Origin of the sequence: Metalysinibacillus jejuensis (assembly GCF_003057615.1) — a bacterium.
Classification (GTDB): Bacteria; Bacillota; Bacilli; order Bacillales_A; family Planococcaceae; genus Metalysinibacillus; species Metalysinibacillus jejuensis.
This window is the reverse complement of the sequence record NZ_QAFW01000002.1, coordinates 57,672-115,342: the sequence shown is the minus strand read 5'-3', so window position 1 is coordinate 115,342 and position 57,671 is coordinate 57,672. Positions and strand designations below refer to the sequence as shown.

Sequence of the window (57,671 nt, the reverse complement as noted above, 5' to 3'; positions counted from 1 at the left end):
TTAGGATTAACCTTGTTTTTGTTTGTGTTTAGGGTTTTCACAGATTACCATTACTTTACCGCGTCGGCGAATTACTTTACATTTTTCGCAGATCGGTTTCACAGATGGTCTCACTTTCATCTAACCTAACCTCCTTAATAGTCCGGAGCGCAAAAGATTATTTAAAACGGTATGTGATACGACCGCGAGTTAAATCATATGGAGATAACTCGATAGTAACCTTATCTCCAGGTAAAATACGGATAAAGTGCATACGAATCTTACCAGATACGTGTGCTAGCACGATATGACCGTTCTCTAATTCTACCTTAAACATCGCGTTTGGCAAAGTCTCAACAACTGTACCTTCGACTTCAATTACATCATCTTTCGCCATCTTACTCTGTCTCCCTTCTATATGCGTATTCAGGTCTCATACATTACGTTAGTAACGCACTCTTCTTACTCGAAGCAACTCGTTTCAACATATATGTTTGGATTGCATGAGAGATGTTTGAAAGACGCCTCGTTTGGTTTTCGCTTCACACAATCCGAGCAATACAGATGCTTCCACGAACCCATTTCATGTAGTTTTCACTAATAAATTAGCTATTGTACATATACCGGGCACAATATGCTTTTGCAACTCTCAAAAAATTATGTTTCGTTGTTGCTCCCGCATGCTCCCACGGAAGCAGTATTCTGCGCCCGGAGCCGGGTATCAGCTGCGGTTGCCCTTTAAAAGAGCTTCAATATCAGCAAAGACTAATTTAATGTCTTGTTGACCATTGATATTTGTAAGCACACCTTTAGCTTCATAGAAATCTAATAGTGGTTGTGCTTGAGTCATATTTACTTCCAGACGATTTGTAACCGTTTCAGGATTATCATCTGCTCGAACGTAAAGCTCGCCACCATCTTTATCACACTTTCCTTCCTCTTTAGGAGGGTTGAAAATTAAGTGATACGATGTTCCGCATGTTTTACAAATACGACGACCAGTTAAACGTGCAATTAAGTCTTCTTTAGGAACTTCGATGTTAATCGTATGTTCAATTGATTTACCTAGTTCTGCTAAAATGTTATCTAACGCTTCAGCTTGTGGAACTGTACGTGGGAAACCATCTAATAAGAAGCCTTCTTTACAGTCTGCTTGGCTAAGTCGCTCGCGAACGATGCCAATCGTAACTTCATCAGGTACTAACGCACCTTGATCCATATACGATTTTGCCTTTAAGCCTAGCTCCGTACCATCTTTAATAGCAGCACGGAACATATCGCCTGTAGAAATATGCGGGATTGCGTATTTTTCAATAATTTCATCTGCTTGCGTACCTTTACCAGCACCTGGCAGACCCATTAAAATGATATTCATACGTTTTTCTCTCCCCACAAAAGTTAGCTGGTTAAGGAAACGAAAAACGTTCCCAAAAACCAACATTATTTCATAAAGCCTTTGTAGTGACGCTTAACAAGTTGTGATTCTAGCTGTTTCATCGTTTCAAGCGCTACGCCGACTACGATAATCATACTTGTACCACCGATTTGAGCTGATTGTGGAAGGTTCATAACATTAATAAAGATAATTGGCATAATCGCAATTACCGTTAAGAAAATCGCTCCAACAAACGTCAAGCGGTATAATACACTCGTTAAGTATTCTTGTGTGTTTGCACCTGGACGAATGCCCGGAATGTAAGCACCTTGTTTCTTTAAGTTGTCTGCCACATTTTCTGGATTCACTTGAACGAATGCATAGAAATATGTGAAGGCAACGATTAACGCAACATAAATCATCATACCAATTGGTTTCGTATAATCGAACGTGTTTTGGATAAATGTTGTTACGTTGTTTTCACCAAAGAACATTGACAGTGTTTGTGGTGTAACAATAAACGCCACAGCAAAGATTACCGGAATAACACCTGCTGCGTTTACTTTTAAAGGTAAATGAGTTTGTTGTCCACCTGCCTGTTGCTGACTACGCCCAGTTACACGCTTAGCATATTGAATTGGAATTTTTCGCAACGCTTGTTGCACATAAATTACCGCGACAATTACAGCTAATATAACAAGTAGTAGTAAAGCAATGATTACTAAGTTAATAAATAACTGTTCACCTGCACCTTGGATTTGTTGCGCATATAGTTGGTTAACAGCGTTTGGAATAGCTGCTACGATACCCGCAAAGATCACAATTGAGACACCATTTCCTACACCGTAGGCGGTAATTTGTTCAGCTAACCATAAAAGGAAAGCTGTACCTGCTGTCAATACAATTGAAATTGTTACGTACGTTAAAATAGTCTCATTTTGAATTAGTTGTCCACCGTACATTCTGTTGAAGCCAAATGACATCGCAAATGATTGGATGAATGCTAATACAATCGTAAAATAACGTGTGAACTGTGCAAGTTTACGTCTTCCGACTTCACCTTGCTTCGCCCACTCAGCAAACTTAGGAACAACGTCCATTTGTAAAAGCTGAACGATAATTGATGCTGTGATGTACGGCATAATACCCATCGCGAAGATAGAGAATTTTGCTAGTGCACCACCGCCGAATGTATTAAGGAAACCGACTAAGTTAAACTCATTCGCTGCCTGTAATACACTTGCATCGACGCCTGGTACTGGTACGAATGTACCAATACGAAAGACGATGAGCATTAATAGTGTGAAAATGATTTTATTTCTAATATCTCGAACACGCATAAAGTTTGAGATTGTTTGAAACATTAAATCACCTCAGTTTGTCCGCCAGCATTCTCGATTGCTTCTTTAGCAGAAGCTGAGAATTTGTGAGCTTTTACTGTTAGCTTTTTCGTTAAAGTTCCGTTTCCTAAAACTTTAATTCCAGCTAATTCTTTACTCACAATACCTGTTTCTACAAGCGCTGCAGGTGTTACCTCTGCACCGTCTTCGAAACGATTTAAAGTGTCAAGGTTTACAATAGCGTATTCTTTACGGTTAATGTTCGTAAAGCCACGTTTTGGTAAACGACGGTATAACGGGTTCTGACCGCCTTCAAAGCCTGGGCGTACGCCGCCACCTGAACGAGCGTTTTGACCTTTATGACCTTTACCTGCTGTTTTACCGTTACCAGAACCGATACCACGACCTACGCGGTTGCGTACTTTGCGTGATCCTTCTGATGGTTTTAACTCATGCAGTTTCATAATGGGTGGCACCTCCTTGTTCGATAATTGAAAATTAATTTTCTGTTACAGTAACTAAGTGAGCTACTTTATCTAACATACCGCGAACAGCAGCGTTGTCGTTCTGTTCTACAGTTTGGTTCATTTTACGTAAGCCTAAAGCTTCGATTGTTTTACGTTGTGCTGGTTTAGCACCAATCACAGATTTAGTAAGGGTAATTTGTAATTTGTTAGCCATTAGTTAATTCCCCCCTTAACCTAATATTTCTTCCACTGATTTACCACGTAGTTTAGCAACGTCCTCAACACGTTTTAATTCAGTTAAACCTTGGATTGTAGCACGAACCATGTTAATTGGTGTGTTTGAACCAAGTGATTTTGAAAGAATATCAGTAATACCAGCTAATTCAAGTACGGCACGCACTGGACCACCAGCGATAACCCCTGTACCTGGAGCAGCAGGTTTAATTAAAACTTCTCCTGCGCCGAAGCGACCAATCACTAAGTGTGGAGTTGTTCCATCAACACGTGGCACTTCAACTAAGTTTTTCTTCGCGTCTTCTACAGCTTTGCGGATTGCATCTGGAACCTCTTGAGCTTTACCAGTACCGAAGCCTACATGTCCGTCTTTATCGCCAACAACAACTAGTGCTGTAAAGCGGAAGCGACGTCCACCTTTAACAACTTTAGCAACGCGGTTGATCGTTACAACGCGTTCTTCAAGTTCTGCAAGTTTGTTTGCGTCAATTTGACTCATGAAATGTGTCCCTCCTTCTTATTAAAATTGTAAGCCGTTTTCACGTGCAGCTTCAGCTAAAGCTTTAACACGGCCATGATATAAGTAACCACCGCGGTCAAATACAACAGTTGTAATATTTTTTTCCGCAGCGCGTTTAGCGATTGTTTCACCAATTTTTGCAGCAGCTTCTACATTATTGCCAGCACCTTCAAATGAAGTTTCTTTTGAAGAAGCACTAACAATTGTAACACCTGCAACATCATCGATTAATTGCGCATAGATGTTCTTGTTTGAACGGAATACGTTTAAACGTGGACGCTCAGCAGTACCTGAGATTTTTGTACGAACACGCGCATGACGTTTTTTACGAACTTGATTTTTATCTTGTTTCGTAATCACAGAGGTCACTCCTTTCTAATGCGGTTTACGCATTATTTACCTGTTTTACCTTCTTTACGACGAACGTATTCGCCTTCATAACGGATACCTTTACCTTTATAAGGTTCTGGTGGACGTACAGCACGGATATTAGAAGCAAGAGCACCTACGCGTTCTTTACTAATACCTTTAACGATAATAACGTTGTTTGCTGGTACTTCAACTTCAACACCTTTTTCAGGTGTGAATTCTACTGGGTGTGATAAACCTACGTTTAACACTAATTTCGTACCTTGCATTTGAGCACGGTAACCAACACCGCTTAATTCAAGTTTACGTTCGAAACCTGTTGAAACACCTGTAACCATGTTCGCTAATAGCGCACGTGTAGTACCGTGATTCGTACGGTCTTGTTTAGAATCAGATGGACGAGTGATTGTGATCACTGAACCCTCTTGTTCGATTTTCATATCTGAATTTAAAGAGCGAGTTAATTCGCCTTTAGGTCCTTTAACAGTAACTTCGTTGCCTGCAGCAACAGTGACAGTTACGCCTGCTGGTACCTCAATTGGATTTTTACCAATACGAGACATTAAGTTGCACCTCCATTCCTTTATTGCTTATTACCAAACGTATGCTAGAACTTCGCCGCCAACTTGTTTAGCGCGAGCTTCTTTGTCAGTTAACACACCGTTTGAAGTTGATACTAAAGCGATACCAAGACCGTTTAATACTTTCGGCACTTCGTTCGTTTTAGCGTAAACACGTAATCCTGGTTTAGAAATACGTTTTAGGCCTGTGATAACACGTTCGTTATCTTTACCATATTTTAAGAAGATACGAATAATACCTTGCTTGTTGTCTTCTACATACTCAACATCACGTACGAAACCTTCACGCTTTAAAATTTCAGCGATTTCTTTTTTCACGTTTGAAGCCGGCACTTCTAACTTCTCGTGACGAACCATGTTCGCATTACGAATGCGAGTTAGCATATCTGCAATCGGATCAGTCATTGTCATTACATTTACCTCCTTCCCAAATTAGGGGATTACCAGCTGGCTTTTTTCACGCCAGGAATTTGTCCCTTATATGCAAGTTCTCGGAAACAAATACGGCAAAGTTTGAATTTGCGATATACAGAGTGTGGACGACCACAGCGCTCACAGCGTGTATATTCTTGAACTTTAAACTTTTGTTTACGTTGTTGTTTAACGATCATTGATTTTTTAGCCACGTTCTCGCCCTCCTTGTTTAATTACTTTTGGAACGGCATACCGAATTGTGTCAATAACTCGCGAGCTTCTTCGTCAGAATTCGCAGTCGTTACGATCACGATATCCATACCGCGTACTTTTGAAACTTTATCGTAATCGATTTCAGGGAAAATTAATTGTTCTTTTACACCTAGAGTGTAGTTACCGCGACCGTCGAATGCTTTTTTAGAAACACCACGGAAGTCACGTACACGTGGAAGTGCGATAGCAATTAGTTTATCCAAGAATTCGTACATACGCTCTCCGCGTAATGTAACTTTAGCACCGATTGGCATACCATCACGTAGACGGAAACCAGCGATAGATTTCTTAGCTTTAGTAATAACTGGTTTTTGACCAGCGATTGTAGTTAATTCTTCAACAGCTGAGTCAAGTACTTTAGAGTTTTGTACAGCGTCACCAACACCCATGTTGATTACGATTTTGTCCACTTTAGGTACTTGCATAACTGATTTATATTCAAACTTGCTCATTAGAGCAGGTGTTACTTCGTTAACAAATTTTTCTTTTAGGCGGCTCATTGTTGTACCTCCCTTCTTTGATTAAGATTAGTCGATTACTGCACCTGATTTTTTTGCAACACGAACTTTTTTGCCGTCTTCAATCTTGTAACCTACGCGAGTCGGCTCGCCAGATTTAGGATCGATAAGCATTACGTTCGATACGTGGATTGCTGCTTCTTGGCTAACAATGCCACCTTGAGGATTTAATTGGTTAGGCTTCATATGTTTTTTAACAATATTTACACCTTCAACTAAAACGCGATCTTGTTTTGGTAATGCTGCTAAGATAACGCCTTCTTTGCCTTTATCTTTACCAGTAATAACCTTAACTTTATCACCTTTTTTTACATGCATGCTGTCGCACCTCCTTGATTGGTACTATCATGAAATTAAAGAACTTCTGGAGCTAGAGAAACGATTTTCATGAAGTTGCTATCACGTAATTCACGTGCAACAGGTCCGAAAATACGAGTTCCGCGTGGTGATTTATCATCACGAACAATTACACATGCGTTCTCATCAAATTTGATGTATGTTCCATCTTTACGGCGAACACCTGATTTTGTACGAACGATTACAGCCTTAACGACTTCACCCTTCTTGACAACGCCACCTGGTGTTGCTTTCTTAACTGTGCACACGACGATATCGCCGATGTTAGCAGTTTTACGTCCCGTACCACCAAGTACTTTGATTGTAAGAACTTCACGTGCACCTGAGTTGTCAGCAACTTTCATACGACTTTCTTGTTGGATCACTTAGGTTACCTCCCTTCGGAATATGGTCGTTCCGAAATAGTTATTAGATAATAACCGCTTTTTCTACAACTTCGACTAATCGGAAGCGTTTAGTAGCTGATAGCGGGCGAGTTTCCATGATACGTACAATATCACCGATTTTCGCTTGGTTTTGCTCATCATGAGCTTTGAATTTTTTCGAGTATTTTACACGTTTGCCGTAAAGCTTATGCTTTTTGTGAGTTTCTACTACAACAGTAATAGTTTTATCCATTTTGTCAGATACCACTCGACCTGTGTATACTTTGCGTTGGTTACGCTCAGTCATGCCTGAAAACCTCCTTCTTTATCAGTTGTTTGCACTGATTTCTCTTTCACGAATCACAGTTTTCATACGCGCAATCGCTTTGCGAACTTCGCGAATGCGAGCTGTGTTTTCTAATTGACCAGTCGCCAATTGGAAGCGAAGGTTGAAAAGCTCTTCTTTCAGTGATTTCACTTTTGACTCCAATTCTGGAGTTCCAAGTTCACGGATTTCTTTAGCTTTCATTAGATTCACCACCAGTTTCTTGACGTTTAATTACTTTACATTTAACAGGCAATTTATGCGCTGCTAAGCGTAGAGCTTCACGTGCAGTTTCTTCAGATACACCAGCAATTTCAAACATTACTTTACCTGGTTTTACTACTGCTACCCAACCTTCAGGAGCACCTTTACCAGAACCCATTCGGACTTCTAGAGGTTTCTTCGTGTAAGGTTTGTGTGGGAAAATTTTAATCCATACTTTACCGCCACGTTTCATGTAACGTGTCATTGCAATACGTGCAGACTCAATTTGACGGTTAGTGATCCAGCTAGCTGTTTGTGCTTGTAAGCCGTATTCACCGAAAGTTACTTCTTTACCGCCTTTTGCTTGTCCGCGCATGCTGCCGCGGTGTTCACGACGGTATTTTACGCGTTTAGGCAATAACATATTATTTGCCTCCTTCCACAGAGTTCTTCTTAGTAGGAAGGACCTCGCCACGATAAATCCATACTTTAACACCTAACTTACCGTAAGTAGTGTCTGCTTCTGCGTGAGCATAATCAATGTCTGCACGAAGCGTATGAAGTGGAACAGTTCCCTCGCTATAGTGTTCAGCACGCGCGATATCTGCGCCACCTAAACGACCTGATACTTGTGTTTTAATCCCTTTAGCGCCAGCACGGATTGTGCGTTGGATCGCTTGCTTTTGAGCACGACGGAATGAAACACGGTTTTCTAATTGACGAGCAATATTTTCAGCTACAAGACGAGCATCTAAATCTGCGCGTTTAATTTCGATAATGTTAATGTGCACACGTTTACCAGTAAGTTCACCAAGTTTTTTGCGTAGTGCTTCAACTTCTGAACCACCTTTACCGATAACCATACCTGGTTTCGCAGTGTGTACTGTTACGTTAAGACGATTTGTTGCACGTTCGATTTCTACTTTAGATAATGAAGCTTCTTTTAAAGCTTTTTCAATGTAGTCACGAACTTTGATGTCTTCATGAAGGAGAGTTGCATAGTCTTTATCAGCATACCATTTAGACTCCCAGTCACGAATAACACCAATACGTAGACCTATTGGATGTATTTTTTGACCCACAGATTACCCCTCCTTCTTCTCTGATACCACTAACGTGATGTGGCTAGTACGTTTATTGATTGAACTTGCACGTCCTTGAGCACGTGGACGGAAACGTTTTAATGTTGGACCTTCATCAACAAATACCTCAGAAACTACTAAGTTGTTGATATCTAAGTCGTAGTTATGCTCAGCGTTAGCAACTGCAGATTTTAATACTTTCTCAACGACTGGAGACGCCGCTTTTGGAGTATGACGTAAAATTGCAACTGCTTCACCAACTTGCTTGCCTCGAATTAAGTCTACTACTAGACGAACTTTACGAGGAGCAATGCGCACTGTACGAGCGATAGCTTTAGCTTGTGTCATTAGGATTTACCTCCTCTCAAAATTAGCGTCGTGTTTTCTTATCATCTGCACCGTGACCTTTGTAAGTACGAGATGGTGCGAATTCGCCTAGTTTATGACCTACCATGTCTTCAGTTACGTATACTGGAACGTGTTTACGTCCGTCATATACAGCGATTGTTAAACCGATGAAGTTAGGGAAAATAGTAGAACGGCGAGACCAAGTTTTGATAACTTGTTTCTTTTCAGATCCTTCTTGTGCTTCCACTTTTTTCATTAAGTGATCATCCACAAAAGGTCCTTTTTTCAAGCTGCGACCCATTTAGGAACCTCCCTCCGTGATTCCACCACGGTTCTTTTAGCGAACCGTAGCCCTATCACATTATTTTTTACGACGACGAATAATAAGGTTGTCGGATTTAGCTTTTTTGTTACGAGTTTTTAAACCAAGTGCTGGTTTACCCCATGGTGTCATTGGAGATGGACGACCGATTGGTGTACGACCTTCACCACCACCGTGTGGGTGATCATTAGGGTTCATTACAGAACCACGAACAGTTGGGCGTTTGCCTAACCAACGTGTACGACCGGCTTTACCGATGTGTACTAATTCATGTTGTTCATTACCAACTTGACCGATTGTAGCACGGCAAGTAGCTAATACTAAACGTACTTCACCTGATTGTAAACGTACGATTACGTATTTACCTTCACGACCTAAAACTTGTGCAGATGTTCCTGCAGAGCGAACTAATTGTCCACCTTTACCAGGTTTTAATTCGATGTTATGGATTGTTGTACCCATTGGAATGTTAGCTAACGGTAATGCGTTACCTACTTTAATATCAGCTTCTGGACCAGATACGATTGTTTGACCAACCTCTAATCCTTTAGGTGCTAAGATATAAGTTTTAGCTCCATCAGCATAGTTAATTAATGCGATGTTTGCAGAACGGTTTGGATCGTACTCGATTGTAGCAACGCGTCCTGGAATGCCATCTTTGATTCGTTTGAAATCAATGACACGGTATTGGCGCTTATGGCCGCCACCATTATGACGAACAGTGATTTTACCTTGGTTATTACGACCAGCTTTGCGTTTTGTCGGTTGAAGCAATGATTTCTCAGGCTTGTTAGTAGTGATTTCCGCAAAGTCTAATGAAGTCATGTTACGACGTCCATTAGTGGTAGGTTTGTACTTTTTAATCGCCATGTGTTTTCCCTCCTTCTTGAAAATTCAAATCCTTATCGGATATTACATTTCAAATAATTCGATTTCGTTGCTATCTGCTGTTAATTTAACGATAGCTTTACGGCGTTTGTTTGTGTATCCAGCGTAACGGCCAACGCGTTTGAATTTACCTTTGTAGTTCATAATGTTGACTTTCTCAACTTTAACGCCAAAGATTTCTTCAACTGCATCTTTAACTTGAGTTTTATTAGCGCGAGTGTCTACTTCAAAAGTATACTTTTTCTCTGCCATAAGTTCTGAAGAACGCTCAGTAATGACCGGACGTTTTAAAATATCACGTGCTTCCATTATCCAAGCACCTCCTCGATTTTTTCTACTGCAGACTTAGTGAATACGACTTTGTCGTTTCCTAATAAGTCAAGTACGTTAATACCTGCAGCTGTAATTACTGTTACACCAGGGATGTTACGAGCAGATAATGCTACGTTCTCATCTAGGTCAGCAGTTACGAATAGAGCTTTCTTTTCGATAGAAAGATCTTTTAATACCTGAGTGAAGTCTTTAGTTTTTGGTGCAGCTAATGTTAGTGCATCAAGAACTACAAAGTTCTCTTCTGCTACTTTAGTTGAAAGTGCAGATTTAAGAGCTAAACGACGAACTTTCTTAGGCATGCTGAAGCTATAGCTACGTGGTGTAGGACCGAATACGATACCACCGCCACGCCATTGTGGTGAACGGATAGAACCTTGACGCGCGCGTCCAGTTCCTTTTTGGCGCCATGGTTTGCGACCACCGCCAGCAACTTCAGAACGGTTTTTAACTTTATGGTTACCTTGACGTAGTGATGCACGTTGTGCGATTACTGCGTCGAATAATACTGCTTCATTTGGCTCGATACCGAAGATAGCTTCGTTTAACTCGATTTCACCAACTGAAGAACCTGTTTGACTAAGTACGGCTACTTTTGTCATTCCTGTTTCCTCCTTTCTTGTAATGATTAGTTAGCTTTAATTGCAGTTTTCACTGTAACTAGCGCTTTTTTAGAACCAGGAACATTACCTTTTACTAATAATAGGTTACGCTCTGCATCAACTTTTACAACTGATAAGTTTTGAATAGTTACTACAGTACCACCCATTTGACCAGGTAATTTCTTTTGTTTGAATACGCGGTTCGGAGCTACAGGGCCCATTGAACCAGGACGACGGTGGTAACGAGAACCGTGAGACATAGGTCCACGTGATTGTCCGTGGCGTTTAATAACACCTTGGAAACCTTTACCTTTCGTAACTCCTGTTACATCGATTACATCGCCTTCTGCGAAAATTTCTACTTTGACTTCTTGACCAACCTCGTACTCGTCAACGTTTACATTGCGGAACTCGCGAATGAAGCGCTTAGGAGCAGTGTTTGCTTTAGCTACGTGTCCTTTAGCAGGCTTGTTAGATAACTTTTCACGTTTATCTTCAAAACCTAACTGAACAGCGTTGTAGCCGTCTGTTTCAACAGTTTTCTTTTGAAGTACTACGTTTGGAGCAGCTTCGATAACTGTTACTGGGATTAAATCGCCGTTTTCAGCAAATACTTGCGTCATACCGATTTTTCTTCCTAAGATTCCTTTGGCCATTGGTCACACCTCCTGTAATTTTTGAAAAATAATTTTATATTGTTTTTTTACCATTAAAGTTTGATTTCAATATCAACGCCAGATGGTAAGTCTAATTTCATTAATGCATCAGCAGTTTGTCGCGTAGGATTAACGATATCAATTAGACGTTTGTGCGTACGCATTTCGAATTGTTCACGAGAATCTTTGTACTTGTGAACCGCACGTAGAATTGTGTACACCGACTTCTCAGTTGGAAGTGGAATCGGACCTGATACACTAGCACCTGAACGTTTCGCAGTTTCCACAATTTTCTCAGCAGATTGATCTAACACACGGTGATCATATGCTTTTAAACGGATACGAATTTTTTGTTTTGCCATTATTTTCCCTCCTTCTCGCCTATTTTCTAGACATTCTCCACGAAAATTATCCAACACAGCGCCATGGCAAAGCGGCCGGGTGTGTCGGCAACCTCTCGCTTCATCGCAGTCAAAGACCAACATTCAACATTATATACAATAAAAAAAGAATAAGCAATACTTTTCGCTAAATTCTTTTCCATGTTGACATTTTTATAAATAAATATTTTTACCGTTTATTATTTTATAAAATCTCATCATAAATTGCAACTATAAAGGCTATAAAATAAAAAAATCTTTGCATGCTTAGCACACAAAGATTTTCCTTCTATATATTACAGTATAAACGCCACTGCTATCCAACCAAATAAAATTAGAGGTATGTTAATAAATGTAAAGGTAGGCACACAAGTGTCCCAAATGTGATTATGTTGCCCATCAACATTTAAACCAGAAGTTGGGCCGAGTGTTGTATCAGAGGCAGGTGACCCAGCATCACCTAATGCACCCGCTGTACCAATCAAGCAAATGATGGCTAGTGGACTTAACCCTAACTCTAATGATAGTGGTACAAAGAGCGCTGCAATAATAGGTATAGTAGCAAATGATGAACCGATGCCCATCGTTACGATTAACCCGACAATTAACATACCAAATACAGCTAAACTTGTATTACCATTTAAAATATCAAGTGCACCTGCAACTAAACTATCGACATGCCCCGTCGCCTTAATCACGCTAGCAAAACCATTAGCAGCAATCATTACAAAACCAATGAAAGACATTAGACGCATACCGTCGGTTAATACTTCGTCAGCTTCTCGCCATTTCAAAGCGCCTGTTATATACATCGTCAGTATACCAGCCATTGCCCCCATAATCATAGACTCTGTCTGTACTTGTACTACTAATGCTGCAATGAGTGCCATTACTGTCGCTACAACTAGCCACGTAGACACCGTCGACTGTTCTACCTCAGTGTCTAACTTTTGATCTTCATAGTGTCGTGGTTTACGGTAGACAAATATCGCGATAAACATACCGATAACCATCCCAAAAACCGGAATAGCCATCGCTTTAGGTACATCACTCATCTGCGCGAGCATGCCTGCACTCGTCACTTGGTTAGTAATGATTTCTTGGAAAATAAAACCGAAGCCAAAAGGTACAAAGCTATATGTGCCGACTAATCCAACAGCAATTACTACAGCAATAATACGTCGATCAACTTCTAATAAATTTAAAATTTTTAAGATCGGTGGAATTAATAACGGTATGAATGCGATATGAATAGGAATTAAATTTTGTGACATAATTGCCATAGCGAAAATACTGAAAAATATTAATGCTTTAATTAACCCTTTACGATTATTGCCTTCTTTAGCATTTAATAAGTTAACTACTTTAGCAATTAATACGTTAGTAATACCTGTTTTTGCTATTGCTACTGCAAAACCTCCAAGTAATGCGTAACTTAATGCGATAACAGCGCCGCCCCCTAATCCGTCTGTAAAAGCTCCCACTGTTTCACTAATTGTTAGTTCACTGACAATACCACCTGCAAAAGCACCAATAACTAAAGATAGTACAACATTTATGCGTAATAAACTCAATATTAACATAACGCCTACCGCTACAATAACTGCATTCATCCCAACACTACTTTCGTTCACTAATGTACTAATATGTTAAAATATTTTATGAGTGATGTCAACATGATTTCACAATAAAAAAACCAGTTTGTGAGCGTCCCCACAAACTGGTTCATTAGCCTAAGCTAAAATTATTTTACGATAGATGCTACAACGCCAGCGCCTACAGTACGGCCACCCTCACGGATAGAGAACTTAGTACCTTCTTCGATAGCGATTGGAGAAATAAGCTCAACATCCATTTCGATGTTGTCGCCAGGCATAACCATTTCTACGCCTTCTGGTAAGTTACAAACACCTGTTACGTCAGTTGTACGGAAGTAGAACTGAGGACGGTAGTTTGAGAAGAATGGCGTATGACGGCCACCCTCTTCTTTAGATAATACGTAAACTTCAGCTTTGAAGTTAGTATGTGGAGTGATTGAACCTGGTTTAGCTAATACTTGACCACGTTGGATATCTTCACGTGAAACACCACGTAGTAAAGCACCAATGTTGTCACCAGCTTCAGCGTAGTCTAGTAACTTACGGAACATTTCTACACCTGTAACTGTTGTTTGTTTAGCTTCTTCAGTAATACCAACGATTTCAACTACATCGCCGACTTTAACTTGACCACGTTCAACACGGCCAGTTGCTACTGTACCACGACCAGTGATAGAGAATACGTCCTCTACTGGCATCATGAATGGTTTGTCAGTTTGACGTTCTGGAGTTGGGATGTACTCATCTACAGCGTCCATTAATTCAACGATTTTTTCTTCCCATTCTGGTTCGCCTTCAAGTGCTTTAAGAGCTGAACCTTTAATTACAGGAATATCGTCGCCTGGGAAGTCATATTCAGATAGTAGGTCACGGATTTCCATTTCTACTAATTCTAATAATTCTTCGTCGTCAACCATATCACATTTGTTCATGAATACTACTAAGTAAGGAACACCTACTTGACGTGATAAAAGGATGTGCTCACGAGTTTGTGGCATTGGACCATCAGCAGCAGATACTACTAAGATACCGCCGTCCATTTGTGCAGCACCAGTGATCATGTTTTTAACATAGTCAGCGTGTCCTGGGCAGTCTACGTGTGCGTAGTGACGAGTTTCAGTTTCGTATTCAACGTGTGATGTATTGATTGTAATACCACGTTCTTTTTCTTCAGGTGCGTTATCTACGTCAGCGTATGATTTAGCTTCGCCACCCATTTTTTTAGAAAGAACTGTAGCGATTGCTGCAGTTAAAGTTGTTTTACCATGGTCAACGTGTCCGATTGTACCAATGTTAGCATGCGTTTTCGAGCGATCAAATTTTTCTTTAGCCATTAGAGATTTCCTCCTCAAATTTAAGTGTGTATTTTAATTTATGGTATGTTGCGGTGGTGTAGGAGGGCCCTTCCCACACCTTGCAATCATAGCTTACAAATTAGTTATACTTTATGCAAGATGAATTTTCAATTATTCACCTTTATTTTTTTTGATGATGTCTTCAGAGATCGATTTTGGTACTTCTTCATAGTGATCGAACACCATTGAGAATGTACCGCGACCTTGAGTTGAAGAACGTAAAGTAGTAGCGTAACCAAACATTTCTGCAAGTGGTACCATAGCGCGAACAACTTGAGCGTTACCGCGAGCTTCCATACCTTCTACGCGACCACGGCGAGAAGTGATGTTACCCATAACGTCACCAAGATATTCTTCTGGCATTACAACTTCTACTTTCATGATTGGCTCTAAAAGAACCGGATTACATTTAGAAACAGCGTTTTTCAGTGCCATAGATGCAGCAATTTTGAACGCCATTTCGTTTGAGTCTACATCATGGTAAGAACCATCATATAGTTTTGCTTTAATATCGATTAATGGGTAACCCGCAACGACACCATTGTTTAAAGAGTCACGAAGACCTGCTTCAACAGCTGGTACGTATTCACGTGGTACTACACCACCAACGATAGCGTTTTCGAATTCGAAACCTTTACCTTCTTCGTTAGGTGAGAATTCAATCCATACGTGACCGAATTGACCACGACCACCAGATTGGCGTACGAATTTACCCTCAACTTGCGCAGAGCTACGGAAAGTTTCACGGTAAGATACTTGTGGAGCACCCACGTTAGCATCTACTTTGAATTCACGACGCATACGGTCAACTAGGATATCAAGGTGAAGCTCACCCATACCTGAGATGATTGTTTGACCAGTTTCTTGGTCTGTATGCGCACGGAAAGTTGGGTCTTCTTCTTGTAGTTTAGCTAATGCTTGACCCATTTTATCTTGGTCAGCTTTAGATTTTGGTTCTACAGAAAGAGAGATTACTGGTTCTGGGAACTCCATTGATTCAAGGATTACTAGATCCTTTTCATCACAAAGTGTATCACCTGTACCTGTATCTTTAAGACCTACTGCTGCTGCGATATCCCCTGCGAATACTTCAGCAATTTCTTCACGAGAGTTAGCATGCATTTGTAGGATACGACCTACACGCTCACGCTTACCTTTTGAAGAGTTTTGTACGTATGAACCTGATTGTAAAACACCAGAGTACACACGGAAGAATGTAAGTTTACCTACGAATGGGTCAGTCATAACTTTAAACGCAAGAGCTGAGAATGGCTCTTCGTCTGAAGAGTGACGTACAACTTCTTCTTCTGAGTCTGGACGGATACCAGTAATAGCAGGTACGTCAGTTGGTGCTGGTAGGTAAGCTACTGCAGCATCTAACATTTTACGTACACCTTTGTGTTTGAATGCTGTACCACACATTACTGGGTAGAAATCTACAGCGATAGTAGCTTTACGGATAGCCGCAACTAACTCTTCTTTAGAGATTTCTTCACCAGCGAAGTATTTTTCCATGATGTCTTCGTTAACTTCAGCAATGCCTTCGATTAACTTTTCACGGTATTCTTCTGCTTGTGCTTTGTACTCTTCTGGAATTTCACCTTCAGTAACTTCTGTACCTAAGTCATTACCATAGAAAGTAGCATTCATTTCAACTAAGTCAATAATGCCGCGGAATTCATCTTCAGCACCGATTGGTAGTTGAATTGGATGAGCGTTAGCTTCTAAACGATCATGTAGTGTACCTACAGAGTAAAGGAAGTCAGCACCCATTTTGTCCATTTTATTAATAAATACGATACGTGGAACGCCATAAGTTGTAGCTTGACGCCATACTGTTTCAGTTTGTGGCTCAACACCTGATTGAGCATCAAGTACTGTTACAGCACCATCAAGTACACGTAATGAACGTTCAACTTCTACAGTGAAGTCTACGTGTCCTGGAGTATCGATAATGTTAATGCGGTGGTTGTTCCACTGAGCTGTTGTCGCAGCAGATGTGATTGTGATACCACGTTCTTGCTCTTGCTCCATCCAGTCCATTTGTGCGCCGCCGTCATGAGTTTCACCGATTTTATGAATTTTACCAGTGTAATAAAGGATACGCTCAGTTGTTGTTGTTTTACCAGCATCAATGTGAGCCATGATCCCAATATTACGTGTTTTCTCTAGTGAGAATTCGCGTTTCATAGGATATTTCTCCTTCCGAATTTTGGCTTACGCCGAATAGGAATTACCAGCGGTAGTGAGCGAATGCTTTGTTCGCTTCTGCCATTTTATGCATTTCTTCACGTTTCTTCACTGAAGCACCAGTGTTGTTAGAAGCGTCAAGGATTTCGTTAGCTAAACGCTCTTCCATTGTTTTTTCTCCGCGTAGACGAGAGTAGTTAACAATGTAGCGAAGACCTAAAGTTGTACGGCGTTCTGGACGAACTTCAACCGGTACTTGGTAGTTAGAACCACCAACACGACGAGCGCGAACTTCAAGAACTGGCATTACGTTGTCTAATGCAGTTTCAAATACTTCGATTGGATTTTCACCTGAACGTTCTTTAACTAATTCGAACGCACCGTATAAAATCTTTTGAGAAGTACCTTTTTTACCGTCAACCATCATTTTATTAATTAAACGAGTAACCAGTTTCGAATTATAAATTGGATCTGGTAACACGTCACGTTTGGAAACAGGACCTTTACGAGGCATGTGTTTTCCTCCTTTCAAATGGACTATCTAGTAGTCATAATCTTATTTCTTTTCTTTAGGCTTTTTAGCACCGTAGTGTGAACGTGATTGCATACGTCCTTGTACAGCTGCTGTATCAAGCGCACCACGTACAACATGGTAACGTACACCAGGTAAGTCTTTTACACGTCCGCCGCGAATAAGTACAACACTGTGTTCTTGTAGGTTGTGACCTTCGCCCGGGATATATGCGTTTACTTCGATTTGGTTAGTTAAGCGAACACGCGCATATTTACGTAAAGCTGAGTTAGGTTTTTTAGGCGTCATCGTACCAACACGTGTACAAACACCACGTTTTTGTGGAGAGTTAACTGAAGTTGGTGCTTTTTTGAAGCTATTGTAACCTCTGTTTAACGCTGGTGATTTTGATTTCGTGCTTTGTGATTTACGAGGCTTACGAACTAATTGATTGATTGTAGGCATCGATATGTCCTCCCTTCATTACATTTCTCTTAATCCACACATCCAGGTGGTTCATTTTTGGGTAAAAACAAAGTTTTTGTGTAAATCACACAAAAACAACTTTTGTAATTGAATAGCTAAGCTACAAATTATGCCAATATGCTTAAACTCAAATTAAGAGTAATTGGCATCTCGGTTGCTTTCGCGAAAGTAATGGCCAAACCAATTGCCCAGTCATCTTAAGCGAGAATAAGTCGTTATCGACCTTGTATGCTGTTGCTGCTTCAATCACTTGCTTTGTACCAATGACAGCTACACATAAAGTATAACTATCAACCCTAGATATATTATCATTTCTGAATTTCACTGTCAACTGTTTATAGCATGAAATAAAGAAGAGATGACAACATCTCTTCTTTATTTGTTTACTCAATAGGTGAAGCTTCTTGCTTTGGTGCTAAATCTTGTTCAATTTCAATTTGACGATAACGTTGCATACCAGTACCTGCTGGAACAAGTTTACCAATAATTACGTTCTCTTTAAGTCCTAGTAACTCATCACGCTTACCTTTAATCGCTGCATCTGTTAACACACGAGTTGTTTCTTGGAATGAAGCAGCCGATAAGAATGATTCTGTTTCTAGCGATGCTTTCGTAATACCTAGGATTACCGGGCGACAAGTCGCTGGGTTTTTACCTTTGATTACGATATCTGCGTTAGCATCAGCAAATTGGTGAATATCTAATAATGAACCTGGTAATAAGTCTGTATCGCCTGCTTCGATTACACGTACTTTACGTAACATTTGACGAACCATAACTTCAACGTGCTTATCACCGATTTCTACACCTTGCATACGATAAACTTTTTGTACTTCTTTTAATAAGTAATCTTGTACCGCAGCTACGTCTTTTACTTTTAATAATTGCTTTGGATCAATAGAACCTTCTGTCAAGCTTTGACCGCGCTCTACTGTATCGCCTTCTTGCACTTTTAAGCGTGCATTATAAGGTGCTTGATACTTGCGTGTCTCTACTTCACCTGTAATAGTAAGCTCTTTTAATCCTTCGCGAATTTCTTCGATTTCCGTTACAGTACCTGCAATTTCTGAGATAACTGCTTGACCTTTAGGGTTACGCGCTTCGAAAATCTCTTGGATACGTGGAAGACCTTGTGTAATGTCATCCCCAGCTACCCCACCTGTATGGAAGGTACGCATCGTTAACTGTGTACCTGGCTCACCGATAGATTGAGCAGCAATAATACCTACTGCTTCACCAACCTCAACGTTTTCACCAGTTGCCAAGTTAATACCGTAACATTTTTTACATACACCATGCTTTGTATTACATGTAAATGCCGAGCGGATTGTTACTTCCTCAATACCTAACTCCATAATTTTACGTGCAATATCTTGTGTAATTAAGCCATCTTTAGCTAATAGCACTTCATCTGTACCTGGTACAAAAATCGTTTTCTTCGTATGACGACCTACAATACGCTCATCTAACGTTTCAATTACTTCGCTACCTTCCATTAATGCGCCGATTGTTAAACCGCGGTCTGTGCCACAGTCGTCTTCTCGGACAATAACGTCTTGTGCTACGTCTACTAAACGACGTGTTAAGTAACCTGAATCGGCTGTTTTAAGTGCTGTATCGGCAAGACCTTTACGCGCACCATGAGTAGAAATGAAGTACTCTAAAACGGTTAAACCTTCACGGAAAGAAGACTTGATTGGTAACTCGATAATACGACCAGCCGGGTTGGCCATCAGACCACGCATACCAGCAAGTTGCGTAAAGTTAGATGCGTTACCACGGGCACCTGAGTCACTCATCATAAAGATTGGGTTCGTTTTATCAAGCGACTTCATAAGCTTAGCTTGAATATCATCTTTAGCCTTTGTCCAGCTAGCAATAACACGTTGATAGCGCTCGTCTTCTGTAATTAAACCGCGACGGAATTGCATTTGGACACGGTCAACTTGTTCTTGAGCAGTTTGTAAAATTTCACCTTTATTCGGTAATACTACGATATCAGATACACCTACAGTAATACCTGCTCGAGTAGAATACTTAAAGCCTAAATCTTTCATGCGGTCTAACATGCGAGATGTTTCTGTAATATGGAATCGCTTGAATACTTCAGCAATAATATTACCTAGGAACTTCTTACGGAATGGCGCCACTGCTGGTACTTCAGCAAAGTATTTCTTTAATACGGCTTGGCGTTGTGCTGCAATTTTCTCGTCTTCTGCTAGTGCTTGATAAGAAGTGTCTTGTTCAAGCTCTGCTAACATTTCTTCATCTACATTTAAGTTAACGAAGTATGTCATTGGCGTAGCTTCTTCTAAATTGTAATCTGTTGGTTCATTAATATATGGGAATGAAGCTGGTAAAATTTCATTAAAGATTACTTTACCTACAGAAGTTAATAAAAACTTGCTGTTTTGCTCTTCCGTAAATGTTTGGTTTTTAAGTGAACTTGCTTGCACAGCAATACGTGTGTGTAAATGTACATGACCATTTTGGTAAGCAATTAACACTTCATCTGTATCACTATAAATATTACCTTCACCACGTGCGCCTTCACGCTCTAAAGTTAAGTAATAGTTACCTAAAACCATATCTTGAGATGGCGTTACTACTGGTTTACCATCTTTCGGGTTTAGGATATTTTGTGCAGCTAGCATTAATAAACGTGCCTCGGCTTGTGCTTCAGCAGATAAAGGTACGTGAACAGCCATTTGGTCACCATCGAAGTCAGCGTTATAAGCTGTACATACTAACGGGTGTAAACGGATCGCACGACCTTCTACTAATGTTGGCTCAAACGCTTGAATACCGAGTCGGTGAAGCGTTGGTGCACGGTTTAATAATACCGGGTGCTCACGAATGACATCTTCAAGAACGTCCCATACATCATCATGTAAACGCTCAATTTTACGTTTAGCACTCTTAATATTATGAGCTAGACCACGGCCTACTAATTCTTTCATTACGAAAGGCTTAAATAATTCGATGGCCATTTCTTTTGGTAAACCACATTGGTACATTTTTAAGTTTGGACCTACAACGATAACCGAACGACCAGAGTAGTCAACACGTTTACCTAGTAAGTTTTGACGGAAACGACCTTGTTTACCTTTAAGCATATGAGATAACGATTTTAATGGACGGTTACCTGGACCAGTAACTGGACGACCACGACGACCATTGTCGATTAGTGCGTCTACTGCTTCTTGTAACATACGTTTTTCGTTTTGCACGATGATGCTAGGTGCACCAAGATCAAGCAGTCGTTTTAAACGGTTGTTACGGTTAATAACACGACGATATAAATCGTTTAAGTCAGATGTCGCAAAGCGTCCACCATCTAATTGAACCATTGGGCGAATTTCAGGTGGGATAACTGGTAGCACATCTAAAATCATCCATTCTGGCATATTTCCAGAATTACGGAATGACTCTACAACTTCAAGGCGTTTAATCGCACGCGTACGACGTTGACCTTGTGCTGTTTTTAATTCTTCTTTAAGTGCTGTCGTTTCTTCTTCTAAATCAATATTGCGCAGTAAGGTTTTGATTGCTTCTGCACCCATACCTGCTTGGAAGCTATCACCGTATTTATCTACACAGTAACGGTATTCTTTTTCAGATAGTAATTGTTTATACGTGATTTCAGGTACAGTACCTGGATCTGTTACAACGTAAGAAGCGAAGTAAATTACTTCTTCTAACGTACGTGGTGACATATCTAAAATAAGACCCATACGGCTTGGAATACCTTTAAAATACCAAATATGTGATACCGGTGCTGCTAATTCAATATGACCCATGCGTTCACGACGTACTTTAGCACGTGTTACTTCCACGCCACAACGGTCACAAACTACACCTTTATAACGTACACGTTTATATTTACCACAGTGACATTCCCAGTCTTTTGTAGGACCGAAAATACGCTCGCAGAATAATCCATCTTTTTCAGGCTTCAACGTTCGATAGTTAATTGTTTCAGGCTTTTTTACCTCACCGTATGACCATGAACGAATTTTATCAGGTGAAGCTAAACCGATTTTCATATACTCAAATTCATTAACGTCTATCAAGGAGCCTACCTCCCTCTAGTCTAAGTCTCTTGGACTTTATTATTCGTAGCTCAACAACTTTTAACGTACAACTTTATATTAAAAAGGGCGAGGCATGACGCACACGCCCTTTTAACTTACTCTACTGTTTCTTCTTTTTCTTGCGCTAAATTTAAAGCATTTGACGGTTGAATTTCGTCCTCTTCGTCTAAGTCACGAAGTTCAACTTCTTCGTCGTTAATCGTTAACATTTTAACGTCCATACCTAAACTTTGCAGTTCTTTAATTAATACTTTAAATGACTCTGGAACGCCTGGTTCTGGAACGCTTTCACCTTTAACAATTGCTTCGTATGTTTTAACACGTCCTACGACGTCATCCGATTTTACTGTTAAAATTTCTTGTAATGTGTAAGCAGCACCATAAGCTTCAAGTGCCCAAACCTCCATCTCACCGAAACGTTGTCCACCAAATTGAGCTTTACCGCCCAGTGGTTGTTGTGTAACAAGTGAGTATGGTCCAGTAGAACGAGCATGAAGTTTATCATCAACCATGTGGGCTAATTTAATCATGTACATGATACCTACAGAAACGCGGTTATCAAATGGTTCGCCTGAGCGTCCATCATACAAAATTGTTTTACCATCACGGTTCATACCTGCTTCTTCCATCGTCTCCCAAACGTCTTCTTCATTAGCACCATCAAATACTGGTGTTGCCATATGAACGCCTAAGTAACGAGCTGCCATACCTAAATGTAACTCTAATACTTGTCCGATGTTCATACGAGAAGGTACGCCTAATGGGTTTAACATGATATCAACTGGTGTGCCGTCTGGCATAAATGGCATATCTTCTTCTGGAAGGATACGAGAGATAACACCTTTGTTACCATGTCGTCCGGCCATTTTATCACCAACACGGATTTTACGTTTTTGTACGATATATACACGTACTAATTGGTTAACACCCGGTGGTAATTCGTCTCCATCTTCACGGTTGAAGACTTTAACGTCTAGTACAATACCGCCTGCACCGTGTGGAACGCGTAGTGATGTATCACGTACTTCACGTGCTTTTTCACCGAAGATTGCATGTAGTAAGCGCTCTTCAGCTGTAAGCTCAGTAACACCTTTAGGCGTAACTTTACCTACTAAAATATCACCATCACGCACCTCAGCACCAATGCGAATAATACCACGATCGTCTAAGTTACGAAGTGCTTCTTCACCAACGTTAGGAATATCGCGTGTAATTTCTTCAGGTCCTAATTTTGTATCACGTGATTCTGATTCGTATTCTTCAATATGAATAGATGTGTATACATCATCTTTAACTAGGCGTTCACTCATGATGATCGCATCCTCATAGTTAAAGCCATCCCACGTCATGAATGCAACAAGCACGTTACGGCCTAATGCTAATTCGCCAAGTTCCATCGAAGGACCATCAGCTAAAATATCAAGCGGCTTAACGCGGTCACCAACCTTAACGATTGGACGTTGGTTATAAGATGTACCTTGGTTTGAACGAATAAATTTTTGTAATTTATACGTTGTTAAATCGCCTTTCACTTCTTTGCCGTCGCTAATTTCAATACGACGAACTAAGATTTGACGCGCTTCAACATGTTCAACAATACCATCATATTTAGCTACAACCGCAGCACCTGAGTCACGCGCGTCCACATGCTCCATACCAGTACCAACGAATGGCGCTTCTGGATTTAATAACGGAACAGCTTGACGTTGCATGTTTGCACCCATAAGTGCACGGTTAGAGTCATCGTTTTCTAAGAACGGAATACATGCTGTCGCAGCTGAAACAACTTGTTTCGGTGAAACGTCCATGTAATCGATTTTCTCTTTATTAAACACCGTGTTATCACCACGGAAACGTCCTACTACTTCATCGTTTGCAAATGTGCCATCTGGATTTAAAGTAGAATTGGCTTGCGCAACGTAGTAATTATCTTCTTCGTCAGCTGTTAAGTAATCAATGTGCTCCGTCACTTGACCAGTTTCATGATCAACACGACGATATGGTGTTTCGATAAAGCCAAATTTATTCACTTTGGCAAATGATGATAGCGAGTTAATTAAACCAATGTTCGGGCCCTCTGGCGTTTCAATTGGACACATACGACCATAGTGAGAGTAGTGAACGTCACGTACTTCGAAACCAGCACGCTCACGTGTTAAACCACCAGGTCCTAATGCTGATAGACGACGTTTATGCGTTAACTCGGCTAACGGGTTTGTTTGGTCCATGAATTGCGATAATTGAGAGCTACCAAAGAACTCTTTAATTGATGCAATTACAGGACGAATATTAATTAGCTGCTGTGGCATAATTGCAGCTGTATCATTAATTGACATACGTTCTTTTACTACACGCTCCATACGAGATAAACCGATACGGAATTGATTTTGTAGCAACTCACCTACAGAACGAAGACGACGATTACCTAAATGGTCAATATCATCTGTTGTTCCTACTTTGTAAAGCAAGTTAAAGAAGTAGCTAATTGATGAAATAATATCAGCTGGTGTAATATTTTTAACGTCTTCTGTAATGTAACCATTACTAATTACGTTGATTTCTTTTTGTGTATCATCTTTAGGCGCATAAATTTTAATCGTTTGAATATCAATATCTTCTTCTAATACGCCATTTACTTGGCTAATTGATTCGATACCGATACGTTTATTAGCATCCTCTAAGTAAGGTAAAATGCGGTTTAACGTACGACGATCTAATAATGTACCTTCTTCAACTAAAATCTCACCTGTTTCAGGGTCGATTAAGTCTTGTGCAATCGTTTGGTTGAATAAACGATTTTTAATGTGTAATTTTTTATTCATTTTATAACGTCCAACATTAGCTAAATCATAACGTTTAGCATCGAAGAAACGTGAGAATAATAAACTTTTAGCACTTTCTACAGTTGGTGGTTCGCCTGGGCGTAAACGCTCATAGATTTCTAATAGCGCTTTTTCTGTACCTTCTGTATTGTCTTTTTCTAGTGTATTACGCAAGTACTCATTATCACCGATTACATCGATGATTTCTTGATCTGAGCTTAAGCCTAGCGCACGTAACAATACTGTTACTGGCAATTTACGTGTACGGTCAATACGCACATAAACTACGTCTTTCGCATCTGTCTCATACTCTAACCATGCACCACGGTTAGGAATAACAGTTGCTCCAAAACCACGTTTACCATTTTTATCTGTTTTATCATGGAAATAAACGCTTGGAGAACGCACTAACTGAGATACGATTACACGTTCAGCACCATTGATGATGAATGTACCCGTCTCTGTCATTAATGGGAAATCTCCCATAAATACTTCTTGCTCTTTCACTTCGTCTGTTTCTCGGATATACAGTCGCACTTTCACACGCAGTGGTGCTGCGTATGTTACATCGCGCTCTTTACTTTCATCGACGTCATATTTAGGTTCCCCTAACTTATAATCGATGAATTCTAACGACAGATTGCCTGTAAAATCCTCAATTGGTGAAATGTCTTTAAACATTTCACGTAAACCTTCTTCAAGGAACCACTCATAAGATGCTGTTTGAATTTCAATTAAATTCGGAAGCTCAAGCACCTCTTTAATACGCGCAAAACTTCTGCGCTGGCGGTGTTGTCCGTATTGAACTAGTTGACCTGTCAACTCATTCACCCCTCATTAAAGCGATAATGGGTCTTTTCAAAAACATAGATATAGTGTATGATTTCGAAAGACAAAAAGAAAACGAGCCTTACCAAAATAAGACCGCATTTTCGGTTAACCAAACATTATGTTACTTGGTAATATGCTCCTTTATAAAAAAGGGCATACGACCTCAAAATAATAATTTTGCATTTTATTATGTTATCATAATTGATTTGTCAAGTCAATAATATTGACTATTACGCTGTTTTAACAGCTTTTACAATCCAATAACCTTTTTTCTTTTCTATTACGGCTACTTCTCCGAATAACTCTTCTAAATAGGCAACTGTTGAAGGTGCGCCTTGCTTCTTTTGGATAACCACCCACAACTCTCCACCCTCTACAAGTAAAGTATATGCCCCTTTATAAAAACGAAACACTGTCTCTTTCCCTGCACGAATCGGCGGATTAGTAATGACTGCTGCTATTTGCTGGTCATCGGACACCGCAGATAGTCCATCACTTGAATATATGCGTACATTTTGAATCCCGTTTTGCTGTGCATTTTTACGACTTAAATCCAGTGCACGTTCATTGACATCGACCATCTGTACTTGACGTTCGGGATATGTTTTAGCCATCGACAAACCGATCGGTCCATAACCACAACCAACATCGAGTAAATCACCTTCTACTTCAGGTAACTCGAAAGCATCGATGAGCACGCGGGAACCAAAATCTACCTCGCTTTTACTAAAAACACCCGCATCGGTTGCAAACGTAAACGTATGTCCTAACAGAGTAAACTGGAAATGCTGAGGTTTACTTTCCACTTTAGGCTGGTTTGAGTAATAATGTTCAGACATCGTTTCGTCCTCCTTAAAATAAAATGAAGAAAAGCTCGCCACAAATAATGACGAGCTTTCTTTTTTTGTTCAAAAAGAATTACTTAAGTTCTGCAGATGCGCCTACTTCTTCAAGTTTAGCTTTCATTTCTTCTGCTTCTTCTTTAGCAACGCCCTCTTTAAGAGCTTTTGGAGCGTTGTCTACTAATTCTTTAGCTTCTTTTAAGCCTAAACCAGTGATTTCACGAACCACTTTGATTACTTTAATTTTTTGAGCGCCAGCTGACTCAAGAACTACGTCGAATTCTGTTTTTTCAGCTGCAGCGTCGCCGCCACCAGCGCCACCCATAACTGCTACAGGAGCAGCTGCAGTAACACCGAATTCTTCTTCGATTGCTTTTACTAAATCGTTTAACTCAAGAACTGTCATAGCTTTGATAGCTTCTAAGATTTGATCTTTGTTCATTATAATTTCCTCCTAATTGGATGTTGTTTTAGTATGCAACATTATGCTGCATTTACGAAGCAAGACTTACGCGCCTTGTTCTTCTTTTTGTTCTGCAACAGCTTTTGTTGCAAGAGCGAAGTTGCGTACTGGAGCTTGTAGTACAGATAAAAGCATAGATAGTAGACCTTCGCGTGATGGAAGTTCTGCAAGTGCTTTAATGTCTTCAGCTGAAGATACGTTACCTTCGATAATACCTGCTTTAATTTCTAATTGTTCGTTAGCTTTAGCGAAATCGTTAATGATTTTAGCTGGTGCTACAACGTCTTCATTAGAGAAAGCGATAGCGTTTGGACCAGTTAAGAATTCATTGATACCTTCAAATCCTTCTTGTTCTGCTGCACGGCGAGTAAGTGAGTTTTTGTAAACTTTGTATTCAACACCAGCTTCGCGTAATTGTTTACGTAATTCAGTAACTTGAGCTACTGTTAAACCACGGTAGTCAACTACTACTACAGAAGCAGCTGATTTGAATTTCTCAGCGATTTCTTGAACTTGACCTTTTTTAATTTCAATTGCTTGGCTCATCTTGATGACACCTCCTATTTAGAATGGGTCATTTATACCGAAAAAAGCCCCTACATCTCGAGCAGACATAGAGGCAGAATATCATCATCTTAAAAAGAATCTGAATTCCGTTGTCCTCGGTAGGAAATTAAGTGACTAGCACGCCTACTGTCTACGGTACAAATGGATGATTCACAACGGTGCTAATAATAACAAATTATATAGCACCTGTCAATCATATTTATATATTATTTTACTTCTACTGATGCTGTATCAATTTTGATAGCAGGACCCATTGTAGTTGTAACGTTTACTGACTTCATGTAAGTACCTTTTGCAGAAGCAGGCTTAGCTTTAGCTACTACGTCAAATACCGCTTTAAAGTTTTCAACTAATTTTTCAGCGTCAAATGATGCTTTACCGATTGGTGCGTGGATGATACCCGCTTTTTCAGCACGGTATTCTACTTTACCAGCTTTGATTTCTTCGATAGCTTTTGCTACGTCGAAAGTAACTGTGCCAGTTTTAGGGTTTGGCATTAAACCTTTAGGTCCTAATACGCGACCAAGTTTACCAACTTCACCCATCATGTCTGGTGTTGCAACGATAACGTCGAAATCGAACCAGCCACCTTGGATTTTTTGGATGTACTCTGCATCGCCTACGTAGTCTGCACCAGCAGCTTCAGCTTCTTTAAGTTTTTCACCTTTAGCGAAAACTAATACTTTTTGTGTTTTACCAGTACCGTTTGGTAGCACTACTGCACCACGGATTTGTTGGTCATTTTTACGAGTGTCAATTCCTAAACGGAATGCAACTTCAACTGTAGCGTCAAAGTTAACTGTGCTCGTTTTTTTCGCTAATTCCATTGCTTCTTCAACAGAATATACAGCGTTGCGGTCGATTAATTTAGCCGCTTCTTGTAGCTTTTTACCTTTTTTAGCCATTGTATGTTTTCCTCCTTGATTGTGGTTTTAACGGATTTTACCTCCCACGAATAAAGGTTGCGCGTTTACAAAAGAAACTCCGCAACCTCCAAAAACAATTACTTCATCAAGTGAATTGAGTAGTAAAAATTAGTCTTCAATCGTGATACCCATGCTTCGTGCAGTACCTTCAACCATTAACATTGCAGCTTCTACTGATGCAGCATTAAGGTCTGGCATTTTTGTTTCAGCGATTTCGCGAACTTTATCACGTTTAACCGTTGCTACTTTGTTACGGTTAGGTTCACCAGATCCCTTTTGAACGCCAGCTGCTACTTTAAGTAACACTGCTGCGGGTGGAGTTTTCGTAATGAAAGTGAATGAACGGTCCTCGAATACTGAAATTTCAACTGGAATAATAAGACCAGCTTGATCTGCAGTACGCGCATTGAACTCTTTACAGAATCCCATGATGTTTACACCTGCTTGACCTAATGCAGGACCAACCGGTGGAGCTGGGTTAGCTTTACCAGCAGGAATTTGAAGTTTTACAACTTTAGTAACTTTTTTAGCCACGAGACACACCTCCTTAAGTCCGTGATGTGGTAATTGGGTTGCCCCTCCCACTCATATCTGTCTGTCAGCCTATAAACTGATAACATTTAAACATATAAAATCTGACCCACTTAAAAGTGACGGTCTGACCTATGAAATGATACCACTTTTATTTTATGTTAGCAAGTCATTTTATCTTTAAACTTTAGTAACTTGTGCAAAGCTAAGTTCCATGTTTGTTTCGCGCCCAAACATGTCAACGATTACCGTTAATAACTCTTCTTCGGTATTAACCGCTTCAACTTTACCTTGGAAGTGCGCAAATGGCCCTTCTAGTACTTCTACTAAATCACCAACAACAATATCAGCGCCAACATCTTCTGTCATACCCATCTGATCAAGTAAACGTGAAACTTCATCAGGTAATAATGGCGTTGGTTTCGCGCCGCCACCTGAAGAGCCGATAAAGCCTGTAACCCCTGGCGTATTTCGTACGACGTACCAAGAATCATCTGTCATAATAAGCTCAACTAATACGTAACCCGGGAACACTTTACGCATATATGTTTTTTTCTTACCATCTTTAATTTCCGTTTCTTCACGTTCAGGAACTACTACACGGAAAATTTTATCCGTCATCCCCATCGTTTCTACTCGTTTTTCTAAGTTTTGCTTTACTCGGTTTTCATAACCTGAATACGTATGAACGACGTACCAATTTTTCTCCATAATTATATAGGACTGCTCGTCCGTCCCTCCTTAGTTTTATGTTTAAACAAATGAAAAAACCCGTATGTTGTGACGGGCTATTTCATAACTACTATTTTATTTCATCACAGTGAGTAGAACCATTTCATGAACTGCGAAATACCAAAGTCGACTACTGCAAAAAACGCCGCCATAAATACTACTGTCGAAATTACGACAAGCGTGTATTTAGTGAGTTCCTTGCGCTTAGGCCAACTTGTTTTACGCATTTCAGAGCCGACTTCACGTAAAAACTGCATAATTTTATTCATGCTTCCTTACCTCCGAACAGCTTAAAATACTATACTATATTTCACTATACCGTTTGTTTATGCACCGTATGCTCATTGCAGTGAGAACAATACTTTTTTATTATGATGCGCTTCGTAGCATCTTTTTTAGCAGGTATAGAATAATTTCTTGACCCACACTTCTCACAACTTAGAGCGACTTTATTTGCCATGTCATCACCTTTTCGGCACTTAGTCTTTTAAAGACTATCACCTTACTTTCATGCTGTCAATAAAGTGTAAAACTATCCGAGAATTTCTGCCACCTCGATATGTTGCCCTAATTTACGTTTTACGCGTTGCAATGCATTGTCAATTGACTTAACATGACGGTCAAGTTGCTCTGAAATTTCACCGTATGTTTGCCCATCTAAGTATAGCGCGAGCACACGCTGTTCTAAATCGCTTAGGACCTCGCTCATTTTCAGCTCTAAGTAAGCTTGTTGTTCCTGTTGAAGCATGACGTGTTCTGGCTCAATCGCTTCAGGACCTACCATCGTTTCAACTAACGTTTTCTCTGAATCTTCTTCATAAATTGGTTTGTCTAATGACACATAAGAATTGAGCGGCATATGTTTTTGTCTAGTTGCGGTTTTAATTGCCGTAATGATTTGTCTCGTCACACATAATTCTGCAAACACACGAAACGACGCATTTTTGTCATCGCGGTAGTCACGAATTGCTTTATATAAACCTATCATACCTTCTTGTATAATATCTTCACGATCTGCGCCAATTAAAAAATATGTTTTTGCTTTTGTCAAAACAAGTACTTTATATTTTTTTATAATATAGTCTAATGCTTCTACATTACCTTGTTGAATCAATTCAACTACTTGTTCGTCTGTCAATGCTTTAAAATCCATCATTTAACGCCACCCGCTTTCATAACCCTCTACGAATTCGTTCTAGCTTCTCCATAACAGTTTCTGAAACATCTAACCCAGTACGGCGGGCTACTTTCGTTTTTTCCACGTCAGCAGCAATAGCCTTTTTAGCTATGCCCACTTCGATTTCTAATTCCCTTGCTGATTTACGAAGCGCCCCATTACCAAATACTACATTTTGCTCAGTCATATCAGAAGTCGCAACGTGGATTTGCACTTGTCTGCCTTTTAATTCATTTGATAATTTCTCAATATGCTCATCAGCTGTTTCATTTTTAGCGGTATAAATCACTTCTACCCCACTTTGTCGGTATTGACTCTTCTTCCCTTGCACTAAATACGCGTCAAATACCACAATTACACGTATACCTTTAGCGGCTTGATATTCTGCTAGCAACTCTACCAACCGATTACGAGCTGCTTCAAAGTCAACTTCTCGTAACTTTTTTAACGTTGGCCAATCGCCAATCATATTATAGCCGTCAACAAGAAGAATATGTTTCATCGCAATTATTCTTCTTGTCGTTTACGATATACTTCATACATCAGTAAAGCTGCAGCTACTGACGCATTTAGCGAGGTTACGTGACCCACCATTGGTAAATGGTACAAAAAATCGCACTTATCTTTTAATATACGACTCATGCCTTTACCTTCACTTCCAATAATAACAGCTAATGGTAAAGTTGCGTCCATCTTTCGATAATCTACAGATTTCTTTGCATCTGTACCCGCAATCCATATACCGCGTTCTTTTAATGTATCTACCGTTTGTGATAAGTTATTCACGCGCACAACAGGCACATGTTCGATAGCACCCGTCGATGCTTTTGCCACTACAGATGTTAAACCTACTGCGCGACGTTTTGGAATAATAATGCCATGCACACCTACAGCATCTGCTGTACGCATAATTGAGCCTAAGTTATGAGGGTCTTCTAACTCATCTAGCAACAAGATGAATGGATCTTCGCCTTTCGCCTGTGCAGCAGAAAAAATATCTTCTAACTCCGCATAATCATAAGCAGCTACTGCCGCGACAATACCTTGGTGGTTATCGTTATTAGCTAACTGCTCTACTTTTTTCTTAGGTACGAATTGTACGAGAACTCCGCGCTCTCTTGCTAAATCTAATAATTCGTTAACCCCCGTCTTTTTAACGCCTTCTGCAATAAAAATTTTGTTAATCTCTCTACCAGCGCGCAGTGCTTCTAATACGGGGTTTTTCCCACAAATCATTTCGCTTTGTTGTTCACTCATTTTTTACTTTCTCCTTCCATTTGCTCACATATTTCAATAGTGCGATCTATAATTTCATCAGCACGCGCATGCTCATCTTGCAAAAATAAACTTCCTAGTACCGCTTCATACCCTGAGCTGTTGCGGTATGTCCGAACATCCGTGTTTTTAGGAACTGTTCCTGACTTCGCATTACGTCCACGTTTAAACGTCGCAATTTCTTGCTCCGTCAAAAAACCTTCTGCTAATAGCTGTTGCACAACTGAAGACTGTGCCTTAGCTGATACATACTTCGTTGCTTCTTTATGCAGTGTGTTAGGCTTGACTCTACCGCTATGTAATAGATGAGCGCGAATGCGCCCTTCTAATACTGCATCCCCCATGTAAGCTAGCGCCAAAGCATTGAGTTGTAACACATCACTTTTGCGTAGTTTACTCACTTAGTGAACCTCGTTTCCAACGTGTACCTTGACGCGTATCTTCTAAAATGATGCCTTTCGCTTGTAGTAAATCACGAATTTCATCTGAGCGTGCAAAATCTTTGTTTTTACGCGCATCGATACGCTCTTGAATAAGTTGCTCTACTTCCTCATCTAGTAAAGTCTCTTCAACAAGTACTAAGCCTAAAACATCACTTAATTTTTCTAGCACAGCAAGGAATTTTTCTAACACTTCTTTTGATGTATTGTCTTCTTGTAAATATACATTCGCTAAGCGGGCTAATTCAAACAATACTGAAATAGCATTCGCTGTATTAAAGTCATCATCCATCGCTAACTCAAAAGCTTCTTGTTGTTGGGCAATTTGTGTAAGCCAGTCACCAGCTGGTACGACATCCGTTGTAGCTGTTAGGCGGTGCGCTACGTTAGCATAGGCTGTTTTAATACGTTCGAAGCTCGTAGCTGCTGCATCAACTAAATCTTTAGCAAAGTTAATCGGATGACGGTAATGTACTGATAACATAAAGAAGCGCAGCACTTGTGGGTCAATTTTTTTGCGAATATCATTAACTAATACAAAGTTGCCTAATGACTTAGACATTTTCTCATTATCAATGTTAATGTAGCCATTATGCATCCAATAGCGGGCAAATGTTTTATCATTATGTGCTTCAGATTGTGCAATCTCATTCTCATGGTGGGGAAATGTTAAGTCTTGTCCGCCCGCATGAATATCAATTGTATCTCCTAAATGCTCACGCGCCATTACTGAACACTCGATATGCCATCCAGGTCGTCCAGCCCCCCAAGGACTATCCCATGAAATTTCTCCTGGTTTCGCTGCTTTCCATAATGCAAAGTCAAGGGCATCTTCTTTCTTTTCACCTGCTTCGATACGTGCGCCTACTTTTAAATCATCAATCGATTGATGTGACAATTTACCATAACCATTAAACTTGCGCGTACGGTAATACACATCACCTTGCGACTCATAAGCATAACCCTTGTCTACTAGCACTTTAATAAACTCAATGATATCTTGCATATGATCCATTACACGTGGATGAGCATCTGCTTTTTTACAACCTAGTGCTGTAACGTCTTCAAAGTATGCATTAATAAAGCGTTCTGTTAACGTCGAAACTTCCTCGCCTAACTCATTTGCTGCTTTAATAATTTTATCATCAACATCCGTAAAGTTAGACACGTATGTCACATCATAACCGCGGTATTGCAAGTAGCGACGTACTGTATCATAAACAATTACAGGTCGAGCATTACCAATATGGATGTAGTTATAAACTGTAGGGCCACATACATACATCTTTACTTTGCCCTCTTCCATAGGAACGAACACTTCTTTTTCACGCGATAACGTATTAAAAATTTTGATTGCCATTTTATTCTCTCCCTTTTATAAAATAAAAACGCCTCTATCACCATAATAGGTGACAGAGACGTTTAATGACGTGGTTCCACTCTGATTTGAAGAATAACTCTTCATCTTTAAGCGCTAGTAACGGTAGCGAACCGATTTAATCTACTGTAGTTCAATTAAATTGCTCAAAGGTGCATTTCAGCTGTGCCTAGGCTCAGACCACTTTCAGCCAGTGATGGTCCTCTCTTTTAGAGCTTGCAACGCTTACTTCTCCTCGTCAACGCATAGTATTGTAGTTCATTTTACAATGAACGCTACGAAAGTCAATTATTATTGCGCATATTTTGCTACGCGAGCAACTGCTTTATCTTTACCTAATAAAGCAATTGAATTTGGTAGCTCAGGACCATGCGTTTGACCTGTTGTAACAACACGAATTGGCATAAATAGGTTTTTACCTTTATGTCCTGTTTCTTTTTGTACTGCTTTAATTGCCGCCTTAATTGCTTCTGGTGTGAACGCTTCTAGTTGCTCTAATTGTACTTTAAATGCTGCCATTACTTCAGGAACTTGCTCGCCAGCTAGCACTTCTGTTGCCGCTTCATCATAATGAATTTCGTCTGTGAAGAACAGCTCTGTTAATTCAACGATTTCTGCACCAAAGCTCATTTGCTCGTGATACAGCGCGATAACCTCTTTAGCCCAAGCTTGTTGCTCTGCTGTTAATGTTTCTGGTAAACGACCTGCTTTTTGTAAGTGTGGTAATGCTAGCTCCACTACTTCATCTAGCGACAACTTTTTAATGTATTGGTTATTCATCCAAGTTAGTTTTTGTTTATCAAACATCGACGGTGATTTAGAAAGACGCTTTTCATCAAACAGCTTAATTAGCTCTTCTTTAGAGAAAATTTCTTCCTCACCCTCTGGTGACCAACCTAGTAAAGCAAAGAAGTTAAACATCGCTTCTGGTAAATAACCTAAATCTTTATATTGCGTAACAAATTGAATAATTGATTCATCACGTTTTGATAATTTTTTACGGTCTTCATTAACGATTAATGTCATATGGCCGAAGCGTGGATGCTCCCAACCGAATGCATCAAAAATCATCATTTGCTTTGGTGTATTTGATAAATGCTCTTCACCACGGAAAATATGTGTCATTTCCATAAAGTGGTCATCTAATACTACAGCAAAGTTATACGTTGGAATGCCATTCGCTTTGACGATAACCCAATCACCGATATCTTTCGATTCAAACGTCACATGACCACGTACTAAATCATCAATTTCATAAGTTACATTTTCAGGAACACGCATGCGGATTGTATAAGCTTCACCCGCGGCTTCTTTTGCTGCTACTTCTTCAGCTGATAAATTACGGCAAGTACCATCATATGTTGGCGCTGCAATGCCATTTGCTTTTTGCTCTTCACGAGATTGTTCAAGCTGTTCTGATGAGCAGAAACATTTATATGCTAAGCCTTCATCTAATAATTGTTGCGCGTATTTTGTATAAATATCTAAACGTTCTGTTTGACGATAAGGTGCATAAGGTCCACCAATATCAACTGACTCATCATAATCGATACCTAACCAACGTAAGTTATCTAGCTGTGATGCTTCGCCACCTTCAACATTACGTCCGATGTCAGTATCCTCGATACGTACAATAAATTTACCGTTGTGGTGTCTTGCATATAAATAGTTGAATAATGCTGTACGAGCGCCACCAATGTGTAAAAAACCTGTTGGGCTTGGCGCATAGCGTACGCGTACTTCGTTCGTCATGAATAATAGCCTCCTAATTATCGTTCAAGCTATGCTTGAATGTATGTGTTCCATTTTAACATACTGTGTTATGCCTTGATTAATAAAATCGTTGCCATTGTTGCAATACCTTCTTCTCGGCCTACGAATCCACGCTTTTCTGTCGTTGTAGCCTTAACATTTACCTGCGAAGGATCTGCATGCAATAACTCTGCAATACGCTGACGCATCGGCTCAATATACGGCGCCATTTTAGGTCGCTGTGCCATAATTGTACAATCAATATTGCCTAATTTATAACCTCGTTCTTCTACCATCTTCCAAATATACTCGAGTAACTTAGCGGAATCCGCATCTTTAAATTCAGGATCTGTATCAGGGAAATGGCGTCCAATGTCTCCCTCGCCAATCGCACCTAAAGCAGCGTCTGTCACCGTATGTAATAACACGTCGGCATCAGAGTGACCAATTAAACCTTTTTCATGTGGCACAGTAATACCACCAATAATTAAAGGGCGTCCTTCTGCAAACTCGTGAACATCAAAGCCTTGACCAATTCTAAACATTCATTTGTCCTCCTTGTTGGCGATGCTGTAAAATTGCTTCGCCAAAAACTAAATCTTCTTGTGTTGTCATTTTAACATTTTCATACGTGCTTTCCACCATATGAACGGTATGTCCTAAACGCTCGACTAGCATAGCCTCATCTGTACCTAAAAAGCCAATTTTTTCGGCGACATCTTCCGCTTGTGCTAATAAATCAAATCGAAACGCTTGAGGTGTTTGAACCATCCATAAGCTATCTCGGTCTATCGTTTCTTGCACTCGACCATCCACTACTTTTTTCATCGTATCTTTTGCGCGCACGCCCGCTACCGCCGCCCCATTAACAAATGCTGTTTTAGCGAGCTCTTTAATAATCGGATGCGTAATAAATGGACGAGCGGCATCATGTACAAGCACGATGCTGACATCATTCATCGCTTTAATACAAGCATGTACAGAATGCTGTCTTTCTGCACCTCCATCAGGCATACCACTCACCTTAGTAATACCATATTTTTTTAATAATTCACGGATATATATGCGTTCACTAGGCTTTACAGCTAGCCAAATACCTGTGCAATTTATATCTTGTTCGAACACTTCTAAAGTGTGTATTAAAATAGGCTTGCCCATAAGTTGCAAAAATAATTTATTTTGCCCAGCACCCATGCGCTTACCGCTACCAGCAGCAGGTAATACTACTTCATATTGCATTTTTTCACTTCCTACTCTTCAGCTGGCTTCGCAAAAATCATGCGACCAGCAGATGTTTGTAAAACACTCGTTACTGTTACCATAATGGCTTGGCCAATAAATGCTCGACCTTCCTCAACTACAATCATTGTGCCATCGTCTAAATAAGCTACACCTTGGTTATGCTCCTTACCGTCTTTAATGACGACGACTTGCATATTTTCCCCTGGAATAACAACGGGTTTTACTGCATTTGCTAAGTCATTAATATTTAATACATCGACTTGATGTAAGTCACAAACTTTATTTAAGTTAAAATCATTTGTTACAACTTGAGCATGATGTTTTTTAGCGTAGCGTACTAGCTTTAAATCTACTTCAGCTACATCTTCAAAGTCTTCATCGGTAATGACTACCTTTGATGTTTTATCATCTTGTAGCCGCTTTAAAATGTCTAAACCTCTACGCCCTCTCGTACGCTTTAACGTATCGGATGAGTCTGCAATGTGTTGCAACTCAGTTAGTACAAATTGAGGAACTACAAGTGCCCCTTCTAAAAAACCTGTCTCGGCAATGTCGGCAATACGGCCATCAATAATGACACTCGTATCTAATACTTTCTGTCGTCCGGGACTAACTTCATTATCTGCTACAGCTTTCTTTTGTGCATTTTGGCTTTTGAGTGCAAAAATTTGTAAAATTTCATCACGCTTCGTAGAACCTACTCTAAATCCTAAGTAGCCTAACATAATGCTAAGCAAAATAGGTACAACTTGTTGAACAAGTAACACTGGTATACTCTCTACTGCAAAGCTAAATAAAAAGGCTACGACAAGGCCTACTATTAACCCTAATGTACCGAATAATAAATCAGCAATAGGTACTTTTATCAAAATATCCTCTAACAAGCTAATTAATTTTACAAAGTAATCGGAAAAAGCAAAGGATAAAATAAACAACATTAACGCACCGAGCAACACTGAAACATAAGGGTTATTGAGCCATGGGTTTGTAGATAAATTCATAAGTTTGTATAATTCCGGTAAAAAGACAAACCCAAGAGCGCCACCCAACAATAAAAAAGCAATTTGAATCGTTCTTTTCAACATGGGTATACCACCTCCTATATAGTTGTATTATACATTTTTTACTGTCACTTAGCTGTTCATATGCTAGCAACTTGCAAAGAAAAAACACTACTTCCGGCTAGAAGTAGTGTTAGCCCATATTAAGCGTTAGGAAAAGTTAGTCTTAGCGCCTCTTGAATGGTATCTACGCCTATGACTTCAATACCTGTAGGGTAGTCCCACCCGCCTAAATTCGACTTCGGCACAATAGCTCGTGTAAAACCAAGTTTAGCTGCTTCTTGCACACGTTGTTCAATGCGCGCTACGCGGCGAACTTCACCCGTTAAGCCTACTTCACCACAAAAACAATCGCCTTGTTTTACTACTTGATCTTTATAACTAGAGACGATACTTACTAATACCGCCAAATCAATCGCAGGTTCATCTAACTTTACACCGCCCGCAACTTTGATATAAGCATCTTGTGATTGCAACATAAAGCCCATTCGCTTTTCAAGAACAGCCATTAATAGTTGCACACGGTTTTGATCAAGTCCAGTAGCCATACGTTTTGGATAGTTAAAACTCGTTGGCGTAACTAGGGACTGAATTTCTACTAGAATGGGGCGTGTGCCCTCCATCGATGCTACGATACTCGAACCAGCCGCTCCTTGTGAGCGCTCTTGTAAAAACATTTCTGAAGGGTTAAGCACTTCATTTAATCCATTTTGTAGCATCTCAAAAATCGCAATCTCATTTGTTGAGCCAAAGCGGTTTTTTTGGCTTCGTAAAATGCGGTACGTATGATGGCGCTCTCCCTCAAAATAAAGCACAGTATCTACCATATGCTCCAGTAAACGCGGCCCAGCAATTTGCCCTTCCTTTGTGACATGCCCTACGAGAAAGATAGCAATGTTTTGCGTTTTAGCGATACGCATCAGCTCAGCTGTACACTCTCGCACCTGTGATACACTACCTGGCGCACTCGTCACCTCAGGGTGATGCACCGTTTGAATAGAATCGACAATAACAAACTTGGGCTTTACTTGTTCAATTGTTTGATGCAAAAATTCTAAGTTCGTTTCGGCATAAATGTAGAGCTCTTTAGATGTTACACCTAAACGCTCTGCACGTAGCTTTGTTTGACGAATAGACTCCTCACCTGAAATATACAGCACGCGGTGGTTAGCGTTTGATAAAATCGCAGATACTTGTAGGAGCAATGTAGACTTACCGATACCTGGGTCACCACCGATTAAAATCAAAGACCCCGGTACGATGCCACCGCCAAGTACACGATTAAATTCATTCATTGTAGTAGGTACGCGCGCCTCTTCTACAGTCTCTACATCTACGATAGGTGTAGCTTTTGTAGTAACTGTTGCTGAGTGTTGGAAAGCACCACGCGGCCCTTTCGTTACTACCTCAATTTCCTCAACCATCGTGTTCCATGCCCCGCAACCTGGGCAGCGCCCCATCCATTTTGCCGACTCGTAACCACAGTCATTACATGCAAATTTTGTTTTTTTCTTTGCCATAGTAAACTCCTTTTTTATTTCAGTATAGCAGAACGTACATTCTAAACAAAAAAGTGTTAGGCTGTCGATAAATAACAACCTAACACTTTTTTATCTTTGCTAAATTATTAGCCATTTAAACGCAAAAAGTTATCAATTTGTATAGCGTTTCCGTACTAAATTTGAAAAATCGACGCTTTATGCTTTAGGCTGCGTAGTTTTTACTGTAAAGTCACCATCGACATAATCAAATACTACTTGCTCGCCCTTATTTAATGTTCCTTTTAATAGCTCTTCGGATAGACGATCTTCCACATGCTTTTGCAACGCGCGGCGTAATGGTCGCGCACCATATTCAGGATCATATCCTTCTTCTGCAATTTTTTCTAATGCTGCGTCCGTTAGCGCTAAATCAATATCTTGTTCTGCAAGGCGTTTTGTTAACGATTTTGCCATTAAGCGAATGATTTCTTTTAAATGTTCTTTTTCTAACGAATGGAACACAATCATTTCGTCAATACGATTTAAGAACTCTGGGCGGAATGCTTTTTTCAATTCTTCTAACATTACGCCTTTCATATCTTTATGCTCTTGTTCTGCACTTTCATTGACATTAAAGCCTACATTTTTACGATATTTTAATGCATCCGCACCGACGTTTGATGTCATAATAACTACCGTATTGCGGAAGTCCACAACGCGTCCTTTAGAATCTGTTAAACGACCGTCATCTAATACCTGTAACAAAATATTGAACACGTCAGGATGGGCTTTTTCAATTTCATCTAACAAGACGACTGAGTACGGTTTACGACGCACTTTTTCTGTGAGCTGACCGCCCTCTTCAAAACCAACGTAACCTGGAGGAGAGCCTACTAAACGAGAAGTCGAATGTTTTTCCATATACTCAGACATGTCTACACGAATCATAGCATCCTCATCGCCAAACATTACTTCAGCTAATGCGCGTGCAAGCTCCGTTTTACCAACCCCTGTTGGCCCTAAGAAAATGAATGAACCAATTGGACGTTTTGGATCTTTAAGCCCTGCACGTGCACGACGAATTGCGCGAGAAATAGCTTCTACCGCTTCGCCTTGGCCTACTACACGCTTGTGTAGTTCTTCTTCAAGATTAAGTAGTTTTGCCGACTCTTCTTCTGCAATTTTAGCTACCGGAATACCTGTCCACATTGCTACAACTTGTGCAATATCGTTAACTGTTACTTCTAATTCAGCTTTATCTTGCTCTTCTTTCCATTTGTCTTTCATTTCTTGCACTTCAAGTGTAATTTGTTTTTCTCGGTCACGGTATTTAGCCGCTTTTTCAAATTCTTGACCTTGTACAGCTGCATTTTTTTCAGCGCGTACTTTATCTAATTCCTCTTCTAAATCTTTAAGGTTAGGTGGCAAGACATAAGAACGTAAGCGCACTTTAGAGCCAGCTTCATCAATTAAGTCAATCGCTTTATCAGGTAGGAAGCGGTCTGAAATATAACGATCACTCATTTGTGCGGCTGCTTCTACTGCTTCATCTGTAATCTTCACACAGTGATGTGCCTCATAGCGGTCACGTAGCCCGTAAATAATTTGAATCGCTTCTTCTACTGAAGGCTCATCGACTTGAATAGGTTGGAATCGACGCTCAAGCGCCGCATCTTTTTCGATATATTTACGGTACTCATCAAGTGTTGTTGCACCAATACATTGTAGCTCTCCGCGCGCTAAGGATGGCTTTAAGATGTTAGAGGCATCAATTGCACCCTCTGCACCGCCTGCTCCAATTAATGTATGCAATTCGTCAATAAATAAAATAACATTGCCAGCTTGTCGAATTTCTTCCATTACTTTTTTAAGGCGGTCCTCAAACTCACCACGGTATTTAGTACCTGCTACAACTGTACCCATATCTAATGTCATCACACGTTTGTGACGTAAAATTTCAGGTACTTCATTATTAACAATTTGTTGTGCTAACCCTTCAGCAATTGCGGTTTTACCAACACCTGGCTCGCCAATTAATACAGGGTTGTTTTTAGTACGGCGAGATAATACTTCAATGACACGTGTAATTTCTTTACTACGTCCAATAACAGGGTCAAGTGTACCTTCTCTAGCGATTTGTGTTAAATCGCGTGCTAAGCCATCTAATGTTGGTGTATTGGCTTGCTGATTCATCGTTTGACCATTTGGTGTTTGTTGACCATGCTCGCTATTTCCTAATAACAGCAATACTTGCTGACGTGTTTTATTTAAACCTACACCTACATTATTTAATACGCGAGCTGCAACGCCTTCTTCCTCACGAATAAGGCCGAGTAAAATATGCTCAGTTCCAATATAATTATGATTTAACTTACGCGCTTCATCTGCCGCTAGCTCTAAAACACGTTTTGCACGTGGTGTATGATGTACGACAGCATCTACCTCTTCTGTACCGCGTCCAACGAGTTGCTCAATGCCACGCTCAATCATTTCAGGTGTAACGTTTGCAGCAGCTAACGCTTTGGCCGCAATGCCTTCTCCTTCTCTTACAAGACCTAAGAGTAAATGCTCTGTACCAATTTTTGATGCTTTCCAACGCTTTGCTTCATCTTGTGCTAAATTTAGCACTTTATTTGCACGCTCTGTAAATCGATTAAACATATGATTTCCTCCTCTTAAACGTTAGTTAATAAATCTCTAATAAGTTTCGCTCGCGCAATATCGCGCTCTTGCGTTTGCAATGTTTCATTTTTATAGTATTGTAAAAAACCTGGTTGCATGCAGCTGATACAATCATTCACCGCTTTTATTGGCACATCTTGAATAATGCCTAAGTCAATGCCTAACCGTACGCTTGATAAGCTTTTAGCAGCCTCTTCACTCGTCATCACACGTGCATAACGCAGTGTGCCGAGTGCACGTTGTATTTGATCTTCAAGTAAAACAGCTGATTGTTGCATAAGTGCTTTACGCGCTCGTAACTCATACTCTATAATCTGCTCTACTTGTTGTTGTAAGTCCGTTAAAATTTGTTGTTCAGATTTCCCTAATGTTTCTTGGTTAGAGATTTGATAAATATTACCTAAACTCGTACTACCTTCTCCGTATATACCCCGCACTACCATTCCTAAGCGTAGCATAGCTTGAATAATTACATTGATACGATTCGTCATCGTAAGTGCCGGTAAATGTAACATCACAGAAGCGCGCAACCCTGTACCTAGATTTGTAGGACAACTTGTTAAATAACCGTATTGCTGGTGATACATATAGTTATGCTCTTGTTCAATTTTGCGATCTAGCGCAAATGCTCGCTCGTACGTTTCTTTTAGCTGTAAACCTGGAGCTAAACATTGAATACGTAAGTGATCTTCCTCATTGACCATCACACTCGTTTTCTCATCCGCTGATACGATTAACGCGCCTTGTTGTTGTTGTAAAAATTGTGGGCTAATTAAATGTTTTTCTACTAAAACTTGGCGTGCTAACAAAGGGATATCTGCTAACGAAAAATAGGTGAGTGATGAATCAAAATCCAGCAGTGTATGTGCAATCGCATTTTCTACCTCCATTTCCTCACCTTCTGTCAAATAAGGCGGGAAACGATAGCCATCTAGGTTACGAGCTAAACGAATACGGGTACTCATCGCTACACTATTAGGTGTAGCATCTGCTAGTGCGATATCACAATCACGCATCTGCTGCAAAAAATCATCAATATTCGCCATCAGTCTCGCCCCCTTTTAAACGCGTTTCTAACTCACGAATATTATCGCGCAATGTTGCAGCCTCCTCGAAAGCTTCTTGTGTTATCGCAAGTTGCATTTGATCGCGTAATTCTGTAATTTGTTTCTTTATTGTTTTTTTATTTTCTACCGCTGTTGGCATAGCACCAACATGTTGTAAGTCTGCTTGAATAGGTTGTAAAATTTTTGGCATTTGATCAATAAAAGTGTCATAACACTTCGCACAACCAAAACGCCCGGTCTTTCTAAAGTGCGCATACGTATAGCCACAGCCTGTACAACGCAGCTGTTCTTTTCTCACATTTTTAGGAGCTTGCCAGTTGGCTAATAATTGTTGTATCGAAATCGGTTCTTTTGGTAACTCATTAGTAAAAGGATAAAAATTAGGTGCACATTTTTCACAGTAATGATGAACCTCTTGTTCACCATTTGTATTTTTAGAAACTGTAATGACAGCTTGTCGCTGTTCGCAACGCTCGCATAACACATTACTCACCTTCTTTTCTTTGTTCATACTTCAACGTCACTAAAACTGCACTCAATATACGAGCACGTAATTGGTCTCGTAATGGCAGAGGTACATTTAATGTCGCTCGCATAGTAGCAGCTATAATCATTTTAGCTTCTCTTTTTGTAATAACTTCCTCATCTAATAAACGATAAACATAATCCTCCGCCATCGTTTGCGTCGTTTCTTCCGCGATTTGAGTAATCATCGCCTCAATTAGCTCTTTTTGTGAGTGGGGCTGCACACGTAAAATTCGAATATACCCACCGCCACCGCGCTTACTCTCTACTAAATAGCCACGCTCTTCGGTAAAACGCGTGTTAATAACATAGTTTATTTGTGAAGGAACACAATTAAATTTTAAGGCAATTTCACTACGCTTAATTTCTGCTAACCCTTGCTCATTCATTTCTATAATTTGTTTTAAGTAGCTCTCGATAATATCTGATATATTTCGCACGTCGACCACCTCTCTTACAATTATCACTGACTTTGACTATCTTTGACTTTATTATAAAAAAAGTGACTGCGTATTGCAAAAAAAAACCCTCACAAAAAGAGCAACCGTACATTTATACGATTGCTCTTAGTTCACTGTATTATACAAGGCGCCCAACGATAGGGTAATTCCAAGACTTTCCTTGTAATGCACGGATAATACCGATAATTGGCGCACAAAAATAAATTAAACCGAAAACGATTAAAAATGGTAACCCTATAATTACGAATGTAAAAGCCCATGAAATACCTAGTAAAATCGCTAGTACAATTTGAAAGAGTACGGCTTGAACAGATAAACGGCGAACTTCCTCATCAGGCGCGATAAAAAACATAATGACAGGGACTAAAAATGGCGCATAGTAAAAACTTGAATGTACAATTATTTTAGAAAGTTTATTATCCAAAATCCCTCATCCTTCCTGTAAATCCTTTATACTATTTATACGTACACATTTACAAAAAGTTTCAAACATAAGGGGGATATCTGATGGAATTCACAAAAGATTTAAGCGCTGAGTACGAGCGTGGGATTCGACGCACCTTGCCAAGTTATGATGCTATGTTACGCTTATCTCAAGCTTTTTTAAGTCTCACACTAGATGATCAAGCACATATTTTAGTCGCGGGTGTAGGGAGCGGAAATGAGCTCTTACACTTTGCACAAGCTAATTCGCACTGGCAGTTTACGGCGCTCGACCCGTCGCAAGCTATGCTGGCGATTACTTCAGAAAAACTAAAAAATGACCAATTACAACCTCGTGTAACATTAGTAGAAGGCACGGTATTACAAGCACCGCTTACAGCAACGTTTGAAGCAGCTACCTGTTTACTCGTCCTTCACTTTATTAAAGAGCGTGCAGAACAACTCGCTACATTACAAAAAATAGCCGAACATCTGCAGCCAGGTGCACCATTTATTATCGTTTGTAAATGCGGAGAGCTTGGCAATCCAGAAACGGAACAACAGTTTGACTTATGGCGTGCTTATTGGCTACAAAATACGAAGCTAACGCCTGAACAAGTAGAAACGATGGAGCAACAAATTCGAACGCTTGGCTTTTTGACTGAAGCTGATATGCGCTCAATGTTACAAACAGCTGGCTTCGAAAAAATAACACGTTTCTTTTCTACCACACTTTTTTGTGGTTGGACATGCTTTAAAAAATAAGGAGATGATGATCCTTGCTTCACATTATTGCTCGCAATAAAGAGCAAAAATTAGTTGAGAATTTATCACTAGAAGAAGTAGCAAGTGGTGATTTTGAGTGGTTTTGGGTAGACTTTGATCAACCTACAATTGAAGAAGAACAACTTTTAAATAGCTTTTTTCACTTTCATCCATTAGCTATTGAAGACTGTCTCATGCGCCTACAAAGACCAAAAATGGACTACTATGATGAATATTATTTTTTTGTCACGCATCGTATCAATAAAGATACATTGGACCCTGAAGAAATCAACTTATTCATTTCTGATAATTTTGTTGTAACGTTTCACAAGGAACATGTACCTGAAATTGAAATTGTACGTCATCGCCTAGCAACTAAACCCAAAAAATGGGATAGCACTTCTTATTTTGTACTTTATCAAACGATTGATAAAATTGTCGATAGCTATTTCCCTTTAGTGTATAAAATTGAAGACCAATTAAATCGGTTAGAAGATGAAATGACATATCATAATAGCGTTAAAACTATGCAGTTTGTTTTTGATTTCCGAAGTGATTTACTGCATTTACGCCGTATTATTTTACCGATGCGCGACTTACTTTACCGTATACTCGGCTCTTACCGCTTCCCTTTGAAAAAAAGTGAACGAGCTTACTTTGCTGACATTCATGACCATCTTATAAAATTAACGGAGATGGTAGAGTCCAACCGCGAGCTCACAGCTGATATGCGCGATAGCTATATGGCTATGAACTCCAATCGCATGAACGGTATTATGATGACATTAACAATCGTTTCTACAATTTTTATTCCTTTAACGTTTATTGCAGGGATTTATGGTATGAACTTCGAAAATATGCCTGAGTTAGCCGGTAAATATAATTACTTTATCGTCCTAGGCGTCATGTTTATTATCGGTGTTGGCATGTTAGCCATTTTCCAAGCTAAAGGCTGGTTTAAACTTTTTAAACCATAAGTTTAGATAAAAAAACTAGACCGCTCATCCAAGGAACGGTCTAGTTATTATTTTTTCTTTTTTAAAAAGTTAATCTCTGTACGGTCTGGCCAATAATCGTCTCGATTATCTTCGCTAGCTTGTGGAAATAAGAAGTACGAAATAATACCAGCTACAATAGTAGCGCCAATAATAATCCATGTACGCTCTTGTGACTCTACAAGTGGATGAAACTCCCCTAGCATGTAAAATGCTGTTGCTGCCACAATAACCATCATAGGAATGACAAATTTAAATCGTTTCCACTGCATGATTTGTGCCTCCCTTACTATTTCTCTTACTCATATACTAGCATACGTTTCATTTATTTTTCATTAAGGACTTAACAATTGTGTGCCAAATACTGTTTTTTGCGCACTACTCGTTGCTTTATACTATAATTAATCTAATAAGTATAGCATAGGTCATAGATTTTTTAATCATGTATTGCTATTATTACTAATAACTGCTTCTCTTATAACTTACTTTTTGTATTTTACGACTGAATTCTTGTCATAACTACTTATTTCTATTCATTTCATCCAACTATAATTTTCATTTAAAGGGAGTCATTATATGCGCTGGTTTACTAAAGATACAACACCACAAACAGTTTTATTACCATCTGATTATTTATCACAAGTACATATTGACCTTTCTCGTTACCCTTCTATTCAAAAACAGCTACACTTATTAGAGCTAACGAAAGAAGATTTAGCGATTTTAAAGCAGTTACAACCTCAAATACAACAAGCGATTCCTGTAATGGTAGATCGATTTTATGAAGGTGTGAGTGCGAATAGCGAACTCGCTTCTATCATCAATACATACTCACAAATCGAGCGCCTTAAAATTACATTGCATCGTCATATTAGTGGGATTTTTGAAGGCAGTATTGACGACGCTTACATTAAAGATCGTCAGCGCATCGCCTCAACTCATGTACGCATCGGTCTGCAATCTAAGTGGTATCTCGGTTCTTTTCAATCATTAATCACTACATTTATTAATCTACTAACGTCTATGAATTTATCACATGAAGATGCTAAAAAAGCAATTGCTGCTTTTACTAAAATTATTAACTTAGAGCAACAGCTAGTTATCGAAGCCTATGAAGATGTGGAAAAGCAAGCACGGGATCGCATACAGCATACAAAGCAAGGCATCGTAAATACCATTCAAAGTACGGCTCAAGAACTCAATGCTATTAGTGAGGAAACGACTGCTTCCCTTCACGAAATTTCTGCAGAGACAGACGCAATTGCTAAGGCAACTGAACAAGGTCTAGCTTTAGTTGCAGAAACTGAGCATAAAGCAAAACACGGTCAAGTTGAGTTACATGAACAAAACGAATTAATGCATATTATTTTAACGAGTGTCAATGAATTAGATGTCACAATGAATAAACTACGTGAATCATCTAATAAAATTTCTGAAATTGTTAACTTAGTAACGAATATTGCAGATCAAACTAACCTACTTGCTTTAAATGCGTCGATTGAAGCGGCACGTGCAGGAGAGCACGGTAAAGGTTTCGCTGTCGTAGCTGATGAGGTACGTAAGCTAGCTGAAGAAACAAAAAAAGCTGTTCAAAATGTTTCACACCTCATTAATGATACAGAAATGAATATTACATCTATGGCCACATCTGTAACAAATGTGGATGCTCAAATTCATCAAAGTGTAGATACACAGTCACGCCTATCAGAATCTTTCGGTGCTATTACTACTGCCGTTTCAGGTATTCAAGATCAATATTTAAGTACTTCTCAAGACATTACTAAAATTTCGCGCTTAATTACTGATATGTCACAAGCTGCTAGCTTAGTCGCTACTTCATCTGACGCGCTCATTGAAGTAGTTAGCCAATTAAGCGAAGATTGACAAATCCCCCTAAAAGCTTTAAGTTACCACTTGCTTCTAGGGGGATTTTTATACTAAAAAAGCTGCACCCTCTTATGGTTGCAGCTCAAGGTTATTACTTATGCGTAATCATACGCTTCTTCTTACGATGGTCACGGCGCGCTGGCCCTGTATTAAATAGACGTTGCTCAACTTCTGTTTCGGGATAAACACTCGGTACCTCCCTCGGATGACCTTCACTATCAACAGCTACCATTGTTACAAAAGACTCTGTAGTTAGTTGTTCTTCTCCTGTCATTAAATTGCGTGAAACAACGCGCACATAAACTTCCATTGATGTACGTCCCGTCGAAGCTACAATACCTTCTAGTTCTATAATATCACCTTCGCGAGCAGGTGATAAAAAATCTACAGAGTCAATTGAAGCTGTAACTACTTCACCTTGCGCATGCTTCATCGAAGTAATCGCCGCAATTTCATCAATATACGCTAAGACTTTGCCACCAAAAATAGTTTTATGATGATTCGTATCAGGCGGTAAAATCAAATGACTCTGAATCGTTCTTGAATGCCCCATAGGCACTTTATTTGTGTGCATAGCATAACACCCCTTTGCAAAATATGCTTATGTCAATCTTACCTATAAGACTATAGATAAATCAACACTATTTTATTATTTCAAAATAGTTGTCATTTAAGTAGCATAGTTATACTTATAAAGTGTTCCACATGAAACATTTAATGCATAGTATAAGCTAACAACACTTGATAGACATAAATATACGTAGTAACCTTTTCGTATTGTTGAGGTGTTAATCGATTTCTCTTACTGCTATATACCGCATGCACCGTATTTTGAAAAGAATTTAATAAAGTAATCGGTTTATACACTAAGAACGGTTGTCGCGCCTGTAAATCGTTATAGTTTAACATAATATTTATAAAGTTTTTATGTGTAATATCAGCCATTGTAAGAATGCTACTTAACACATACATCGTTTTTCGATTAGAAAAGCCAAACGCTAGCAACATGTCTTTTTTTCTAAGAAGTCGTTGCATAAAATGATGTTGAAAAGAATCAAATTGTAAAGCTAAACCGAAAGCAACGATAATAAGTTCATTGCTCATCGCATAATCATAGCGCTGTAAATACATGATATATTGTTTCACCGTGGCAACACAGGCTTTTACATTCTTCTTATCTCTTGTTAATAATACGGCGAAAATAAAAATATCTAACTGACCGCTAGCTTTTGATTTATGTGGCACTGCTTTATAACATCTATAAGCTCGTAATATATGCGCCCTATTTAAAATATAACCCGCAGCTAACGCACGAACATTAGGGGGTAAATTGGTCAACTCCCCTAGCATTATGTAGTAATCTTTTATCATTAAATATCTAATCTCAGGATATGGGTCAGCCATAATAACCGGCTGTACATAGCTGAGTATTTGGCTATCATGGTCATCTTGCTTAATTCGTAAATGAACGAGAGGCTGAAATTCGATTTTTTCTAATATATATTTCATAGCCATCGCCATCGCTACACTAGGATGAGCGACGCGACTATTTTTCAAGTCATAATATCTACGAATTAACAATTTTGTTTGCATTGTACCACTCCTTGTTCACGTTACTTTAGTTTCGTGTATACTAGAGACAAACTATAACTAGATAGGTGATTATTTTGCGTATTAATAAATTTTTAAGTGAAACAGGTGTAACATCACGCCGTGGCGCAGATAAATGGATTGAAGACAAGCGCATTACGATTAATGGTGAGCATGCTACTCTTGGTAGCCAAGTAAACGATGGTGATGAAGTACGCGTAGACGGTAAAATTGTAAAGCGTCAAACAGAACTCGTTTACCTCGTACTTAATAAACCTGTAGGCATTACTAGTACAACCGAACAACACATTAAAGGTAATGTGGTAGACTTTGTTAACCATCCGCTACGCATCTTTCATATTGGACGCTTGGACAAAGATTCTGAAGGGCTGCTATTGTTAACAAATGACGGTGACATCGTCAATAAAATTTTGCGTGCTGAAAATCATCACGAAAAAGAATATATTGTGCAAGTTGATAAGCCTATTACTGATGATTTCATTAAAAAGATGAGCGCAGGCGTGGATATTTTAGATACGACGACACTGCCTTGTCGAGTCGAAAAAATCTCAAGAAATGTTTTTCGTATTATTTTAGAACAAGGGTTAAACCGTCAAATCCGCCGCATGTGTTCTACACTAGGCTATAATGTGCAACGCCTTCAACGAATTCGTATTATGAATATTAAAATCGGCAATTTAAAAGTAGGGCAGTGGCGTGATTTAACAGACCATGAACGAACTACATTGTTTGAGCTACTGAACTACACACCTAAAAATTAAGTAAAAAAAATCATCATCTCTTTAGAAATGATGATTTTTTTCATTAAGATGAATACTCTGTTCGTAAGACGCTCATAATAATCTCATCATGATAGACGCCATCTAAACAAATCGCATCACGTAGTACTCCCTCTTTAACAAATCCTACCTTTTCGTATACTGCAATTGCTCGTGGATTATGATTATACACTTCTAATTGTACACGATGTAAATCTAATTCTTCAAATGCAATACGTAGCGCTTCTCTTACAGCAGCACTACCGTAACCTTTACCAAATTTCGTTCGATCATGTAACGCTATTCTAAAACCTACTGAATGGTTCTCTGTATCGATATCCATTAAGGTGAAATCTCCTATCACTTCGTCGCCTAAACAAATCGCATAATCTTTACGTGTATTATCTACGCTAATACGATCGTAATATGCTTCAATCTGAGCCAAAGTAAACGTTGACTTTGTACCTGTTAAATAACGTATTTCCTCATCTTCTGTTGCACGTAGATAGCTTTTCATATGTGCTTTTTGAAGCGGTTTTATTTGTATCATTACCATCACCTCAACGTAATTGTACAGAAAAATGGGACAATGGACAAAGTCTTATTCCACCTTATATTATAAGCCGCCTAAATAAGCTGCCTTTACTTCTTCACTTTCCTGCAATGCTTTAGCTGTACCCGATAATACGATTTTGCCTGTTTCAAGTACATAAGCACGGTTAGCGATTGACAGTGCCATATTCGCATTTTGTTCTACGAGTAAAATGGTCGTCCCCTCTTGATTAATCGTTTCAATGATACTGAAAATATTTTTCACCATCAATGGCGCTAATCCCATAGAAGGTTCGTCTAGTAATAATAATTTTGGCTTGGCCATAATAGCTCTTCCCATCGCGAGCATCTGTTGCTCACCACCGGATAAAGTACCAGACTGTTGTTTACGTCGCTCATAAAGCCTTGGGAATAACTCATAAACATGTTGCAAATCTTTAGCGATTCCATCGCGGTCTTTACGTAAATAAGCACCTAAATCTAAGTTTTCTTCAACTGACATATTAGCAAATACACGTCGACCTTCTGGCACATGAGAAATACCTGCCTTCACGATCGATTGAGCGGGCTTGCCTGCAATGGACTCTCCTAAATACTCAATCCCTCCACGCTTTGGCTTTAATAACCCTGATAGCGTTTGAAGGAGCGTACTTTTACCTGCTCCATTGGCACCGATTAACGTAACTATTTCACCTTCATTTACTTCTAAGGAAAGTCCCTTTAATGCTTGGATATTCCCGTAGTATACATCAATGTCATTTACAATTAGCATTAATCAACGACCTCCTCACCTAAATACGCTTCAATTACTTTAGGATTATTACGAATTTCTAGCGGCGTACCTTCTGCAATAAGTTGCCCATGATCGAGCACATAAATACGTTCGCAAATTCCCATGACTAAGTTCATATCATGCTCAATTAATAAAATCGTCAAACCAAATTCCTTACGAATAAAAGCGATGAGCTCCATTAAATCTTGTGTTTCTTGCGGATTCATACCAGCTGCGGGTTCATCTAATAAAAGTAACTTAGGTTTTGCGGCTAGCGCACGTGCAATTTCTAAACGTCGTTGCATTCCATAAGGTAAATTTTTGGCCAATTCATCTTTATATTTATCAAGCCCAAAAATCTTTAGAAAAGCTAATGATTCTTGTTCCATCTTTGCCTCGCCTGAAAAATGTGTCGGCAAGCGAAAAATGGAAGATAAAATGGTATGCTTCGCTAACGAATGATTGGCTACCTTTACATTATCTAATACCGATAAATCTTTAAATAAACGAATGTTTTGGAAAGTACGGCTTATACCGCTGCGGGTTACTTGGTAAGGTTGCTTACCATTCAATAAATTTCCATCAAAAGTAATATTGCCTTCTGTCGGTTTATATACACCTGTTAACATATTAAAGCTTGTCGTTTTTCCCGCACCATTTGGTCCAATTAACCCAACAAGCTCTCCTTGTTGTAACACCATATTTACACCTTGTACGGCTTTTAATCCCCCGAAAGTAATCCCCATGTTTTCCACTTGTAATAATGTATTACTCGTCATGCGTCATACCTCCTTTTTTCTTTGACTTGAAGAGATCTGTAATTTCCTTTGTGCCCATTAATCCTGTAGGACGATATAGCATTACTAAAATTAATACAAGGCTATAAATAATCATACGCGTCTCTGGGAAGTTAGCTAAGTATGCCGAAACGAACGTTAATAAAATAGCTGAAATAACAGATCCTGATAAACTACCGAGACCACCAAGGACAACAAAGATTAAAATATCAAATGATTTTAAAAACCCGAAAGATGCTGGCTGAATAATATACGTATTATGAGCAAAGATAGCTCCTGCTACACCAGCAAAGAAAGCACCAATGGCAAAAGCTGCTACTTTATAATAAGTCGTGTTAATGCCCATTGCATCTGAAGCAATTTCGTCTTCGCGAATCGAAATACACGCACGTCCATGGCGTGACTTGGTGAAATTTGAAATAACGATTACTGTAATAAGCGCTGTAAAGAAAGCGTATGTCCAAGTTGTCATATGGCTTACTTGCATACCCGCTGCCCCACCAACATAATCGATATTTAAAATTACAATACGAATAATTTCTGCAAATCCGAGTGTAGCAATTGCTAAATAATCACCCTTTAAACGTAATGTAGGAATACCTACTAATAGACCTGCTAGCATCGCCACAATCGCGCCTGCTAAAATTGCGACAATAAATGGCATGCCAAGTTTCATCGTAACAATAGCCGATACATAAGCACCGACAGCTAAAAAGCCTGCGTGACCAATTGAAAACTGTCCCGTAATCCCAATGACAAGATGTAAACTGACTGCTAGCATTAAATTGATACACATCGTAATCAACATATTTTGATAGTACAAGTCAATGACGTTCATCGAAATTAGCGCTTGTCCTACACCATAGATGACTAATGCTAACACGAGATAACCCCAAAAGATTTTTGATTTTTTCATCGTTTTCGTCACCTACACTTTCTCGCGAGCATTTTTACCGAAGATGCCCTCTGGTTTGAATACTAAAATTAATATTAAAATAATAAAGGCTGCTGCATCTCGCCATAAAGAGAAACCTAATGCGCTTACGACAGTTTCTACTACACCTAATAACATGCCGCCTACCATCGCGCCTGGAATAATACCAATACCACCTAATACTGCAGCAATAAAAGCTTTAAGCCCTGGAATAACACCCATAAACGGGTCAATTTTCGTATAATATAAACCGAAAATTACACCTGCAGCACCTGCTAATGATGAACCAATTGCAAAAGTAGCTGAAATAGTATTATCTACGTTAATACCCATTAATCTCGCTGCGTCTGCATCATGTGATACCGCACGCATCGCCTTACCAATCTTTGTTTTTTGTACAATAAACTGTAGTAATATCATTAAACCAATTGACACTGATAAAATTAAAATAGAATGTGTACCAATTTGTGCACCTAAAATCGTAATTGTTTTATTTTCAATCGTTTTTGGATAAGACTCCAACTGCGCTCCTCTGAAAAACACGACTGTGTATTCGATAAGTAAAGACACACCGATTGCTGTAATTAAAGCGGCAATACGTGTTGAGTTACGCAAACGTTTATAAGCAACTCGCTCAATAATTACACCAAAAACTGCACATAGCATCATTGCTAGAAGCAGTGCTGCAAAAAAGTTCATTTCCCATTTCGCAATCGCATAAAATCCGATAAAGGCGCCTACCATGAACACATCACCGTGGGCAAAGTTAATTAATTTAATAATCCCGTAAACCATCGTATAGCCTAATGCAATTAAGGCATAAATACTACCTATTGAAATCCCGTTGATTAACTGTTGTATCCATTCCATATTATTCACTCCCTTATACTTGCTACAACCGAAAAAAGAGGGCGAAGTTGCTCGCCCCCATACATACCCATTTGTTTACGGATTAACTTTAGAGTTGAATTTCTGTTTACCGTCTACGAATTCGAGAACTGTTGCTGTTTTAACTGGGTTGTGGTTTTCGTCAACTGAGAAAGTACCTGTTACTAATGTAAGATCTTTTGTTTCTTCTAAAGCTTTTTTAATTGCTTCGCCATCAGTAGAACCTGCACGCTCAATTGCATCTTTTAAGAAGTACACGCTATCATAGCCTAATGCGTTAAATGCGTCTGGTGATTTATCGCTATACTCTTTTTTAAATGCTGTTACAAAGTCTTGGATTTTTTTGTCTGGGTCTTCCGCTGAATAGTGGTTCGTAATATACGTTTTATTTAACGCATCTGCGCCCGCTAGTTCTACAAGTTTAGGTGAATCCCAGCCGTCTGCACCCATTAATGGTACGTCGATACCAAGTTCGCGTGCTTGTTTAACAATTAAACCTACCTCTTCGTAATAGCCCGGAATAAAGATAAAGTCAGGCTTAGCTGCTTTAATACGTGTTAACGTCGTTTTAAAGTCAGTATCTTTAGCAACATACGCTTCTTCCGCTACTACTTTACCGCCCTTTTCAGCGATTGTTTCTTTAAATGAAGCAGCTAAACCTTTAGCGTAGTCAGATGCATTATCTGCAAAGATTGCTACATTTTTTGAGTCTAACTCATCCACAGCAAAGTTAGCTGCTACTGTACCTTGGAATGGGTCAATGAAACATGTGCGGAATGCATAGTCATTTAAAGAGCCATCCTCATTAATTGTCACATTTGGGGCAGTCGCTGCTGCACCGATTGTAGGGATTTTTTGTTCGTTAGCAATTTGTACAGTTGCGATCGTATTACCTGAAGTAGCTGGTGAAAGCATAGCTACTACTTTTTCTTGCGTAGCTAATTTCATCGCTTGCGCTACAGACTCTGCGTTTTCTGATTTATTGTCTAGCTTAACGAGTTCAATTTTTTTACCATCAATACCGCCCGCATCGTTAATTTCTTTAACTGCCAGTTCGGCACCTTGTCCAATAGATGAGCCGTAAGATGCCACTGGGCCTGATAATTCTAAGTTAGCGCCAATTTTAATCGTATCTCCACCAGAGCTCTTACCGCTATCTCCACCAGTTGCTGTATCGCCTTCATTTTTAGCACCACAGCCAGCTAACGCGCCCATTACTAAAGATGAAGCTAATACTAAAGATCCTACTTTTTTAAATTTGTTTGTCTCTGTCATAATTAATCCCCCTCAAAGATGTTTTCGTAAAAGTGTGATATTTCTGACAATTATATACGTAGTACAAGAAATACACAATACTATTATCTATATTTTCAGAATATAATGAATATAGATATTTTTCTGTTTGTTTTCCATAGGCTATTGTACAGCAGTAATGTTTTTTCGTCTATACTGTTTTTAGGAAATTATTGTACTACTACACTTTACTTGTACAGCACAACTATTACCTAACACTTTCTTACTTATCTTAATTTTCACACAAAAGCTATAAAAAGCAAGTAAAATATTTTTAATGTATCATTTTTTCTGCTTTATGTATTTCCAATCCCTTTCTTTTTGCTTGATGAAAATAAAAACGCTAGCAAGAAATTTTCTCGCTAACGTTTTATCCACCCTATTTTTCGTTTCCTTTATCAATTACTGTGTAGTCTGTCGTACGTGGATTGTCATCTAAATAAGGTTGTAAATACGCCTCACGTAACTCATGACGCATCCATCCCATAACACCGATAATAAATACGAAAGTAATAAGCGATGCCATAAACGCTTTAGATGAGTCCTTCTGTCCTGCTGTAAATAAGCAAGCGCATAATATGATTGTTAAAATAATCGACAATACGAGCAAGCTCGTTAACAACAGATCTTCACCTAAATACAACATACGAATTTCTTTTTTGAATGAAAATAATAACAAGAAACCAGCAACTAATTGTACGACTGTTACCCAAAAGCCTACTTTTACTCCGAATACTTTAGCTGCTTGTTCAGCAGGAGTTAACGTAGCACCGCGACGTTTCTTATAGCCGAAGTAAATAAAGAAGTAGAAGCCACCTGTTGCTAAACTAGCTAGCATGAAATGTAAGTAACGCTGCCAAATTTGCGGGTAGTGGAATAAGCTATGGAAGAAACCATTCGCTGTTGCCCATTGTTCTGGATAAAGCATTGACACTACATTGACGATAAAAATTAATGGTACAAAAAATAAAATAGCCATTGCTAAAAAGCCTACAAATAAGTGTAATGCTTTTTTATTTTGCCATTTATCCCACGTAAATTTATAGAGATATAGCAATAGGAAAGCTACAATTAATAAAATTAATACGCTTAACCAAGCTTTACCTATTAAAATAGTCGAAGCATAAAAATACTGTGTATAAATTACACTTACCATCAGTAACGGCCCTACGCCTAGTACAACGGCAATACTTTTATGAATCGAAGCATGGAATGAAGCGATTTGTGCCATCTTATCCATAATTGGATTCTTCTTAATCATGCCGGCTGCCTCTAAACCGACAGCCCCTGCAGTTAATGAAATTGTAAAATTGACAAATACGATATGCAACATAAATGTTACGACGATTAGCACTTCTAATAAACCAATATTCGCTGGAATCGGCAATTGATTATCCGGTGCAATTAGTGTAGATAAAAACATCATTTTGCACTCACCTCTTGCGTGTTATTTGTACGCTGACCATTTAGCTCCGTACTAATATAAGCCGCAAGCGCAGCAAGCTCTTCATCTGTGCCCATAAATGGTGGCATCGCTACACGCACGTTGTGCATCGTAGGAATAAAGCCTTTCATTGC

At 39.4% G+C, this 57,671-nt stretch carries 70 protein-coding genes and 2 other annotated features (1 of these 72 only partly in view); of the genes, 4 read left to right on the top strand and 66 right to left on the bottom strand.

The genetic code is table 11. The annotated features are described in order from the left end of the window. Positions 1-6: 6 nt before the first annotated feature. From rpmJ to DDE80_RS01640, 55 genes are all read right to left on the bottom strand, one after another. Positions 7-120: a 50S ribosomal protein L36 gene (gene rpmJ / locus DDE80_RS01910; protein WP_000868344.1), complete on the bottom strand. Its 114-nt coding sequence runs from the start codon at positions 118-120 to the stop codon at positions 7-9. Positions 121-157: 37 nt separating this feature from the next. Beyond that, complete coding sequence (gene infA, locus DDE80_RS01905) at positions 158-376, bottom strand: translation initiation factor IF-1 (protein WP_036143445.1); 219 nt, start codon at positions 374-376, stop codon at positions 158-160. A 324-nt stretch (positions 377-700) separates the two neighbouring features. Then, on the bottom strand, positions 701-1,354 hold the full coding sequence (locus DDE80_RS01900; RefSeq protein WP_108305997.1) for an adenylate kinase: 654 nt from the start codon (positions 1,352-1,354) through the stop codon (positions 701-703). A 65-nt stretch (positions 1,355-1,419) separates the two neighbouring features. Next, positions 1,420-2,718, bottom strand: a complete 1,299-nt coding sequence (gene secY / locus DDE80_RS01895; RefSeq protein WP_108305996.1) for a preprotein translocase subunit SecY — start codon at positions 2,716-2,718, stop codon at positions 1,420-1,422. Beyond that, positions 2,718-3,158, bottom strand: a complete 441-nt coding sequence (gene rplO, locus DDE80_RS01890; RefSeq protein ID WP_108305995.1) for a 50S ribosomal protein L15 — start codon at positions 3,156-3,158, stop codon at positions 2,718-2,720. The genes secY and rplO overlap by 1 nt, the downstream gene beginning before the upstream one ends. A 34-nt stretch (positions 3,159-3,192) precedes the next feature. Beyond that, positions 3,193-3,375, bottom strand: coding sequence for a 50S ribosomal protein L30 (gene rpmD / locus DDE80_RS01885; protein WP_108305994.1), 183 nt, complete (start codon positions 3,373-3,375; stop codon positions 3,193-3,195). Positions 3,376-3,390: 15 nt separating this feature from the next. After that, positions 3,391-3,894: a 30S ribosomal protein S5 gene (gene rpsE, locus DDE80_RS01880; protein ID WP_108305993.1), complete on the bottom strand. Its 504-nt coding sequence runs from the start codon at positions 3,892-3,894 to the stop codon at positions 3,391-3,393. A 21-nt stretch (positions 3,895-3,915) separates the two neighbouring features. Continuing rightward, complete coding sequence (rplR, locus tag DDE80_RS01875; RefSeq protein ID WP_108305992.1) at positions 3,916-4,275, bottom strand: 50S ribosomal protein L18; 360 nt, start codon at positions 4,273-4,275, stop codon at positions 3,916-3,918. Between the two features lie 32 nt (positions 4,276-4,307). Further along, the gene (rplF, locus tag DDE80_RS01870) at positions 4,308-4,847 is read right to left on the bottom strand and encodes a 50S ribosomal protein L6 (RefSeq protein WP_108305991.1); all 540 of its coding nucleotides are present in this window, start codon (positions 4,845-4,847) and stop codon (positions 4,308-4,310) included. A gap of 30 nt (positions 4,848-4,877) precedes the next feature. Beyond that, positions 4,878-5,276: a 30S ribosomal protein S8 gene (gene rpsH / locus DDE80_RS01865; RefSeq protein ID WP_036143418.1), complete on the bottom strand. Its 399-nt coding sequence runs from the start codon at positions 5,274-5,276 to the stop codon at positions 4,878-4,880. 29 nt (positions 5,277-5,305) lie between these two features. Beyond that, complete coding sequence (locus DDE80_RS01860) at positions 5,306-5,491, bottom strand: type Z 30S ribosomal protein S14 (RefSeq protein WP_004233656.1); 186 nt, start codon at positions 5,489-5,491, stop codon at positions 5,306-5,308. Positions 5,492-5,512: 21 nt separating this feature from the next. Beyond that, a complete protein-coding gene (gene rplE / locus DDE80_RS01855; RefSeq protein ID WP_108305990.1) occupies positions 5,513-6,052 on the bottom strand; it encodes a 50S ribosomal protein L5 in 540 nt (179 codons plus the stop codon). A 27-nt stretch (positions 6,053-6,079) separates the two neighbouring features. Then, on the bottom strand, positions 6,080-6,388 hold the full coding sequence (gene rplX, locus DDE80_RS01850) for a 50S ribosomal protein L24 (protein ID WP_108305989.1): 309 nt from the start codon (positions 6,386-6,388) through the stop codon (positions 6,080-6,082). A 35-nt stretch (positions 6,389-6,423) separates the two neighbouring features. Beyond that, the gene (gene rplN, locus DDE80_RS01845) at positions 6,424-6,792 is read right to left on the bottom strand and encodes a 50S ribosomal protein L14 (RefSeq protein ID WP_036143410.1); all 369 of its coding nucleotides are present in this window, start codon (positions 6,790-6,792) and stop codon (positions 6,424-6,426) included. Between the two features lie 43 nt (positions 6,793-6,835). Beyond that, positions 6,836-7,099, bottom strand: coding sequence for a 30S ribosomal protein S17 (rpsQ, locus tag DDE80_RS01840; RefSeq protein WP_108305988.1), 264 nt, complete (start codon positions 7,097-7,099; stop codon positions 6,836-6,838). 21 nt (positions 7,100-7,120) lie between these two features. Beyond that, the gene (gene rpmC / locus DDE80_RS01835) at positions 7,121-7,321 is read right to left on the bottom strand and encodes a 50S ribosomal protein L29 (protein WP_108305987.1); all 201 of its coding nucleotides are present in this window, start codon (positions 7,319-7,321) and stop codon (positions 7,121-7,123) included. Further along, positions 7,311-7,745 carry a 50S ribosomal protein L16 gene (gene rplP, locus DDE80_RS01830; protein ID WP_108305986.1) on the bottom strand — a complete coding sequence of 145 codons (435 nt, stop codon included), beginning with the start codon at positions 7,743-7,745 and terminating at the stop codon, positions 7,311-7,313. The genes rpmC and rplP overlap by 11 nt, the downstream gene beginning before the upstream one ends. 1 nt (position 7,746) lies before the next feature. After that, positions 7,747-8,403, bottom strand: coding sequence for a 30S ribosomal protein S3 (gene rpsC, locus DDE80_RS01825; protein WP_108305985.1), 657 nt, complete (start codon positions 8,401-8,403; stop codon positions 7,747-7,749). A gap of 3 nt (positions 8,404-8,406) precedes the next feature. Next, positions 8,407-8,751, bottom strand: coding sequence for a 50S ribosomal protein L22 (rplV, locus tag DDE80_RS01820; RefSeq protein ID WP_108305984.1), 345 nt, complete (start codon positions 8,749-8,751; stop codon positions 8,407-8,409). A 22-nt stretch (positions 8,752-8,773) separates the two neighbouring features. Then, a complete protein-coding gene (gene rpsS, locus DDE80_RS01815) occupies positions 8,774-9,052 on the bottom strand; it encodes a 30S ribosomal protein S19 (RefSeq protein WP_036143394.1) in 279 nt (92 codons plus the stop codon). A gap of 60 nt (positions 9,053-9,112) precedes the next feature. After that, on the bottom strand, positions 9,113-9,943 hold the full coding sequence (rplB, locus tag DDE80_RS01810) for a 50S ribosomal protein L2 (RefSeq protein WP_108305983.1): 831 nt from the start codon (positions 9,941-9,943) through the stop codon (positions 9,113-9,115). A gap of 42 nt (positions 9,944-9,985) precedes the next feature. After that, a complete protein-coding gene (rplW, locus tag DDE80_RS01805; protein WP_108305982.1) occupies positions 9,986-10,270 on the bottom strand; it encodes a 50S ribosomal protein L23 in 285 nt (94 codons plus the stop codon). Then, a complete protein-coding gene (rplD, locus tag DDE80_RS01800; RefSeq protein WP_108305981.1) occupies positions 10,270-10,893 on the bottom strand; it encodes a 50S ribosomal protein L4 in 624 nt (207 codons plus the stop codon). The genes rplW and rplD overlap by 1 nt, the downstream gene beginning before the upstream one ends. Positions 10,894-10,919: 26 nt before the next feature. Next, a complete protein-coding gene (gene rplC / locus DDE80_RS01795) occupies positions 10,920-11,549 on the bottom strand; it encodes a 50S ribosomal protein L3 (protein WP_108305980.1) in 630 nt (209 codons plus the stop codon). Between the two features lie 53 nt (positions 11,550-11,602). Then, entirely contained in the window at positions 11,603-11,911 is a 309-nt protein-coding gene (rpsJ, locus tag DDE80_RS01790; RefSeq protein WP_108305979.1) for a 30S ribosomal protein S10, read from the bottom strand. Between the two features lie 314 nt (positions 11,912-12,225). After that, on the bottom strand, positions 12,226-13,542 hold the full coding sequence (locus DDE80_RS01785; protein WP_108305978.1) for a Na+/H+ antiporter family protein: 1,317 nt from the start codon (positions 13,540-13,542) through the stop codon (positions 12,226-12,228). A 131-nt stretch (positions 13,543-13,673) separates the two neighbouring features. After that, positions 13,674-14,861 (bottom strand): elongation factor Tu, encoded by a 1,188-nt coding sequence (tuf, locus tag DDE80_RS01780; RefSeq protein WP_108305977.1) that lies wholly within the window; start codon positions 14,859-14,861, stop codon positions 13,674-13,676. A gap of 132 nt (positions 14,862-14,993) precedes the next feature. Then, positions 14,994-17,072, bottom strand: a complete 2,079-nt coding sequence (fusA, locus tag DDE80_RS01775; protein ID WP_108305976.1) for an elongation factor G — start codon at positions 17,070-17,072, stop codon at positions 14,994-14,996. Positions 17,073-17,115: 43 nt separating this feature from the next. Continuing rightward, entirely contained in the window at positions 17,116-17,586 is a 471-nt protein-coding gene (gene rpsG / locus DDE80_RS01770) for a 30S ribosomal protein S7 (RefSeq protein WP_036143368.1), read from the bottom strand. Positions 17,587-17,628: 42 nt separating this feature from the next. After that, the gene (gene rpsL, locus DDE80_RS01765; RefSeq protein WP_108305975.1) at positions 17,629-18,048 is read right to left on the bottom strand and encodes a 30S ribosomal protein S12; all 420 of its coding nucleotides are present in this window, start codon (positions 18,046-18,048) and stop codon (positions 17,629-17,631) included. 404 nt (positions 18,049-18,452) lie between these two features. Then, the gene (gene rpoC, locus DDE80_RS01760) at positions 18,453-22,142 is read right to left on the bottom strand and encodes a DNA-directed RNA polymerase subunit beta' (RefSeq protein ID WP_108305974.1); all 3,690 of its coding nucleotides are present in this window, start codon (positions 22,140-22,142) and stop codon (positions 18,453-18,455) included. Between the two features lie 116 nt (positions 22,143-22,258). After that, positions 22,259-25,816, bottom strand: coding sequence for a DNA-directed RNA polymerase subunit beta (gene rpoB / locus DDE80_RS01755; protein ID WP_201261477.1), 3,558 nt, complete (start codon positions 25,814-25,816; stop codon positions 22,259-22,261). A 230-nt stretch (positions 25,817-26,046) separates the two neighbouring features. Beyond that, positions 26,047-26,655, bottom strand: coding sequence for a class I SAM-dependent methyltransferase (locus DDE80_RS01750; protein ID WP_108305972.1), 609 nt, complete (start codon positions 26,653-26,655; stop codon positions 26,047-26,049). A gap of 79 nt (positions 26,656-26,734) precedes the next feature. After that, entirely contained in the window at positions 26,735-27,100 is a 366-nt protein-coding gene (gene rplL / locus DDE80_RS01745; RefSeq protein WP_108305971.1) for a 50S ribosomal protein L7/L12, read from the bottom strand. A gap of 66 nt (positions 27,101-27,166) precedes the next feature. Further along, complete coding sequence (gene rplJ, locus DDE80_RS01740; protein ID WP_108305970.1) at positions 27,167-27,667, bottom strand: 50S ribosomal protein L10; 501 nt, start codon at positions 27,665-27,667, stop codon at positions 27,167-27,169. Positions 27,668-27,699: 32 nt separating this feature from the next. After that, positions 27,700-27,842, bottom strand: a sequence feature (ribosomal protein L10 leader region). Between the two features lie 52 nt (positions 27,843-27,894). Further along, complete coding sequence (rplA, locus tag DDE80_RS01735) at positions 27,895-28,593, bottom strand: 50S ribosomal protein L1 (protein WP_108305969.1); 699 nt, start codon at positions 28,591-28,593, stop codon at positions 27,895-27,897. 129 nt (positions 28,594-28,722) lie between these two features. Then, positions 28,723-29,148, bottom strand: a complete 426-nt coding sequence (gene rplK / locus DDE80_RS01730; RefSeq protein WP_036143343.1) for a 50S ribosomal protein L11 — start codon at positions 29,146-29,148, stop codon at positions 28,723-28,725. A gap of 177 nt (positions 29,149-29,325) precedes the next feature. Next, complete coding sequence (gene nusG / locus DDE80_RS01725) at positions 29,326-29,856, bottom strand: transcription termination/antitermination protein NusG (RefSeq protein WP_108305968.1); 531 nt, start codon at positions 29,854-29,856, stop codon at positions 29,326-29,328. A gap of 104 nt (positions 29,857-29,960) precedes the next feature. Further along, positions 29,961-30,146 carry a preprotein translocase subunit SecE gene (gene secE / locus DDE80_RS01720; protein ID WP_108305967.1) on the bottom strand — a complete coding sequence of 62 codons (186 nt, stop codon included), beginning with the start codon at positions 30,144-30,146 and terminating at the stop codon, positions 29,961-29,963. 44 nt (positions 30,147-30,190) lie between these two features. Continuing rightward, positions 30,191-30,337, bottom strand: coding sequence for a 50S ribosomal protein L33 (rpmG, locus tag DDE80_RS01715; protein ID WP_108305966.1), 147 nt, complete (start codon positions 30,335-30,337; stop codon positions 30,191-30,193). Between the two features lie 72 nt (positions 30,338-30,409). Then, positions 30,410-31,033: an RNA polymerase sporulation sigma factor SigH gene (gene sigH, locus DDE80_RS01710; RefSeq protein ID WP_108305965.1), complete on the bottom strand. Its 624-nt coding sequence runs from the start codon at positions 31,031-31,033 to the stop codon at positions 30,410-30,412. A gap of 16 nt (positions 31,034-31,049) precedes the next feature. Further along, the gene (locus tag DDE80_RS01705) at positions 31,050-31,556 is read right to left on the bottom strand and encodes an NYN domain-containing protein (protein WP_108305964.1); all 507 of its coding nucleotides are present in this window, start codon (positions 31,554-31,556) and stop codon (positions 31,050-31,052) included. A 5-nt stretch (positions 31,557-31,561) separates the two neighbouring features. Continuing rightward, entirely contained in the window at positions 31,562-32,311 is a 750-nt protein-coding gene (gene rlmB / locus DDE80_RS01700; protein WP_108305963.1) for a 23S rRNA (guanosine(2251)-2'-O)-methyltransferase RlmB, read from the bottom strand. Continuing rightward, positions 32,308-32,730: a Mini-ribonuclease 3 gene (locus DDE80_RS01695; RefSeq protein WP_282432373.1), complete on the bottom strand. Its 423-nt coding sequence runs from the start codon at positions 32,728-32,730 to the stop codon at positions 32,308-32,310. Before DDE80_RS01695 ends, rlmB begins: the two co-directional genes overlap by 4 nt. Continuing rightward, positions 32,723-34,129: a cysteine--tRNA ligase gene (gene cysS, locus DDE80_RS01690; protein WP_108305962.1), complete on the bottom strand. Its 1,407-nt coding sequence runs from the start codon at positions 34,127-34,129 to the stop codon at positions 32,723-32,725. The genes DDE80_RS01695 and cysS overlap by 8 nt, the downstream gene beginning before the upstream one ends. 51 nt (positions 34,130-34,180) lie before the next feature. Then, positions 34,181-34,398, bottom strand: a binding site (T-box leader). Positions 34,399-34,438: 40 nt separating this feature from the next. Further along, on the bottom strand, positions 34,439-35,899 hold the full coding sequence (gene gltX, locus DDE80_RS01685) for a glutamate--tRNA ligase (RefSeq protein WP_108305961.1): 1,461 nt from the start codon (positions 35,897-35,899) through the stop codon (positions 34,439-34,441). 68 nt (positions 35,900-35,967) lie between these two features. After that, complete coding sequence (gene ispF, locus DDE80_RS01680; RefSeq protein WP_108305960.1) at positions 35,968-36,444, bottom strand: 2-C-methyl-D-erythritol 2,4-cyclodiphosphate synthase; 477 nt, start codon at positions 36,442-36,444, stop codon at positions 35,968-35,970. Further along, entirely contained in the window at positions 36,437-37,138 is a 702-nt protein-coding gene (ispD, locus tag DDE80_RS01675; protein WP_108305959.1) for a 2-C-methyl-D-erythritol 4-phosphate cytidylyltransferase, read from the bottom strand. The genes ispF and ispD overlap by 8 nt, the downstream gene beginning before the upstream one ends. An 11-nt stretch (positions 37,139-37,149) precedes the next feature. Further along, positions 37,150-38,226: a PIN/TRAM domain-containing protein gene (locus tag DDE80_RS01670; RefSeq protein WP_108305958.1), complete on the bottom strand. Its 1,077-nt coding sequence runs from the start codon at positions 38,224-38,226 to the stop codon at positions 37,150-37,152. 119 nt (positions 38,227-38,345) lie between these two features. Next, positions 38,346-39,722, bottom strand: a complete 1,377-nt coding sequence (radA, locus tag DDE80_RS01665) for a DNA repair protein RadA (RefSeq protein WP_108305957.1) — start codon at positions 39,720-39,722, stop codon at positions 38,346-38,348. A gap of 177 nt (positions 39,723-39,899) precedes the next feature. Further along, positions 39,900-42,344, bottom strand: a complete 2,445-nt coding sequence (locus DDE80_RS01660) for an ATP-dependent Clp protease ATP-binding subunit (RefSeq protein ID WP_108305956.1) — start codon at positions 42,342-42,344, stop codon at positions 39,900-39,902. A gap of 14 nt (positions 42,345-42,358) precedes the next feature. After that, positions 42,359-43,411 (bottom strand): protein arginine kinase, encoded by a 1,053-nt coding sequence (locus tag DDE80_RS01655; RefSeq protein ID WP_235612253.1) that lies wholly within the window; start codon positions 43,409-43,411, stop codon positions 42,359-42,361. After that, entirely contained in the window at positions 43,398-43,943 is a 546-nt protein-coding gene (locus DDE80_RS01650; RefSeq protein WP_108305955.1) for a UvrB/UvrC motif-containing protein, read from the bottom strand. Before DDE80_RS01650 ends, DDE80_RS01655 begins: the two co-directional genes overlap by 14 nt. Continuing rightward, complete coding sequence (locus tag DDE80_RS01645; RefSeq protein WP_108305954.1) at positions 43,918-44,397, bottom strand: CtsR family transcriptional regulator; 480 nt, start codon at positions 44,395-44,397, stop codon at positions 43,918-43,920. The genes DDE80_RS01650 and DDE80_RS01645 overlap by 26 nt, the downstream gene beginning before the upstream one ends. Before the next feature lie 139 nt (positions 44,398-44,536). Then, positions 44,537-44,842, bottom strand: coding sequence for a DUF4870 domain-containing protein (locus DDE80_RS01640; RefSeq protein WP_108305953.1), 306 nt, complete (start codon positions 44,840-44,842; stop codon positions 44,537-44,539). Positions 44,843-44,925: 83 nt separating this feature from the next. On the opposite strand from DDE80_RS01640, the gene DDE80_RS01635 reads away from it, so the two are divergent. Continuing rightward, positions 44,926-45,606 carry a class I SAM-dependent methyltransferase gene (locus DDE80_RS01635; RefSeq protein WP_108305952.1) on the top strand — a complete coding sequence of 227 codons (681 nt, stop codon included), beginning with the start codon at positions 44,926-44,928 and terminating at the stop codon, positions 45,604-45,606. Positions 45,607-45,620: 14 nt separating this feature from the next. Continuing rightward, positions 45,621-46,583 (top strand): magnesium/cobalt transporter CorA, encoded by a 963-nt coding sequence (gene corA, locus DDE80_RS01630; RefSeq protein WP_108305951.1) that lies wholly within the window; start codon positions 45,621-45,623, stop codon positions 46,581-46,583. Positions 46,584-46,630: 47 nt separating this feature from the next. Here the strand turns inward: corA and DDE80_RS01625 are convergent, their stop codons facing one another. Further along, the gene (locus tag DDE80_RS01625) at positions 46,631-46,873 is read right to left on the bottom strand and encodes a hypothetical protein (RefSeq protein ID WP_108305950.1); all 243 of its coding nucleotides are present in this window, start codon (positions 46,871-46,873) and stop codon (positions 46,631-46,633) included. A gap of 304 nt (positions 46,874-47,177) precedes the next feature. Between DDE80_RS01625 and DDE80_RS01620 the strand changes: the two genes are divergently transcribed. Further along, complete coding sequence (locus DDE80_RS01620) at positions 47,178-48,485, top strand: globin-coupled sensor protein (RefSeq protein WP_108305949.1); 1,308 nt, start codon at positions 47,178-47,180, stop codon at positions 48,483-48,485. 94 nt (positions 48,486-48,579) lie between these two features. On the opposite strand, the gene DDE80_RS01615 is transcribed toward DDE80_RS01620, so the two are convergent. Together DDE80_RS01615 and DDE80_RS01610 are read right to left on the bottom strand one after the other, a co-directional pair. Beyond that, a complete protein-coding gene (locus DDE80_RS01615; protein ID WP_108305948.1) occupies positions 48,580-49,062 on the bottom strand; it encodes an acyl-CoA thioesterase in 483 nt (160 codons plus the stop codon). A 140-nt stretch (positions 49,063-49,202) separates the two neighbouring features. Beyond that, the gene (locus DDE80_RS01610) at positions 49,203-50,081 is read right to left on the bottom strand and encodes a hypothetical protein (protein WP_108305947.1); all 879 of its coding nucleotides are present in this window, start codon (positions 50,079-50,081) and stop codon (positions 49,203-49,205) included. A gap of 74 nt (positions 50,082-50,155) precedes the next feature. Between DDE80_RS01610 and rluF the strand changes: the two genes are divergently transcribed. After that, positions 50,156-50,860, top strand: coding sequence for a 23S rRNA pseudouridine(2604) synthase RluF (gene rluF, locus DDE80_RS01605; protein ID WP_108305946.1), 705 nt, complete (start codon positions 50,156-50,158; stop codon positions 50,858-50,860). 43 nt (positions 50,861-50,903) lie between these two features. On the opposite strand, the gene DDE80_RS01600 is transcribed toward rluF, so the two are convergent. The 8 genes from DDE80_RS01600 to DDE80_RS01565 form a co-directional block, all read right to left on the bottom strand. Then, on the bottom strand, positions 50,904-51,407 hold the full coding sequence (locus tag DDE80_RS01600) for a GNAT family N-acetyltransferase (RefSeq protein ID WP_235612252.1): 504 nt from the start codon (positions 51,405-51,407) through the stop codon (positions 50,904-50,906). A gap of 66 nt (positions 51,408-51,473) precedes the next feature. Then, positions 51,474-52,181, bottom strand: a complete 708-nt coding sequence (locus DDE80_RS01595; protein WP_108305944.1) for an ABC transporter ATP-binding protein — start codon at positions 52,179-52,181, stop codon at positions 51,474-51,476. Then, entirely contained in the window at positions 52,181-52,960 is a 780-nt protein-coding gene (locus DDE80_RS01590; protein WP_108305943.1) for an ABC transporter ATP-binding protein, read from the bottom strand. Before DDE80_RS01590 ends, DDE80_RS01595 begins: the two co-directional genes overlap by 1 nt. Continuing rightward, entirely contained in the window at positions 52,950-53,894 is a 945-nt protein-coding gene (locus DDE80_RS01585) for a branched-chain amino acid ABC transporter permease (RefSeq protein WP_108305942.1), read from the bottom strand. The genes DDE80_RS01590 and DDE80_RS01585 overlap by 11 nt, the downstream gene beginning before the upstream one ends. Positions 53,895-53,906: 12 nt before the next feature. Next, on the bottom strand, positions 53,907-54,782 hold the full coding sequence (locus DDE80_RS01580) for a branched-chain amino acid ABC transporter permease (RefSeq protein ID WP_108305941.1): 876 nt from the start codon (positions 54,780-54,782) through the stop codon (positions 53,907-53,909). Positions 54,783-54,857: 75 nt separating this feature from the next. Then, positions 54,858-56,075 (bottom strand): ABC transporter substrate-binding protein, encoded by a 1,218-nt coding sequence (locus tag DDE80_RS01575; protein WP_108305940.1) that lies wholly within the window; start codon positions 56,073-56,075, stop codon positions 54,858-54,860. A gap of 397 nt (positions 56,076-56,472) precedes the next feature. Next, the gene (locus tag DDE80_RS01570) at positions 56,473-57,519 is read right to left on the bottom strand and encodes a cytochrome c class I (RefSeq protein ID WP_108305939.1); all 1,047 of its coding nucleotides are present in this window, start codon (positions 57,517-57,519) and stop codon (positions 56,473-56,475) included. Then, positions 57,516-57,671: the final stretch of a c-type cytochrome gene (locus DDE80_RS01565; protein WP_108305938.1), read on the bottom strand. Its footprint extends 1,188 nt past the window's final position; only the last 156 of its 1,344 coding nucleotides appear in the window; its start codon lies beyond the right edge, outside the window — the gene reads right to left on this strand; its stop codon occupies positions 57,516-57,518. Before DDE80_RS01565 ends, DDE80_RS01570 begins: the two co-directional genes overlap by 4 nt.

Bases quoted from the DNA above. Each gene is read 5' to 3' on its own strand.
- rplO (WP_108305995.1), bottom strand. From the start codon at position 3,158: ATGAAACTGCATGAGTTAAAACCATCAGAAGGATCACGCAAAGTACGC.
- rplJ (WP_108305970.1), bottom strand. From the start codon at position 27,667: ATGAGCCAAGCAATTGAAATTAAAAAAGGTCAAGTTCAAGAAATCGCT.
- rpsE (WP_108305993.1), bottom strand. From the start codon at position 3,894: ATGAGTCAAATTGACGCAAACAAACTTGCAGAACTTGAAGAACGCGTT.
- DDE80_RS01585 (WP_108305942.1), bottom strand. From the start codon at position 53,894: ATGAAAAAATCAAAAATCTTTTGGGGTTATCTCGTGTTAGCATTAGTC.
- DDE80_RS01705 (WP_108305964.1), bottom strand. From the start codon at position 31,556: ATGAAACATATTCTTCTTGTTGACGGCTATAATATGATTGGCGATTGG.
- rplA (WP_108305969.1), bottom strand. From the start codon at position 28,593: ATGGCTAAAAAAGGTAAAAAGCTACAAGAAGCGGCTAAATTAATCGAC.
- rpmC (WP_108305987.1), bottom strand. From the start codon at position 7,321: ATGAAAGCTAAAGAAATCCGTGAACTTGGAACTCCAGAATTGGAGTCA.
- rpsQ (WP_108305988.1), bottom strand. From the start codon at position 7,099: ATGACTGAGCGTAACCAACGCAAAGTATACACAGGTCGAGTGGTATCT.
- DDE80_RS01610 (WP_108305947.1), bottom strand. From the start codon at position 50,081: ATGCAAACAAAATTGTTAATTCGTAGATATTATGACTTGAAAAATAGT.
- rpsS (WP_036143394.1), bottom strand. From the start codon at position 9,052: ATGGGTCGCAGCTTGAAAAAAGGACCTTTTGTGGATGATCACTTAATG.
- rpmD (WP_108305994.1), bottom strand. From the start codon at position 3,375: ATGGCTAACAAATTACAAATTACCCTTACTAAATCTGTGATTGGTGCT.
- tuf (WP_108305977.1), bottom strand. From the start codon at position 14,861: ATGGCTAAAGAAAAATTTGATCGCTCGAAAACGCATGCTAACATTGGT.
- fusA (WP_108305976.1), bottom strand. From the start codon at position 17,072: ATGAAACGCGAATTCTCACTAGAGAAAACACGTAATATTGGGATCATG.
- radA (WP_108305957.1), bottom strand. From the start codon at position 39,722: ATGGCAAAGAAAAAAACAAAATTTGCATGTAATGACTGTGGTTACGAG.
- rlmB (WP_108305963.1), bottom strand. From the start codon at position 32,311: ATGAGTGAACAACAAAGCGAAATGATTTGTGGGAAAAACCCCGTATTA.
- rpsL (WP_108305975.1), bottom strand. From the start codon at position 18,048: ATGCCTACAATCAATCAATTAGTTCGTAAGCCTCGTAAATCACAAAGC.
- secE (WP_108305967.1), bottom strand. From the start codon at position 30,146: ATGAATAAAATTATGCAGTTTTTACGTGAAGTCGGCTCTGAAATGCGT.
- DDE80_RS01600 (WP_235612252.1), bottom strand. From the start codon at position 51,407: ATGATACAAATAAAACCGCTTCAAAAAGCACATATGAAAAGCTATCTA.
- DDE80_RS01590 (WP_108305943.1), bottom strand. From the start codon at position 52,960: ATGACGAGTAATACATTATTACAAGTGGAAAACATGGGGATTACTTTC.
- rpsH (WP_036143418.1), bottom strand. From the start codon at position 5,276: ATGACAATGACTGATCCGATTGCAGATATGCTAACTCGCATTCGTAAT.
- rpsJ (WP_108305979.1), bottom strand. From the start codon at position 11,911: ATGGCAAAACAAAAAATTCGTATCCGTTTAAAAGCATATGATCACCGT.
- DDE80_RS01785 (WP_108305978.1), bottom strand. From the start codon at position 13,542: ATGAATGCAGTTATTGTAGCGGTAGGCGTTATGTTAATATTGAGTTTA.
- rplB (WP_108305983.1), bottom strand. From the start codon at position 9,943: ATGGCGATTAAAAAGTACAAACCTACCACTAATGGACGTCGTAACATG.
- DDE80_RS01595 (WP_108305944.1), bottom strand. From the start codon at position 52,181: ATGCTAATTGTAAATGACATTGATGTATACTACGGGAATATCCAAGCA.
- rplP (WP_108305986.1), bottom strand. From the start codon at position 7,745: ATGTTATTGCCTAAACGCGTAAAATACCGTCGTGAACACCGCGGCAGC.
- secY (WP_108305996.1), bottom strand. From the start codon at position 2,718: ATGTTTCAAACAATCTCAAACTTTATGCGTGTTCGAGATATTAGAAAT.
- DDE80_RS01750 (WP_108305972.1), bottom strand. From the start codon at position 26,655: ATGTCTGAACATTATTACTCAAACCAGCCTAAAGTGGAAAGTAAACCT.
- DDE80_RS01570 (WP_108305939.1), bottom strand. From the start codon at position 57,519: ATGATGTTTTTATCTACACTAATTGCACCGGATAATCAATTGCCGATT.
- rplL (WP_108305971.1), bottom strand. From the start codon at position 27,100: ATGAACAAAGATCAAATCTTAGAAGCTATCAAAGCTATGACAGTTCTT.
- DDE80_RS01635 (WP_108305952.1), top strand. From the start codon at position 44,926: ATGGAATTCACAAAAGATTTAAGCGCTGAGTACGAGCGTGGGATTCGA.
- rplV (WP_108305984.1), bottom strand. From the start codon at position 8,751: ATGACACAAGCTAAAGCTATCGCTCGTACAGTGCGCATTGCTCCTCGT.
- rpmG (WP_108305966.1), bottom strand. From the start codon at position 30,337: ATGGCAAATAAAGTCGCTCTAAGTTGTGAGAAGTGTGGGTCAAGAAAT.
- DDE80_RS01660 (WP_108305956.1), bottom strand. From the start codon at position 42,344: ATGTTTAATCGATTTACAGAGCGTGCAAATAAAGTGCTAAATTTAGCA.
- rplC (WP_108305980.1), bottom strand. From the start codon at position 11,549: ATGGCCAAAGGAATCTTAGGAAGAAAAATCGGTATGACGCAAGTATTT.
- gltX (WP_108305961.1), bottom strand. From the start codon at position 35,899: ATGACGAACGAAGTACGCGTACGCTATGCGCCAAGCCCAACAGGTTTT.
- rplW (WP_108305982.1), bottom strand. From the start codon at position 10,270: ATGGAAGCACGTGATATTTTAAAACGTCCGGTCATTACTGAGCGTTCT.
- cysS (WP_108305962.1), bottom strand. From the start codon at position 34,129: ATGGCAATCAAAATTTTTAATACGTTATCGCGTGAAAAAGAAGTGTTC.
- DDE80_RS01620 (WP_108305949.1), top strand. From the start codon at position 47,178: ATGCGCTGGTTTACTAAAGATACAACACCACAAACAGTTTTATTACCA.
- sigH (WP_108305965.1), bottom strand. From the start codon at position 31,033: ATGATGGATTTTAAAGCATTGACAGACGAACAAGTAGTTGAATTGATT.
- rplD (WP_108305981.1), bottom strand. From the start codon at position 10,893: ATGACAAAAGTAGCCGTACTTAGTCAAACAGGTTCTTCAGTTGGTGAA.
- DDE80_RS01575 (WP_108305940.1), bottom strand. From the start codon at position 56,075: ATGACAGAGACAAACAAATTTAAAAAAGTAGGATCTTTAGTATTAGCT.
- rplE (WP_108305990.1), bottom strand. From the start codon at position 6,052: ATGAGCCGCCTAAAAGAAAAATTTGTTAACGAAGTAACACCTGCTCTA.
- infA (WP_036143445.1), bottom strand. From the start codon at position 376: ATGGCGAAAGATGATGTAATTGAAGTCGAAGGTACAGTTGTTGAGACT.
- DDE80_RS01625 (WP_108305950.1), bottom strand. From the start codon at position 46,873: ATGCAGTGGAAACGATTTAAATTTGTCATTCCTATGATGGTTATTGTG.
- rpmJ (WP_000868344.1), bottom strand. From the start codon at position 120: ATGAAAGTGAGACCATCTGTGAAACCGATCTGCGAAAAATGTAAAGTA.
- DDE80_RS01670 (WP_108305958.1), bottom strand. From the start codon at position 38,226: ATGTTGAAAAGAACGATTCAAATTGCTTTTTTATTGTTGGGTGGCGCT.
- DDE80_RS01650 (WP_108305955.1), bottom strand. From the start codon at position 43,943: ATGAACAAAGAAAAGAAGGTGAGTAATGTGTTATGCGAGCGTTGCGAA.
- DDE80_RS01655 (WP_235612253.1), bottom strand. From the start codon at position 43,411: ATGGCGAATATTGATGATTTTTTGCAGCAGATGCGTGATTGTGATATC.
- DDE80_RS01580 (WP_108305941.1), bottom strand. From the start codon at position 54,782: ATGGAATGGATACAACAGTTAATCAACGGGATTTCAATAGGTAGTATT.
- ispD (WP_108305959.1), bottom strand. From the start codon at position 37,138: ATGCAATATGAAGTAGTATTACCTGCTGCTGGTAGCGGTAAGCGCATG.
- rpsG (WP_036143368.1), bottom strand. From the start codon at position 17,586: ATGCCTCGTAAAGGTCCTGTTTCCAAACGTGACGTGTTACCAGATCCA.
- rplX (WP_108305989.1), bottom strand. From the start codon at position 6,388: ATGCATGTAAAAAAAGGTGATAAAGTTAAGGTTATTACTGGTAAAGAT.
- nusG (WP_108305968.1), bottom strand. From the start codon at position 29,856: ATGGAGAAAAATTGGTACGTCGTTCATACGTATTCAGGTTATGAAAAC.
- DDE80_RS01900 (WP_108305997.1), bottom strand. From the start codon at position 1,354: ATGAATATCATTTTAATGGGTCTGCCAGGTGCTGGTAAAGGTACGCAA.
- DDE80_RS01615 (WP_108305948.1), bottom strand. From the start codon at position 49,062: ATGCACACAAATAAAGTGCCTATGGGGCATTCAAGAACGATTCAGAGT.
- rplF (WP_108305991.1), bottom strand. From the start codon at position 4,847: ATGTCTCGTATTGGTAAAAATCCAATTGAGGTACCAGCAGGCGTAACT.
- ispF (WP_108305960.1), bottom strand. From the start codon at position 36,444: ATGTTTAGAATTGGTCAAGGCTTTGATGTTCACGAGTTTGCAGAAGGA.